Source organism: Facklamia sp. 7083-14-GEN3 (genome assembly GCF_024742075.1).
In the GTDB taxonomy this organism is placed as follows: Bacteria; Bacillota; Bacilli; order Lactobacillales; family Aerococcaceae; genus Facklamia.
Map to the genome: position 1 here is coordinate 518,826 of NZ_JANSGD010000001.1, position 57,671 is coordinate 576,496.

Here is a 57,671-nt window from a genome sequence, read left to right on the forward strand (position 1 = left end):
GGTTATCACTCTGGCCAAAGCCGGATAAATCTTCACTTAAATTAATGGTCGCTTCAAAATCTTGTTGAAGATCAAATTCACGGTTTTGAATTTCACTAATATTTCCAATAATTAAAGTAACATTATCTTGAATGAGACTAACCGTCCGTTTAGCTCTTTCTAATGAGTTTCCACAACCAACAATGAGAATAGACAGGCTTAGGAGGATTAATATTTTTCTTGTTTTCATCGTTTCTCCTTTATAATGAATTTATAGTTTATCTAAATTGAACTTTTTAATACGTCTAGTATATAATAATAGGTATTGTAAACACAAATATTATATCAAATTAGAATTAATTTGGACAAGGAGGATTAAATGACGACTACTTTTATCATAACGGCTGCAATCATAATACTCGACCAATCCTTAAAAATATGGACTCAAAATTACTTAACGATGAACCAAGCTGTTGAAATCATTCCTAATTTTTTTCAATTAAACTATATTCAAAATACAGGAGCCGGTTGGGGCTTATTTGATGGGCAACGTTTTTTCTTAATAGGGGTAACTTTTTTGGTAATTTTCTATTTAGTTTATTTAATTTGGAAGAATCGCTATTATAGCCTTTGGGCTAAATTGGCATACGCTCTTCTATTAGGAGGGGCAGTTGGCAATTTAATTGACCGTTTATTGAGAGGTTATGTTGTAGATATGTTACAGATTCGTCTGTTTGATTTTCCAATTTTTAATTTAGCGGATACGTCGTTGACCTTAGGAGTGATTTTATTGATTATAATGGTTATATGGACCGATGAAGGAAGTGATTTAATTTGATAGAAGAATTTAAACTTTCTAATAATGAAGCAGATCAAGACCGTTTAGATAAAGTTTTGGCTAATTATTATCCAGATTTCAGTAGATCACAATTACAGAAACTAATTAAAGAGAAAAGAATAAAAGTTAACAATCATTTTTTAAAAGCTAACTCCATATTAAAAGGGGATGAGATGATTACTATCGATTTTCCTGAAAAAGAAGCGAGTGCTGAGGAGTTTGAGGTGATTGCTGAAGCGATGGATTTAGATATTATCTTTGAGGATGACAGCTTATTAGTTGTTAATAAACCAGCTGGTATGGTCGTCCATCCTTCTAAAGGACACGCCAATGGAACGCTAGTGAATGGACTTTATTATTATTTAGGAAAAGCTCTATCTCAAGGCTCCCAATCTTACCGACCAGGAATTGTTCATCGAATTGATAAAGATACCTCCGGTTTATTAGTAGTGGCAAAAAATGATCAAGCCCATCGTCATTTAAGTCAACAATTGGTGAATCACACCATGGGAAGGACCTATGTCGCTTTAGTGAATGGACAAGTTGAAAGCGACTCCGGACATATTGAAATGCCTGTTAAACGTGACCCATCAAATCGCTTAAGATGGCATGTGGATCCGTCGGGTAAGGAAGCTATTACTGATTTTCAAGTGTTAGATCGTTTTCAATACGCTACTTTAATAGAATTAAAGTTACAGACAGGTCGGACTCATCAAATTCGAATCCATATGGAGGCTATAGGTCATCCCATTATAGGTGATCCACTTTATCGTAGAAACCTTCAGAATTTACCCGGGGAATTGGCGAATTTGAAAGACGGTCAATTATTACACGCCAAGATTATTCAGCTATTGCATCCTGTTACGAATGAACCTTTACATTTTGAATGTCCGTTACCCTTAAAGATGCAAAAAATTATAAATAGTTTAAAGTAGTAGGAAAAGGAGGGAAGTAGAGATGTCTGAGACCAATCAAAAGATTTTAGCAAAGATCCGAAATTTATTGACTTTAGCTGAAGATGGCGGTAACGATGAAGAGAGTCAAACTGCCTTGCTGATGGCTCAAAAATTGATGTTAAAACATAAAATCTCTCAGCAAGAAATTTCTGATAAACAAAGTCAAGAAATCATTTTGCGCTCCTTATCAGTCTATAAACGCTTGTATTGGTGGGAAAAGGTTTTAGTTAAAATTATTGCCGATAATTTTCGCTGCATGTTTTATATCCAAAGTAACCGACTACCTCATCAACATTCGGTTCAACGTAAAATTGTCTTAATGGGATTTCCAGAAGATGTCGATCTAGCTTTTCAAATGTTTAATTTAGCAGCGGATACAATGAAATATTATTCTAAAATTCATCTAGCGGAATTAAGTGAAGAAGACTTAAGCAGTAATCCTGTATCTCAATTGAGAAAGTCTTATTATCAAGGATTTATGGACGGACTTAAGGAAAAATTTGATTTGCAACGTCAAGCCATGATGAATGAAAATGAAAAATATGCTCTTATTATTCAAACGCCGGAAGCTGTCAAAGAAAAATTTAATCGAGAGATAACGGGTTCACTAACCTTTAATCAACCTTCCTTCTCGCGGTCTAACCATGCCTATCAAGATGGTTTTCAAAAAGGAAAAAATGTTAATCTCACCCAAGGGCAGATAAATCACCAGTCAGAGTCCAATCATTAATACCATCTGATTATTGCAAAAGGTGATTTCAGCAGTTGAACAGCCTATATTTGCTTAGCTGAATTTCAACAACAAATTATGTGGATGATCGAGGCCTTAGATAAGTTAATTAAAACTGCCGTTCCAACTAGTACAGAAGTAACAGAGGCAGCTGAGAGCACTTGCTTAGAATGTAATATGATTAAGAAAGGAGCCTGTTCACTACAGGCTCCTTTCTGATTGAATTTTTAAATGTATGAAAGGACATTTACTTTAGAAGATCCCACAATTAAGCACCCTCAAAATAGCAAATTAAAAGCTAGACTTCCTCTTGACAAGTAAAAAGCTGAGGATATTCATGACACTCTGGATTACGTGGATGGCAGACTCGACGGCCAAAGAGTATTAGCGACTGGTGAGCTTGGGTCCATTGGTCTTCATTTAGAACTTCTGTGACTCTGTTTTCGACTTGGCGTACAGTGGCCCCTGGATCAACAATTTTATGGTGAAGACATATGCGGTGGATATGCGTATCAACGGCAAAAGCAGGTATACCAAATCCTACACTTAAAACTACACTAGCCGTTTTACGGCCAACTCCAGCTAAAGCCTCGAGATCTTTCCGATTACCAGGAACCTCTCCTTGATGGCGTTCTATTAATTGATTGGCACATTGGTGGAGATATTTTGCCTTGTTACGATACAAACCAATTGTTTTCAAATAAGGCATTATCTCTTGTGGACTCGCTTTTGCTAGACTTGCAGGATCTGGATAGGCTTCAAAGAGAGCCGGTGTCACTTTATTAACTGCCACATCGGTTGTTTGAGCACTTAACATTACAGCTATCAATAATTGATAGCGATTTGAAAAATTTAATTCTGGTTTAGCATCTGGAAATAAAGCAACGATTTCTTCTAATACATGACGTGCACATTTGTTAGTTAGCATAATTAAACCCTTTCTAAAGTTTTAACGATTGTCGTTCTTTAAAGACTATCATAAGCAATCTCTATTAATTTCTCAAATTAATTTCGAACATAAAATGATGGTCACTCACAAGATTTTGTGTTAGTATTAAAAACTAGCACTACATCTTGTGTTATTTTTTAATTTAGGAGGAAACCATGGCGATGATAGTTATCGGAGGAATGATTGGAGCAGGAAAAACAAGCTTAGCGACATTATTAGGCAAGGCTTTAAAAAGCCAAGTGTATTATGAAAATGTGGATGACAATCATATTTTACCCTTATACTACACAGCAAGCGAAGAAGAACAAGAAAGAAAAAGATATCCTTTCTTACTACAATTAGATTTTCTATCTAGTCGATATCGAGATATCAAGAGAGCTTTTTATCACCCTCATAATATAATTGATCGTTCGATATATGAAGACTGGTATTTTGCTAAAATAAACCATCAAGCCGGAAAAATTTCTGATGAAGAGTTTTTAATCTATGAAAAGTTATTAGACAATATGATGGAAGAATTACAAGATCTCCCTAAAAAAGCTCCCGATTTAATGGTCTATTTGCACGGATCCTTTGAATGCATTTTAAAAAGAATTAACCAAAGAGGGCGTGAATTTGAACAAGATCCTGAGTTAATCGAATACTATCGCCGTCTATGGCAAGGATATGATGATTGGGTAGATAATCACTATCATGCTTCTCAAGTTTTAAAGATATCGATTGATGATTTTGATGTCTTAAATAATCCTGATGACGCCCAAAAAGTTATAAAAATGGTCATTACTAAACTAGAAGAGCTTGGAGTGCCAGTGGATGGATATTCAGAAGATTAAAGAGCTGACCAAACATTACTTAAGTCAGGAAAAAAGTGGCCACGATTGGTTACATATCCAAAGAGTAGTTACCAATTGTGAACAGATTATTAAACAGATACAAGAGCCCATTAATATTCAAGTTGTTTTAGCAGCAGCTTATACTCACGATTTGTTGGACGATAAATTAAAAGCGGAACACCTGCTTAAGGAAGAAGACTTAAGACACTTACTTGAGCAAGCTAAAGTGCCTCAGAAAGAGGTAGAGCAAGTCTTAACAATTATTAAAAAACTCTCTTTTTCTGCTAATTTAATTGAAAAACAAACCTTAACTTTAGAAGGTCAGATTGTTCAAGATGCCGACCGCTTAGATGCGATGGGTGCCATAGGTATTGCTAGAACTTTCTATTATGGAGGTAGTAAGGGACATATTCTCTATGATCCGAAAGCGGATTCTACTGCTTCACCATCCATATTATCGAAAGAGAGTTATCGTCAAGTGAGAAATGTCCGCCAACATTTTAATGATAAGTTATTAAAGCTTAAAAGCTTAATGAATACTAAAGCTGGACAAAAGATGGCTGAAAATCGCCATCAATTAATGGTTGACTTCTTGCAAGCTTTTGATCAAGAAACACTCTTAAACATAGAACAATCATCTTAAACCTGCATAAGGCTATAAAGATAAAGTTTTCAAGATTGAAATAAATATATAAGCTTGTTATACTCAAATCAGTAAACGAATACAATTAGGAGGCCCTATATGAAATTCTTTTTAGATACCGCAAATGTTGAAGAAATTAAGCGCATCAACGACCTAGGTTTGGTAGATGGTATTACTACTAACCCTACACTGATTTCTAGAGAAGGAAGAGATTTTGAAACGGTAATTAAAGAAATTTGTTCAATTGTCGACGGACCGGTTTCTGCTGAAGTCATTGCTTTAGATTATGAAGGAATGGTTGAAGAAGCTCGGCAAGTTGCCAAATGGGCAGATAATATCGTTGTAAAAATTCCTATGACTGAAGCAGGGTTAAAAGCTGTTAATACTCTATCTAAAGAAGGAATAAAGACTAACGTCACTCTTATTTTCTCAGTTGCTCAAGGTCTTCTAGCGGCTAAGGCAGGTGCTACTTATATTTCTCCATTCATCGGACGTATTGATGACATGGGAGAAGATGGTATGGAATTAATTGCTGACTTACGTTTAGTGCTTGATAACTATGGATTAGATGCTGAAATTATTGCAGCTTCTATTCGTCATATTGGTCACTTTGAAGCAACAGCTGTCGCTGGGGCTGATATTGCAACAGTACCAGGTAGTCTTTTCACTAAACTATGGTCTCATCCATTAACTGACAAAGGAATCGATGGATTCTTAAAAGATTGGGAAGCTTTCCAAAATAAACAATCAAAATAATAAGTAAAAGGATCTAGTTACTAGATCCTTTTTTTATATAAATTTTTTAAAAAGGAAGACTAGTTAAATAACCAAAAAATGCCACAATCATCATACAGGATAAAAGGGCAGTCGCTAAAAAAATACTCTTACGGATTTTATGTTGACATACATAAATAGCAATCAATCCACCAATTCCACCTAAGCAAAGTGTAGCTATTAACAAAGTTTTTTCAGAAATACGCCAAAGCTGATGTTTAGCTTTATATTTATCAAAAGCATAGAGTAAAAATACAATAAAATTCCAAAGACCAAATAGTGCTATTATAAAGTAAATTTTAGTCAACTTAAGTCACCTTTCTATAAACGAGTATACAATTATTATACGCTAAGAAGGAGAAATAAAACGATAATTATTAGATATTAAGTGTGAATAACAATTTAAGCAAAACGTTTTCAAAAGACTAATAAATGAGTTATAATTGTTTTATCAAATTACAGAGGAGAATGTATATGTTAGATACAAGCACATTATTATTAATAATTGGATTGGTTATTATTTTAGGAGCCATTTATTTCTTATCGCGCAAAAGTAAAGACTCAAATATCAAACCCCAGGTTACTGACAAGTCCATGAACGATCCTTTAGGTCCCGTCCATATTAATTCTGATAAGGATTCTTCATCCAATGCTTTAGGGGAAGATCAATTCAAAAATTCCGTTCCTATGCGTGAAGGACAAGCCGCTCAAAAAGCTCAGCATTTCAATGATCAAATGGGAGTAGATTCCGATGAAGCAAGTAAAGTTGAAGAATTAGATACTAACACCATAAATAGTACTCAAAACTCATATTCTTCAAATGAATCATTTAATCATTCTTCTTACCGTTCAGTTCAATACCAAGAAATAGTCGATAATAATGGACTTAAAGATGAATGGGTTCAACTCGAAGGAAAAATAGCCTCATTCTTTACTGAAAATTTAGGAGTTGAAGGCGCGATAGCCTTAGGTTCTTTATCAACTAGCCAAGAAGAATCTAATAATCTTGTTGCCTTAAAATTCATTAACGAGTCTGACGAAACGCTAAAAATAAATGATCATGTAAAAGTCTATGGGAAGATGCAAGGCTTAAAAGTTTCTAGTGGACAACTTGTTCCAGCCATGTTAGTAGATCATTTTGAAAAGATTTAATGAAAACCTTGACAAAAAAATAATAGATGGTAATATATATTTATAAACTTTAACAATTAAATATTTCTGATCAAGCGGTGATTTAATCATGCAGCCCGGTCCTCATTGCGAGGACAGCAGAGATACCTTAGCGTACCTGTGAGACAGTTTTTATTAACTGTCTTTGGTGCGCTTTTTTTGTTAGAGAATCAAGAAAGAAAGAAGGAGATTTTATGTTATCTGGTATTTTTAGGAGTCGGGAAGGCCAATTTTTTGCTATAGGAACTTTCCTTATGATAGCTGGTTTCTTTTTATCATTTAATCCTCTTTTAAGTCGGATAGCTTTTTATTTAGCCATTTTCTTTTTAGGTTTTTTTGCCACTAAAGAAGCTGCTAGTGAGACTTTTTTTGGAAAAAAATTGAATGTAGACCTCCTTATGGTTTTAGCAGCTTTAGGAGCTGTTATTATTAATTATGAATCCGAAGGAGCTATGCTTTTATTTATTTTTGCGGGAGCTGAAGTTTTAGAAGAATATGCGACTAATAAATCTACCAGAGCTATTGAAGAACTAATGGGACATGTACCAAATGTAGCCTTAAAAGTTTTACCGAATGGTGAAACAAAAGAAGTACCCACAGATAGTTTAGAAATAGGCGATCAAGTATTAGTAGCTAAGGGAGACGCTTTACCAATAGACGGTTTCTCGGATCGCTCAGTGATTATTAATGAAGCAGCTTTAACAGGAGAATCTTTACCAGTAGAAAAAAATCAAGGCGAAGAGGTTTTTGCTGGAACAATTAATGAAGGAAATTCATTTAGACTGGAAGTAAGTAAGTTAAGTAAAGACACTGTCTTTTCTTCTATTATTCGAATGGTTGAAGAGGCCCAATCCAATCCCTCTAAAGTGGCTAGTTTTATTGATCGCTTTGAATCAAGTTATGCCATGGGCGTTTTAATCGCTGTGCCACTATTTATCATCGGATTATACTATTTAGCGGATTATTCATTCCAAGAAGCTTTTTATCGTGGCATGGTCTTGCTGACAGTAGCTAGTCCTTGCGCTCTTGTTGCTTCAGCTACTCCAGCCACTTTATCAGCTATTTCAAATGGGGCTAAAAATGGTATTTTAGTTAAGGGTGGAGCAGCCATGGAGTCCTTGAATACCATGGATATTTTATTTTCAGATAAAACGGGTACTCTAACTCAAGGTATTTTTGATGTGGTAGATTACCAGCTAGAAGAAGACTATTTAAAAGAAGTGGTATATATGGAGCAAGGATCAAACCATCCTATTGCTCTGGCCATTGTTAAACACTTTAAGGATTTAGATTTGTCACAAGTTGATCACAGTGAAAAGGTTGAAGAATTACCAGGTCAAGGGATGAAAAAAGGACAGATTCAAGTTGGAAAGCCATCTGTTTTTGAAAATTTAAAAAATTATTTACAATATAATAAACAAACAGAAGAAGGGCATACAACTATTTTCATTGCTAATAATGATAGAGTACTAGGTTATATTTCGTTAGCTGATAAGATTCGTTCAGAATCAATCGAAGCAGTCAAAAAATTCCAGCAAGCTGGCGTGGAAGTTGTTCTTATTACTGGAGATAACCATCAAGTGGCTGAAAAAATAGGACATCAAGTAGGTATTGATAAAATTGTGGCTGAATGCTTGCCAGAAGATAAAATAAAATATGTTAAGGAAAGTCAAGATAAAGATAAAGTAGTAGGGATGATTGGAGATGGAATCAATGATGCGCCCGCCTTAGCAAATGCAAATATTGGAATTGCCATGGGATCTGGTTCTTCTATCGCCATGGAGTCTTCTGAAATTATCGTCGTTAAAAATAATTTACTAAAACTTTTCTATTCTTACCAATTGAGTCATAAACTAAATCGCATTATTAAACAAAACATTATTTTTGCCATTAGTGTCATTCTCATTTTAATTGTTCTCAATCTTTTTGGTATTTTAGATTTACCATTAGGCGTTGTCTTTCACGAAGGGTCGACCATTCTAGTCATTTTAAATGGTCTCCGTCTTTTAAGACAAAGGGAATCATTGAATGAATAAATTTTCTCATAATCTTATTAACTCTCCCAACTTTTAAGTATTTGGGAGAGTTTTATGCATTTAGTATGAAATTGAGATTAAAATGTATTACAATTAAAATTACTTGAAAAAATATAGAGAGGAAGAAAATGAATGTTTGCAATTTTTCGCAAATTAGCATGGTTTTTTAAATTGAGATGGAAGACCTACATCTTAGCAATTGGAGGTTTAATTTCAGTAGCTATTTTGTCTGCCATTATCCCACTATTAATAGGTCAAGTTGTTGATCAAATGGCAAAAGGTGATTTAACTTCTTCCTCTCTTTTACAATATATATTACTTCTCTTACTGATTGGTCTTTTAATGTATGGTTTGCGGTATATGTGGCGCTCTAATCTATTCACGAATTCTACTATTTTAGAGTCGATTATGCGTAACAAATTATACGACCATTTTACAAAAATGGATCAAACCTTTTATGGTAAGTATCGGACAGGAGATTTAATGGCTCATGCTACGAATGACTTAAGAGCTTTACGTTTTGTAGCTGGGGGAGGCATCTTAACTTTAACAGATGCCATATCCATAACAATTGTTACACTCTTTTCAATGGTAATTATTATTGATTGGAAGTTAACCCTTTATACGATTATTCCTTTCCCATTGCTTATTCTTGTTTCTAGATATCTAGGTAAATGGATTAATAAATATTTTAGAGAGTCCCTTAGAGCCTTTTCTAAAATGAACGATCATGTTCAAGAAAGTGTCGCTGGAATGACTGTCATTAAAGCTTTTGGTGAGGAAAAGGAAGACCTCCAGGACTTTGTTAAAGCTACTGATAACGTCATTGCACAAAACCGTAAGGTCCATTTAGTCAATTCGGCTTATTCTCCTATCATCAACTTAATTACTGGATTAACTTATGTCTTAACGATTATCTTTGGTTCATATTTTGTGAGTGAGGGCAGAATCTCAATTGGTCAATTAATTGCTTATTTCTCTTATTTGGGAAACATGACTTGGCCTCTTTTGGCAGTAGGTCGATTAGTCAATACTATGGAAAGAGGAAATGCCTCTTATGACCGTGTAACTGAACTCTTAGCTCAAAAAGCAAGTGTTAATAATCCAAAAGATGGTATTAAGAAACTTCCATTTGAGCATTTAAAAGTTAATATTAAAGAATTTACTTACCCTAACAGTGAAGAAATCAATTTACAAGATGTTACTTTTGAATTAAGCGAAGGACAAACTTTAGGTATTGTAGGGAAGACTGGCTCCGGTAAAACCACACTTTTGAACTGTCTAGTGCGTCTGTATGATTTGGATCAAGGTCAAATTTTATTTGATGGTCAAGATTTAGTAGAGATTGATCTAACTTACTTGAGAGATCATGTGGGTTATATTCCCCAAACAAACCTACTTTTTTCAACCTCTGTTAGAGAAAATGTTCGTTTTGGTCGTCCACAAATGTCTCAAGAACAAGTAGAACATTACACTCAAATAGCTGATATTCACCAAGATATTCTGGGCTTTACGGATGGCTATGATACGGAAGTAGGTGAGAGAGGTGTATCACTTTCTGGCGGTCAAAAACAACGAATTTCGATAGCTAGAACCTTGGCTATGCAACCACAGATTTTATTAATGGATGACGCGCTTTCAGCGGTGGATGCCAGAACGGAACAAGCCATTTTAAGAAAGTTAAAAGAGGAAAGAAATAATGGCATTTCAATTATCGCAACGCACCGTTTATCTTCCGTTATGCATGCCGACGAGATTATTGTTTTAGATGAGGGAAAAATAACCGAAAGAGGCAATCATCAAGAATTAGTCGCTTTAAATGGATGGTATGCTAATATGTTTAACCAGCAACAATTAGAAGAGAAATTAGGAGGTGAAGTCCGTGAAGACGAATAAGAAAACCAGACAAACTAAATTTTCAATTGTCGAACAAATTGATATCTTGCGCTATCTTTTCTCTTTCGCTTCAAACCAGTGGTGGCGGTTCCTTATTTCTGTAGTAGCTATGATTACATCCTCAGCAATTGCTGCCTATTTACCGATTATTATAAAACGTTATTTAGACAGCATTTCTGCCGGTCAAGTGACAAGTTTTAGCATTACTATTAGAGTTGCAATAACTTATTTAGGGCTTTTAATGCTAAGAATGCTCTTAATTTATGCAAAAGATTTCTATTTCTTTATGGCGAGTGAATACACCGTAGCAAGTATGCGTAACCGTTTATACTCAAAACTAGGCCAACTAAGTATGAACTATTTCAATCAAACACCCAATGGGGAAGTTGTTTCACGAATTACTAACGATACCGAAACGATTAAAGAATTCTGGAATGTTTTCTTAACATTCTTTGATGGTTTTATTAATGCAGTTACTGTCGGAACAGCTATGTTTAGTTTACATGCTGGTATTTCATGGATGTTCATTGCCTTCCTACCTTTAGTTTTTATTCTAATTTACATCTATCAAAAGATATCGACTGTCGTTTATCGCAAGATGCGATCTGCTTTAGCGCGTGTGAATGCTAAATTGGCCGAATCAACTATGGGGATGTGGTTAATTCAGCAGTTCAATCAAACAGAGCGTATGAAAGATGAGTTTGATCAAGTTAATCAAGAATATGTTAAAGCAAGAACCGATATGTTCAAAATGAACGCTATCTTTTTAATGCCTGCGGTTAATTTGATTGAAGAAATTGTTTTAGTATTAGTAATTTGGATTTTTGGTAATCATTTACTGAAGGGAAATAACTTAGATATCGGGATGATTTATGCTTTTACTTCTTATTCTAAATCATTTTTTAATCCAATTGGTAATATGTTGGATAGTCTTTCAGTCTATCAAGATGGATTGGTCTCTGCTTCAAGAGGCCGTAGGCTTTTAGCAAACTCAGATGTTAATCCAAGTCAGACCAATAAGAAAATTCAAAGACAACTGGATGGAGAAGTATCAACCAAAGATTTAAGTTTTTCATATGACCAAGAACAACTAGTTCTTAAAGAAGTAAATATTAAAGCCCATCAAGGTCAAATGATTGCTTTAGTGGGACATACTGGATCAGGTAAGTCAACTATCATCAATCTCTTAATGCGTTTCTATAACTTTGATCAAGGGGAAATTAATTTTGATGGTGTCTCTATTAAAGACTATGACTTAGCGACCCTTAAAGACCAAGTCTCATTAGTTCAACAGGATGCTTTTATGTTTTATGGTAGCATCAAAGATAATATTCGTTTGCACGGAAATTATTCGGATGAAGAAGTCATAGCAGCTGCTAAATTTACTGGAGCTGATCACTTTATTGAAGCCTTCCCTGATGGTTATGATCATCTAGTGACCGAAGGAGGAGCATCCTTATCTGCAGGACAAAAACAATTAATTAATATTTCTCGCTCGGTGATTCGTCAACCTAGAATTTTAATTCTTGATGAGGCCACTGCCTCAATGGATACCGAAAGTGAGCAATACATTCAAGCAAGTTTGGATAAAATCAGACAGCAAGCGACTTTAATTGTCATTGCACATCGTTTATCAACTATTAAAAAAGCCGATCAAATTTACGTTTTGAATAAAGGTAAAATCATTGAAGCTGGACGACATGATGAGCTGATAGCTCATGAAGGCATTTATTACGATATGTACCGTTTACAGTCTTTAAAAGAACAATAAGAATGATTATTGCTTCTCAGTAACCGTTTTACTAGTCACTTTTAAATTTTTAGGTTATGCTTGGTTTAATAATAAAAAAGGAGTTGATCGTAATGGGCTTATTTGATTCATTGAATCCATTAGATATGTTATTACAAGGTTCTAAGGCACAAAGTAATAAGAATTTAGCGAATAAAGCAGGTTTAGACTTAGGAGACTTTGGTAAAATAGCTACTATTGGCTTGCCAATCATTTTATCAGCAATTAATAAAAACACTCAAACACCTGAAGGGTTAGAATCCTTTAATAATGCTTTAAACAAGCATGAGGATATTAAGGACTACCAATCAGTTGACCAATTAACGGAAAACGTTGATCCTCAAGATGGTGATAAGATTTTAGGTCATGTGTTTGAAGATAAGCAAACCATTATCGGTCGCATCGCTAATACTTTAGGTATGTCTGAGAATGCTGTTAAGCGGACTTTGATTGTAGTGGCTCCTTTAATATTAAAATATATGGCAGATCGTAAGAAGACCAATGGACTAGATAAAGAGGGGCTTCAAAAAGAAGCGAATCAGACTTATGAAAGAGTAAATTCCTCTTTAAAAGAGCGTGGTGTAGCCCAAACTAATGGAGGAAATATAATTGATATGATTCTCGGTAATCAAGCTGCTGATACCAATAATCCTGATCAAAATGATAAAGCTAATGGATTAGAAGGTATCTTGGATGGTATTTTAGACTTATTTAAATAAATTAAAAAAAGTTCGCTAAAATTAGCGAACTTTTTATCTTAAATCTTCTTAAAAGCATATTGGCCTGAGGAATAATGAATATTTAAATAAGCCGTGCTATAATATTGCTATCTATTTAAAGAGGGTGGTAGGTAAATTGGTTTTTTCAAAATCGCCAGTCGGTATGCGCACTTTTAAAACAGCTATTGCTGTTTTTATCTGCATTCTTTTTTCTTTTTACGTCCTTAAAATCAGTCCTATGCTTTCATGTATTGCAGCTATTTTTTCACTTAGACAGGACTTAGAAAGTAGTTATATTTTTGGCAAGGCCAGAATCATAGGTGTACTTTTATCGGGTGCGGTAGCTTTGCTATTTATTTATTTATTTCCAATATCTTCCAGTCAAGACGAAATATTGATTGGACTCGTTCCAATAGCAATTATTCTCTATATTACTATCGCTAGTCGCATTCATTTACAAAAAGGAATCATAACCGGATGTGCCACCATGTTAGTTATTTTTTTTAATATACCTGTAAATAATCAATTAAGTTATACTCTGATTCGTTTATTTTCAACAGTCATGGGAGTGGTAGTGGCACTAATCATTAACTATCTTCTTCCCAGCTCATCAGATAAAGATTATTAGTAAAATATTTTATAAGGAGTCTAAAATGAAATTAGGAATTCATGATTTATTACCACTAAATGAAGACGAATCCACTCAAACAAGGTATGAAAAGACTATAGAAATGGTTAAAAAATTAGAAGCTCTCGGTTATGATCGCTATTGGGCTTCTGAGCACCACGGGATGTCTACCGTAGCTAGTTCTGCTCCAGAAATTCTACTGGCCTATTTAGCTGCTGTTACTAAACAAATTCGTCTAGGAACAGGCGGGACGATGATTGTAAATTATTCTCCATTAAAAATCGCTGAAACATTTAAAACCTTGACTTTATTGGCACCAGATCGAATTGATTTTGGTATTGGAAGAGCGCCAGGAACTGATCACAATGGTATGATGGCCCTTTCACAGGGCAATTCGATTGATTTTGACCATTTATATGATAAAGCTCAAGTTATATTAGACTATATGACGGATACCGTTCCCAAAGGATTTTATGGGCTGACTCAAGCTATTCCAGTCAAGACGCGGACCATTGCTCAACCTTGGATGTTAGGATCATCTGGACAGTCAGCAACCAAAGCGGGACAAATGGGACTGGGCTATTCTTTTGCTAAGTTCTTTGGGGTAGAAACGGAAGCTTCTGTATTTAAAGCCTATCGCGATCATTTTCAACCGAGTGAATTTTTCCAAGAACCCAAAGTGATGGTTTCTTATAAGATTATTTTAGCTGATTCAAAAGATGAAGCCGATTACTGGGCAAAACCTTCTGAAATTGCTCATATTCGCAAAAATAATCTTCCTTTGATGTCCTTTGAAAGAGCTCAAGCCATTGATTTAAGTTTAGAAGAAAAAGCTATGTTAGATGAAAAATATCAAAGAAGATTTATGTTAAAAGGTACCCCAGAACAAGTAGGAGAGATTCTTCATGAAGAAATTGAACGTTTGGGAATTGACGAATTAATGGCTTATATGCCAATACCAGATCAAAAAGCACGCCTCCATTCTTATAAATTATTGGCTGAGCTTTTTAAATAATCTCAGTCTCTAGTTGGATGGAAGGATGTCTATAATCCTTTAAGATATATTTGTAGGTTGTAGCCAAGAGAAAGAAGTGATTAAATGAAAAAGAAACAGATAAAATTAACTTTAGCTGAAAAATTCCCACTCTTTTTAAAATCTTTTTTTAAGAGAGAAACGCCAATGTTAGCCAAAGTACTCATTCTAGCAACTTTTTTATATGTCTTACTACCTACCGATTTGTTGCCAGATTTTTTAGGTCCTCTAGGTTTCATTGACGACGCTTTATTACTTCCTTTGATGGTTAATAGTGTGGTCAAGCTTCTACCAAATCAAATGGTACAACAAGAAGTCAAAGCCAATTAATATTAATAACTAGCCAATCTCACTTAAATTTAAGTGAGATTGGCTTTTTTACTTGGAATTTATTTTAAATGGTATTTAAGGTATACTGAAGCAAGTGATGATAACAAATTATGAAAGTAAGGTGAGGCTATGTTTAAGTTATTTCTATCCGATTTAGATGACACATTATTGGATCATAATAAGAATTGGAGTTCCGATTTTGAACAATTCAGAACCACTTTAGCAAAAAAAGGTGTCGCTTTCACATTAGCAACCGGTCGTTCAGCTAAGGCTGTTCAACCGATTATTGATGAATTAGATTTAAAACTTCCTTATGCGACTTCTAATGGCGCAAATATTATGTTAGAAGGTAAAGTTATCCAGTCTTTTAGCTTTCCTATTGGTCCTTTACGTCCTTTAATTGAGGTGGCTTTAAGCATGGGGCTAACTGTTGTGTATGTTGTTAATGGAGAAGAGTTTGCTTTAACGGAGACAGAGTTTATTCGACATGAATTGAAAGATAACTTTACCGAACAAATTATTCGTCCAATTAAGCCAGAAGATTGGGCCAGCATGAAAGTCGATAAGTTTTTAATTGTTGATGACCATCCGGAAACAGGATTATCTCGACTCCATGCTTTAGTTAATAATCTAAAACCAGAGTATCGATACCTTACTTATTCAGACTGGGCAATGGATATTGTAGCAGCAGATGTTAGTAAGGGTAGAGCCTTGCATTGGATCGCTGATTATCTAGGAATTACCAGCGATCAAGTGATAGCTGCTGGTGATAACCACAATGATATTGACTTATTAAAAGAAGCGGGGCGTAGTATCGCTGCTCTTAATGCCTTAGACGAAGTTAAACGAACAGCCATGATTACAGCTAAGAAAAATTATGGCGATGGCATTATTGAAGAAGTTCTTAAAATTTTGGAATAGGAGAGAGTAAAGTGAACTACCAACAGTTAATTCATGATTTAGTAAACGCAAAAGGAGCACCCGGCTTTGAAGATGAAGTCTTGGAGGTTCTATATAATTATAAAGGTTCCTATACCATGCAAAGTGACAATCTAAAAAATGCCTACTATAACCTCGATCAGCTAGACCCTCATAAACCCACCTTAATGTTAGATTCTCACACTGATGAAGTGGCTTTCATGGTCAAAGCGATTGACGAAAGAGGATTAATTCATATACAAGCGCTAGGTGGTTGGTTAGCAGAACACGTCTCTGCTCAGCATTATTTAGTTCGTGATCGTCTAGGCAATTACCATCCGGGTATTTCAACATCTAAACCAATTCATTTCATGACTGCCGAAGAAAGAGCCAAAAAGATAACTTTAGCTGATTTAAAAATAGATGTCGGTGCAAGTAGTCGTCAAGAAGTGATTGAAGATTTCAAAATTACAATTGGTCAACCGATTGTGCCTGCCACCGAATTTGCTTTCAATGAGCGCAATCAAGTAATGTTTGGTAAGGGATTTGATAATCGAATTGGTGTAGCTGTTTCAGTGGCTATAATGAATGAGATGCAAGATTATCTTAAGGATTTACCATTTAATCTAGTAGCAGCTTTTGCAGCCCAAGAAGAAGTTGGTATGCGTGGAGCGGTTGTAACAAGTAAACGTGTAAATCCTCAGATGGCTTTAGTGTTTGAAGGGACTCCTTCGGATGACTTTACTGCTGATCAGTACTTGGAACAAGCTCGTTTAGGAAGAGGCCCTCAATTACGCTACCGAGATAACTCCTATATAGCCAATGAATGGATGCTTAAGCGCTTTAATCAATTAGCCAGTGAAAACAATCTTCCCCTTCAACATGCGGTAAGAGAGGGCGGTTCAACCAATGCGGGTTCTATACATCTTTCTAACCAAGGAGTGCCTGTAGCTACTTTGGGTACTCCGACGCGTTATGCCCATACTAATTATTGCTTCTGTTCTTATAAGGACTTTGAAAATACTGTGAAACTTAGCCTAGCTTTCATTAAGAATTTAACAGCAGAGAATTTTAAGCAATTTGAATTGAAGTAAGCAGTAAATTGTTTATAAAAGGTACAATAAAAATTTAAAACTGAACGTTCAAAATTTTTTGAGTCGTTATTGGCTCTTTTGATAAAGAAAGTCTTTAGTCTCACCTAAAGATTTGTTAGAATACTTTGTATGTGATGAAAGGGGTTGGGACGATGCAAAAATTAGGTTTCGATAATGATAAATATCTCAAAGAACAATCTAAATATATCTTTGAGCGCCTTGAGAATATTGATAAACTCTATTTAGAATTCGGTGGTAAATTAATCGGTGATAAGCACGCTAAGCGAGTATTACCGGGTTACGATGAGGACGTTAAGTTAACCCTTTTGACTAAGCTTAAAGACCGTGCTGAAATTATTATTTGTATTTATGCCGAGGATATTGAACACCATAAAATGCGTGGCGACTATGGCATTACCTACGACCAAGAAGTTCTACGCTTAATTGATGAGTACCAAACTTTAAATATTAAAGTAAACAGTGTCCTATTAACTAGATATAAAGGACAAAAAAATGCCACTGTTTTTAAGAAAAATATTGAAAACAGAGGAATTAAAGTGTACTTACATGAGGCGATTAATGGTTATCCAACGGATCTGGAAGTTCTCTTCTCAGAAAATGGTTTTGCTAAAAATCCATATATTGAAACCACTCAACCCTTAATCATAGTGACAGGACCCGGGGCTGGATCAGGTAAGTTAGCAACTTGCTTGAACCAACTTTATCATGAACATCAAAAGGGGATTAAGGCTTCTTATGCTAAGTTTGAAACTTTCCCCGTTTGGAACTTGCCACTAAAACATCCAATTAATGTGGCTTACGAAGCAGCTACTGTTGATTTAAATGATATCAATGTTCTTGACTCTTATCATTTAGATGCTTATAACGAAATGGCTGTCAATTATAATCGCGACATGCAAATGTTCCCAGTTATTCGCCGTATCTTAGCCAATACCACTTCACCGAATTTAATCTACCAATCTCCTACAGACATGGGTGTCAACCGGATTAAGTCGGGAATTACTAATGAAGAGGTTGTTAAAGAGGCGGCTCAACAAGAAATTATTCGGCGCTACTTCCAAATTGAACAGGATTATAAAGTCGGAATTGTGGATGAAGAGGTCCGTTCGAAGATGCACTTATTAATGGAAGAGAGTGGACTAACAGCTGAAGACCGGCTTCCGGTTGTAAAAGCTCAAGCCTACGCTCAGTCGGTTAAAGAACGCTTCCCACAAGAAGAAAACCCAGCAGTCATTGCCATTCAATTAAGCGATGGACAAATGATCACTGGTAGACGAACCGAATTAATGGATGCACCAGGAGCAGCGATTATGAATGCTTTAAAGACCTTGGCCGGTATTTCAGACCAAATCGATCTTTTGGCTCCAATGGTTTTACAAACGATTCAAAATCTTAAAGCGAACAAACTACAAAGTAAGCATCCCATCTTAACTTTAAACGAATTACTGATTGCCTTGGCGATTTCAGCGGTAACAAATCCAACGGCTCAAGCAGCCTATCAAGCATTATCAAAATTAAGTGGAGCACAAGCACATTCTAGTATTATCCTATCGCAAGATACTAAAAACCAATTACAAAATTTAGGGATTGATATTACTTGCGATGCCGTTTTTGTTTCACGTTCATTAAAGGGAAATTAGACTCAAATAGTGATTAATCAAATCTTCTACTTATTGAAGCTCTCAGTAGGTAGAAGCTTTTTTATTGATAATTAAACACATTATGTAATAATTTAGAAGCATGAAAAATAAAATTAGGAGGTATAGGATGAAAAAATTAACAGATTCCATTCGTTTAAGACACGGTGCACAATTAACTAATCGCATTGTTCAGCCACCGATGAAGACTTTTTCTGGATTAAAAAAAGGATTTAATAGTCAAGAAACCCTGGACTACTACCAAAGAAGGTCGCAATCAGCGGCTATGATTATCGCTGAATATCATTATGTTTCACCAGAAGGAGGTCCAGCTAACCGTTTAGGATCACCTGAGCAATTGGCTGCTTTTTCTGACGATTATTTACCTGGTCTAAAAGAATTGGCCAAAAGAATAAAATCCAAAGGTAATAAAGCCATTCTACAAATCCACCATTCGGGTTACCAAGCTCATCAAAGAGCCAGCGAAGGTTTACCGGTGTATGGTGTGTCAGCTGTGGATTTAGATTTTCTAGACCATGAAATTGTGCCCTTAAGTATCGAACAAATTAAACAAATCGTAAAAGATTTTGGCCAAGCTACCAAACGAGCGATAAAAGCTGGTTTTGATGGGGTTGAAATCCACGGTGCTAACCACTATTTGATCCAACAGTTCTTTTCTAAAAACACCAACTATCGCAAGGATCAATATGGCGGTTCTTTAGAAAATAGGATGCGCTTTGCCCTTGAAGTAACAGATGAAGTGACTCGAGTTGCCAAAGATTTTGGACCAGAAGATTTTATTGTAGGATATCGGATTTCCCCAGAAGAAATTCATGGGCAAGATATCGGCTATAATGCTGAAGAAGCAAGAGAGTTAGTGGCCGCATTACAGCCTTATGAGCTCGATTACTTACATTTATCTCTTTGGGGATCTTATGATAGTAAACCAAAAGATAGCCAACAAACGTTTTCAGAAATCTTTCAACCGGTACTGGATGAAGAAACATTGCTTGTTTTAGTAGGAGGCGTTTTTGATGCTGATTCTGCCCAAAGAGCATTAGATTACACAGACTTAGTAGCTATCGGACGTGGTACCTTAATAGAACCGGACTTTGCCTTAAAGATTAGTCAAGGACGTCCTGAGTTTATAAATTCGCATATTTCAAAAGAAATATTGACCGATCTAGCTTGGCCAACTGGCTTATATGAAGCTTTTACTTCTCCTCGTTCAACTCTACCGCCTATCCCAGGTATGCAAGAAATGTTAAAAGAGCTTCAATAAATAAAAAGAAGACTGCTGTTTATGTAATGAACCCCTAAATCCGGACTCGGATAGAGGGTTCTTTTTATGTCTAAATATTCAAAAGGGTTTAAAATCAAATTAGTGAATGAATATCTTGATGGAACGACCGGTGGTCGTGATTTAATAGCAGAAAAGTATGGAATTCCATCTTCTACAGTTAGAAATTGGATAGAGATGTATGAAAACCATGGGTTCGAAGGATTTAATAAAAAGCTCAATAAAATAGAATATAGTGGTGAATTTAAGTTGTCTGTCATAAAATATAGGCAAATACATGAATGTTCCTATCGAGAAGCTGCTGAAAAATTCGATTTACCTAGCGGATCGCTGATATGTAATTGGAATCGAATTTATCAAAAAGAAGGTTTCTCAGGCTTGAACAAACAAAGCGGAAGGCAGAGAAAAAATATGACAGATAAAAGAAAAAAAGAAGGCTGATCATCAACCTTTAAACGAAAGCGAACGAGAAGAACTCATTCGCTTAAGAGAAGAAAATAGACTCTTAAAAATGAAAGAGCTCTATGAAAAAAAGTTATCAGCCTTGCTTCTAGAAGAAGAAGCCGAAGCAAGTAAAAGACGCAGATAATTTTAGACTTACTTGAAAAACACCCTCAAACTCAAATAATTGAATGGCTTAAGATTAGTCGATTACCTAAATCAAGCTTTTATGAGTGGAAGAAAAAGTTCAAGCTAACGATTGATCCGGATGCTCAAATCAAGCAGGAAATTAGAAATATTGTTAAAGCGTCCAAAGGACGTTACGGATACCGTCGAGTCAGTCTAAAGTTAAGAAAACTGGGGTATATTGTTAATCATAAGAAAGTTTTGCGAATTATGAGAGAAGAAAATTTTCTTTGTAGTAAGTTTAATACTCGAAGCAGAAAATACAGCTCATAAAAAGGAACTGTCGGTAAAATCGCAGACAACATCGTTGCTCGTCAATTTAATGTTTCGGCAGCCAATAAATTATGGTTAACTGATGTCACCGAATTTCGTTTATCGGGTCAGGAAAAAAGACTGTATCTTTCACCTATTTTAGATGCGTTTAACGGAGAAATAGTCACTTATAATTTAAGTTATAAACCTGATATCCGCATGACAAATACGGTGTTAGATCAGGCTCTTCAAACAAGAAACATTGAATCTAATTTAATCATTCATTCGGATCAAGGCTTTCACTACCAGCATAAATCATGGATGTCAAAACTCACAGAAAATGGCGTCACTCAAAGCATGTCTCGAAAAGGAAATTGTTTGGACAATTCTCCGATGGAGAATTTCTTCGGAATTCTTAAACAAGAGATGTTCCATGGTGTCACATTTAACTCTTATGCTCATTTAGAGAAAGAAATTAAAAGTTATATCCGTTGGTATAACGAAGAAAGAATTAAAGCAAAATTAAACGGCTTGTCTCCTATTGAATACAGGATACAAACCGCTTAAAAATTAAATATTAAATTTTTGTCCGTGTTTTGGGGTGCACATCATTATTAGCGGCAGTCTTCTTTTTATGAAATTTGATGAATCCATTTTTTGGATTTTACTCTGAATAGGCCAATCACTAATTTGGTGACTTCTTCAGTAGCGGCTAACATCACAACCCATTGAATAGGGAAGTTAAGAACAGCCGCTCCTAAGAAGGCTAGAGGAACACCAACTAACCAGACAGAACCCATTTCTAAGAAGAGGGAATACTTAGTATCGCCTCCACCTCTTAGAACGCCAACAATTAGAATCGAGTTAACAGCTTTTAAAATAAAGACAAAGCCCATATAATTTAAAAGGATTTTACAAAGTTCATAAACATCAGGAGTTAAATTTGGAAATAGCTGTAGACTAATGGATGGGGTGACGGATAAGAAAAGCCCCACAATAAGTGCGATAACTGCGCCCATTTTTAGAAAGCGAATGGCGTGAGGATAGACAACATCCATGACGCCTCGTCCAATTGTATTTCCTAACATTATTGTACATGCATTGGAGAGACCACGTATTAAAACAAAGGCTAAGTTTTGGATGGCAAAAACAACTTGAATGGCTGCTGTTTCTTTGGTCCCAACCATGGCATAAGCCACGCTATAAAGCACTTGACCGAGTCCCCAAAAAGTTTCATTAACAATTACAGGGAAGGTTATACGCAAGAAGTTTTGAATAAAGTCGCCTTTAAAATTAAACATCTCTTTAATAGGTCCATTAAGCGGAGAATCGTAGCGACTGACTGTGTAAAAAATAACTAACAGTTCCATTAATCTAGCAATAATTGTACCTACTGCTGCTCCTACTACACCTAATTCAGGGAAACCAAATTTACCAAAAATGAAGGCATAGTTGAAAAAGGCATTAAAAACAAAACCAACTATAGCGGCTGTTAATGGCGAACGAGGGTTTCCTGTTGAACGAAGGGCCACACTATTAACAAAGCTAACTCCTGTTAAAGCATAAGACCAAGCAACAACGCTTAAGTATTTTGATCCTTCAGCAATAACGGCAGGATCATCAATCATTAAACCTAGAATTTTTTCTGGTATAAACCAAGCCAATAAGGTGAACAGACAAGCTACTACAAAGGTGATTAAGCAAGAGAAAGCATTAACCTTTTGTAGCTTTTCCAAATCACCCCGTCCATGGTATTGAGCAATCATAACCGAAGCTCCCGTTGCGGTACCAAAGCAAATCATAGTGAAAAAAAAGAAGACTTGATTTGCCAAGCCAACTCCTGCGATTGATTCCGGACCAAGTGATGAAATCATCATGGTATCTAAAGTATTCAAAAAAGAAACAATTAAGCTTTGTAAAGAGATTGGAATCGCGATGGCTAACATTTTACGATAAAAATCTTGATTATTCATAAGACACCTCACTTTAAACTGTCATTCTATTATACCTAATTTTAAGAAAAAAGCTGTAAGAATTTGATGAGAATTATTAGACTACTAAATCCATTTATCTTTAGTTCAATAGATGACAAAAGCATAAATTTTAAAATTTATGTTAGAATAAAGTAAAAACGAATAAGGATGTAAACTATGTCAACTATAAAAGAACAGTTCTATCATTTTATTACTACTGAAAAAGACTATCCAAAAATTGATCTTAACCAAATAATAAAAGAAGAAAACGGTGATATATTAAATGATTTCAATACTAAAGATCACGTTAAAAAGATCACTCAAAGGTTAATACAAAATTTTCCAAAAGGTAAGGAAGAAAAGCAGATACTTTTAGCCTATGAGGATATTTTAAAAATAGAAGTCGACGACTTACTAATAATACTGAAGGAATCATCAAACATTTCAAAAGAGACCAAGACATTTAAAGCTTTGACCCAGACTGAAACTATTTTAGTTACTCCTGAAGATAGATTAATCGAGTTAAAACAAATAGGTCTAGATCATCTTATTCTCTTAATTGAAACAGGATCCGATCCGATATTAAATTTTCATAATCAGAAACTTTCGATTAAGCAAAAAGGAATTGCTCTTAAGCGTTTAGAAAAATTAGGCATAGACTACTCAATCGGTTTCGTTTTAGGATACGGTGGCAGCAACTTATCCGAAAAACATACTATTGAATCGGCTAAATTTTTAAACAAAACTCGAGCTAAGGTAGTTTTTATGATGACTTATCAAGAAGAAAACATCAATGATCTAAATGAAGAACAAAGAGAAGAATTTCAAGTATTAAGTGATCGTCAAAGCTTAGAGGAGACTTTGTTCTTTTTAAACCACCTACGGTTAGAAACTTTCTTGGATGGAAGTCATTATTCCAACACAGTAGCTCTAAGTGGAAATATTCCTGAGGATAAAGATCAATTAATTAAGCGCTGTGAAGACAAACTTTTTGAATGGGAAGAAAAACCTGAAAGTTTGCTAGGTTTTTTGAAAGATTTATAAGCTAAAATAGTTACAGAAACAAAATATTAATTTGTGAAAAACTTTTAATAAAAAAGATAAATAAATTTTTCTAAATGAAGAAGGATTGATGGTATGTATAAAATCATAATGTTTGACGTAAGAGAAGAAGAAGAAATAATTGCAAAAGAATGGGCCCAATCACATCAGGTAGAACTCACCCTTCGTAATCACTCACTTGGAAAAGAAGATTTTGACTATATAAAGGAATACGACGGAATTACCATCTCTCAAGTAGCGCAGGTAGACGATAGCTTTTATGAAAAATTAGCCAGTTTTGGCTTTAAACAAATTGCCCAACGTAGCGCTGGTTATGATATGTATGATTTAGCTAAAGCAAAAGAAAAGGGAATTATTATTAGCAATGTGCCAATCTATTCACCTGAATCAATTGCGGAATGGACTGTTTTAATGGCAGGAAATTTAATCAGAAAGTATGACCTTGTTCAAGATAAGGTTAAACAGCATGATTTTACTTGGGGACCTCCAATGCGGGGGCGTGTAATCGGAGATATGAGGGTTGCTATTATTGGAACAGGTAACATAGGAATAGCTACAGCTAAAATATTTAAAGGGTTTGGTTGTGAAATAGTGGGGTATGACTTGTATCCTAAAGATAACTTAGACCATTTATTAACTTATGCTGATACTATTGACCAAGCTGTCTCTAATGCAGATGTCGTTTCATTGCATATGCCTGTTACCGATCAGACGTATCATCTATTTAATTATAAACAATTGAAGAAGTTTAAAAAAGGAGCTTATTTATTAAATATGGCACGTGGGGCTATTATTAATTCAAATGACTTAATCAAAGTTTTAGATGAAAACCACTTAGCTGGAGCTGCTCTAGATACCTATGAAGATGAGAGTCATTATGTGGGGAATGACCTTAAGAATAATAAAATTGAAGATGAAGTTTTCATTCAAATATTAAACCATCCTAAAATAATCTATTCGCCACATATTGCTTTTTATACCGACCAAGCTGTTAAAAATTTAGTAGAAGGTGGACTTAATGCCACTTTAGATGTTTTAAAAACAGGAACAACAGATTATCGAGTGAATTAAAAAAACTCTGTTAAACACACAAGTGTTTAACAGAGTTTTTAAGTTAAAAGTTAAAATTATTGATCAGAGTATTTATCGAAGTAACCTTTGATGTAGATGAAAGGAGTCCCTTTATCACCAGAACCAGAAGTTAAATCAGATAAAGAACCTAATAAGTCTGTCAGTTGACGAGGGGTTGTACCGATTCTTTCTGCTTGGTCTTGACTAGCCGCTGCATGGCCAGCAATATAATCAGAAATAGCAGTTTGTAAATCTTGACCTTCTAAATCTTTGAATTTACCATCTGCCAAATATTTTAGTTTTACTTCATCAGGTGTTCCTTCTAATCCACTTGTATAAGCAGGGGATACAATCGGATCGGCTAATTCCCAAATTTGACTTTGAGGATCCTTAAAAGCACCGTCACCGTAAATCATGACATCGATTGTTTTGCCAGTTAAATCTTTAATTAAAGATTGCACGTTATTGACAAAAACTTCACCATTGATAGGGAAGAGCTTAACGATTTCATCCGAAGAAAGGTTGGCACCTAACAAACCGAAGTCTGGGTTTGAACCACTGCCGTCAATTGGCTGATTCATAATTTCATCTAAACGTAAGACTTTTGAAGCGCCTGCTTGTAGTAAGCGTTTTTGTGTTCGTTTACGTGTGTGAAGATCGGCTGCAATGACAGTGTCTGTATAATCTAAGATTGCTTTTGGCTGGTTTGCCAAGATAATTGTACAGTTAGCGCCTTCCCCTTCAATTGTTTCACGGTAAAGGCTTAAATAGTCCACACCTGTAAAAGGATGCTTCATATCAGCGAAGATCTTTTTGATTTCTGCTTCAGTAAAGACATCGGTCCAGGGATTGATGCCAGCATCATCTAAATCTTCAATTAACATGAGTGGGTTACCGACTTCATCGGATGGATAACTCAATTGAACAATCACTTCATCGGCTGCACGAGCAATCGCTTTTAAAGTAGACTGGAATCGATTCCGACTGGTAATTGGGAATACGACGCCAATTTTTTTAGATTGTAATTTATTTTGGATATCTTTAGCAATTTGATCAAGTGTAACATAATTGCCTTGAGCACGCGCTAAAATGGATTCCGTAATAGCAAGAACATCCCGGTCCTCAATCATATATTGAGCTTCTTTAGAAGACTCTAATAAAGTCTCAACAACAATTTTGACTAGGTCATCCCCTTCATGGATAACTGGTGCTCTCAAGCCTCTTACTACGGTACCTACTGTTCTTTTCATAATCAGATTCCTTTCTCTCATTGAGATAAAATAATCGACCAACAACGTATAAATGAAAAAAACGACGGAAGACCGTCATCACCCATTTACTTATGTAGTTTATCATAGCAATACTGGAAGTGAAATGTTAAAGACTAATTTTAAAGAAAGATAAACATAAACGTTCGGATTTTAATTTATAAATAAGAGTCATTATGCTATTTTTGATTAATTTAATAGGGAAGATAAACGAGAAAACAATATATATAATAGATAGTTTGAAAGAACAATTAAAAATCCGAACATTTCATGTAACACTTAAAAAAACACATATTAAAAATTTCTAAAAATTGTTTAAAATAAATTAATATATCTTTATATATGAATTTCGAGCTAATAAAAATCAATCATGTTAATTGAATTCTTTCAAACAAATATGATATAATTTTATCTTATTACCTATTATTTACAGGGAAAGGGTTTTAAGGAACATCAGACTTGATTTATTCTAGGTGTGTTCCTTTCTGTACAAAGATTAATAGTATATCTTTCATTTGAATTTAAATATTTTATAGCTTAAAATATTCTAAGAATATATAAAATTAAGAGGAAGAGAAGGTGAAAAATTGAATTCAAAATTAAGTAAATTCTTCCGGTTTTTCATGGTATCTCTAATTGTCCTATCGAATATACCTTTTCACATATTTATAAATGTCCATGCTCAAAATATTACGAATGAGGATGTTCTCCAATTAAATTCAAAGAGATCTGGTTGGCAATTAGTTTTGAACGCTAGTAATTTTGACTCTCCTCAAGATCAGTGGGTTGATTTTATAATTGATGGAACCACTAAAAAAGTGAATAGTCTTTCATTAATAACAAGTAATAATCAAGAATTTCCGATAAATATTACTACTGATAAGGAACAGTTCCAAAAGAATATAAATAATTATCAAAACTATCAGCAAGACATTCAAGCATATGAACAAGCTATTGAGAACTATTCGGCCCGAATTGAGGAATACCAAGAATCTAAAAAGGCTAATGAGCAGGAATGGCTAGCTTATCAAGAGGCATGGGATAATTATAATGAAGAGATTGAAAATTATGAAATAAATTATCAAGCATATGTCGATCAATATAATCAGTACATAGACAATAACCAAGAAGTTCCAGCTGATCTAGTTGAACCACAGTTACCAACTGAACCTAACTTAGAAGAGCCAAAAGCTTTTATAAGAGAAGAACCGGTTGAGCCTATTGACCCAACAAATGAACAAGCTGAGAAGTTATGGCAACTTGCACTCAAAAGTGATTCTACAAAGGAAGCTTATCAATTGTGGATACCTAAGAAATATTTTAATTCGACAATTGAAGTAGATAGCAAGTCTACTGAAGAAATAACTAAGGATTATAAAGTAGAAGCTTTTAGTACGTTTTCTGGTTCACGTTATAAAGCTAGTGAAGTAGTTAGCAAATCGTTACCTAAAGAAGAAGCATCAATTTCAGATAAAAAAACAACAACTTCTGAGGAAGCTCAAAAAACAAGAATTAATCCTTCAGATAATGAAAGCGAAGCGGTTAAACCCGTTATCAAAGAGAGCGTATTAGTAGGACTCAATTCAAATCTATCCTTTGAAGATGTTATCGAAAATTATGGCGATTTTCCAAAAGATACTTCCTTCGAATGGTTAGAAAAAATTAACACTTCAAAAGTTGGTACTTTTGAAAACAAATTAAAAATTACTCAACAAGATGGTGAAATATCTGAATGGCCAACTACATATGAAGTCATTAAGCCAGATTTTAGAATGATGGCAAGGGCAGCCGTTGAACCTCCTAAAGCAGAAGTAGGAAAATTCACCATTTTTGCTGTTGATGATTTCGATAAAACTTATAAGCCGGTCGAAGGAGTAACTGTAAAGCTGCATCACTATAAGTATATACCAGGGTCATTTCCAATAGGTTATGATATTAATCCTGTAACAGATAAAAAATCAGGTAATATTGAATTGATTTCGGACGCTAGTGGATACACGTCATACTATGGCATCGAAAGAAATGGACAATATCCACTATATTATGTTGAAGTCGTAGGGACCCCGGATGGTTTTGCAGCTCCGAATAAAACAATACTCGAAGCACCTAACGGAGGTCTAAGTGGTTTCCCTAATCCTAAAATAGGTGAATTCTATGGTGCTTATGATTTATCTGCTAGAGGGCTCATTACACCAAATAACAGTAAAATTCTCCAACCTATCGCTGATAATGGAAATACAGTAGCTAGTAACGCGGCTGTTGTTCGGGTTAGAAGATTGGTGACAGATGTAGAATTTAAAAAAATAGATAAAGATACAGGTGCACCACTAGCTAATGCAGTTTTCGAATTAAAAAAACAAGGAGATAACGATTTTAGTCAAATAATAAATTCTGATGAAAAGGGGATTGCAACTTTTAAAGATTTAGGAATTGGAACTTACGAACTGAAAGAATCTTCACCTCCAGATGGCTACATTAGAAGTGAGAATACTTATACATTTGAGATTAATCAAGATACAAATAAAACTAAAGCCTATTCAAATAACTTCAGAGTTATTTCTAAGGGGTCAACTAAATCTTTAGGTGATATTACTCCTATTATTGAAAATAAAGTTAATAAGCTATTAATTCATAAAGTAGATGAGTCTGGTAAACCACTTAAAGGTTCCACTTTCACTCTTAAAGACATTGAAAATAAAACTATTGAACCTGATAGCGATCAAAGTAATCCTATTTTTGAATATTCAAAGTTAAAACCAGGTACTTATACTTTAATTGAAGATACGGCGCCTCAAGGATATTATTTAACGCAAAACAATAAGTGGACCTTCATTGTAGGTAATGACGGGAAAATTGAACTAAATGGTAACAAAGAGAATATTAAAGAAGAATTCGATAGTGAAGGAGACCAAATATTCAAAATTACTAATAATCAACATTTCATTGATTTTTCTTTCACTAATAGAGGACAGAACTGGGATGCTTTAACAGGTGGTAAGTTTAAATTAACAAATATAGATACGAAGGAAGTATATAATTCAAATTTAATCGATCAATCAGGTCAAGTTCGTTTTGATCATCTCAAAGTTGGCACTTACGAATTAATTGAAACCGAAAATCCACCAGGATATATTAAACAAAATTTAAAAACAACTTTTGATATCGAGTTGCTTAATGATAATAGTGGACTGGTTATTAACAATATAAAGACCTTTGATTTAGACAAGTCAGAAACAGAAGGAATTGATCCAGTCTTAACTTTTTCAGAAAGAACCAATCAATATAATTATTTTAACGTTAGAGAATCTTATTTTTTCATAAAAGTAGATGAGGAGGGTCAAGGGCTAGCTGATGCACAGTTTAAAGTCGTTAATGATGCTAATCCAAAAGATGTCTTGATTAAAACAAGTGATTCACAAGGGAGAGTCACTCTCAATAGAACGGCAGCTAAACCTAATTCTACCTTTACTATTCAAGAAATTCGTGCTCCTTTAGGATACCAAGTAAGTGATACAGTATGGAAGATAGAAACAAATAAATATGGTGAAGTTACAATGAAGTATCCAGACGATGCTAACGAATTTGATGGGTCAAGTGTTGTAGATGGACAAGCTGACCAAATTAAAATGAAAAACTATCCTTTAGAATATACTATTGAATTTACAAAGATAGGTTTGAATAGTATTCCACTCTCCGGCGCAGAATTTACTCTAACTTCTGTTGAATTGAAAGAGGGTAAATATATTGATAAGGGAGAAAGTCAATCAATCGAATCTGACGCAAGTGGAAAAGTAATATTTAAAGGATTATCTGAGGGTTTTTACCGTTTACAAGAAACAAAAACACCAATAGGTTATTTAGAGCAAGAAAATGCTTATGACATTATTGAGATTAAGTTAGATAAAACAAATAATAAACTTATGGCTGATTTAATTTCAGGTTATAATGATCTTTTATTCGGGGATGATAACCAAGGATACTATGTATCAAATGTTGTAGATGACGGCTTAAAAATCACTAAATATGGATATAGTGAAAACGGAACAACAACCTCACAAACTGATGATAGCGAACTACCTTTTGGTAGAAAAGTTATTCCTTTACAAGGTGTTAAATTTGAACTTAAAGGGAATTTAGAAAGCGGAGAAGAATATTATCAAACAGTGGTTTCTAATGCTAATGGTTTGGCAGTTTTCCCAGAAGTTGGTATCGGTAGTTATGAATTAAGAGAATTAAAAGCGCCCAATACCCATCTAAAATCAAATGCTGTTTATAATATCGATGTTACCTCTGGTTCAGATGGAATAGAAACTAAAATATCTCGAAAATCTGGGTCAGAAGGCGATGATTTCCTTTGGAAAGATGATAAAGGAAAATACGATTTAAATTATGCTATTAATAAAGAAAACCCTACTAACATTAAATTTATTAAAATTGCTAACGATACTCAAAATACCCCTTTAGCAGGTGCTCAATTTGAAATTTATGAATACGATCCTGATAATGAAAAAAGAATAGGTGAATCATTAGCAACTTCTATTTCTGAAGAAGACGGCATCATTGAATTTAAGCAATTGCCTGTAGGAAGAACTTATGAAGTGGTTGAAGTTAAGTCACCGACCAATTATGAGACAGTTGCCGGAGGAAAAGTGAGTGCATTGGTAAAAGTTTCCGAACAAGGTGAAGTTACATGGTTAAGCGAATCTGATGAGTTTTGGATAATTGATAAAAGTAATAAGGAATTTCCACGAGTTATTAATAAATTTAATCCAATCGAGATTGATTTTAATGTGCGAGACGATATTAATAATGCAAATGGCTTATATGGTAATTCATTAGATAATGCTGAGTTCAAATTGACAAGAATAAATGGAATTCCTAATCCAAATAATAATCAATTGGTAACTAGCGAATCTTGGACCGCAACTAGTAATGAAAATGGTTATGTCGACTTTAGTCCTCAATTAACTAATTATCGGCCACAAAGAGCAGAAGACGGATACGTTTATTTCTATTTAGAGCAAACAACTGTTCCTGATGGATATCAAAGTAATGTTCTACCAGTAATTATTCGAGTGGACGATAATAATGATGTTTCTGTTAATCCGGATGATTTAATTAAAAATGAAGGGTCTGTACTTTTAGATGCTAATCTAGGTTACATTGTTTTTAACGAAAAAATTATTACTGACCTTAGTTTTGATAAAATTGACGGAGAAAATTCCCTTAAAAAATTGAGTGGAACAAAATTCAGACTGATTTCAGATGAATTGGATCAAAATGATTCACCGATAATTGATCAAACAGTTACTCAAGATCGATTTAATTCTTTGATTTTTAGAAATTTACCTATAGGAACATACCAACTCATTGAAATAAAGGCTCCTGCTGGATATAACCTTTTAGGTCAGCCACTCTCAATTACTATTGAAGAAGCTAAAGATTCTAATGGAAAGAGAACAGGAAATGCAGTTTTTATCCTAGATGAAAAACAAAAAGATTTTATTGAAAAAATTGATAGTAATCAAGATGGAACTGCCAATAAAATTGTTGTTAAGAACTATGAGTCCCGTAACTTAATTAGAACCGGAGGAATGGGGGTGCTTATTTATCTATTATCGGGTACAATACTCATTCTACTTTCAGGCTACTATTTTTTAAAAACAAGAAAAACATATAAAAGGAGATAATCATGAAAAATAATAAATTTTTAAGAACGTTTTTAGTCCTAATCCTTGGACTATCAACATTTATATCAAGTTCATTATCAGTGTCAGCAGAGGAAAAAACGGTTAATGTAATTATACATAAACTTCAAGCTGATAAGTTCAACACTACAGGAGATCTTAATCAAGATGGAAAACCGTTAAATCAAGCAGATATAGAGAAATTAGGAACTAACGTTACAACTTTAGATAATGTAGTGTTTACTGCTTACAAAATTACTGAAAAACAATATAATGATGCTATATCTGATGTTGCTAATATGCCCGAACAGCCAAAAGAAGTTACAAAAGATGATGTTGTTTTAGAAGCTACTAAAGATGGCTCAACTACTTGGACAAAAACTTATAATCCAGCAAAATCAGAATATTATGTAGTATATGAAACTTCTAAACCTGATAGCGTTACAGGGTACGTAGCCGTTCCGTTTTTAATTGCTTTCCCGATGACAGCTGCTGATGGTAGTGGCTATTTAAATGAAGTAAATATTTATCCTAAAAATATCACCGGAGCCTTTCCAGTTGTTGGAAAAGATATTGTTAAATTAGGTCAAAAAACAGCTTCGTATAACGTTGGAGAATCTTTTACATATATTTTGAAAGGAACCATTCCAACCAATATTGAAAAATATACTGAATACACTTTTGTTGATGAGCTAGATCCGTCACTTACCATTGACCCATCCGATTTAACAAATATTACTGTTACAGTCGGTGGAGAAACTATAAATAATTTTGAAACTAATTATGATCCTGAAAACAATAATAATAATACTCTTAAAATCTCACTTGGAACTATAGGAATAGCAGAAATTGCTGAAAAAGTGCCTTTTGATAGTAGAAATAAAGTTGAAGACGTTAGTAAAGCTACTACTAATGATAATGCGACTCCATTCATAGAAGTTCATTTTAATGCTTATATAAATTCAAAAGCTGATGCAAATACCAACATAATAAATAAATCCTTAATAACTTATAATAATGGTTCAATGATAGACAATGCAAATACTGCATCTTCTGATAATGTCACAGTAAAGTTTGGTAATAAATCTTTTAAAAAAATAAACGGAGAAAATATTGGATTAGATGGAGCTAAATTTGCTCTTAAAGAGAATGATGATCCCGTTAAATGGAATAAAGAATTAATTGCTTTAAATGAACCTTCTAATTCTAATATATTTGTAAGTTCAAATGAAGAAGGAACTTTTGAAGATGGAGATGAAATAGTTCTAAAATCAAGTAGTGACGGCACATTTGTAATAAATGGTCTTGCTTATTCAAACCAAGCAACAGAAGGATCGAGTCTGAGTCAATATACACTTACTGAAGTAAAAGCACCTGAAGGTTATCAACTATTAGGAGAGCCGGTTAATTTTGAAGTCAATGATCAAGGCGAAGTAGAATCAATCCTAAATAACAAACGTCCATCCATCCCAGCAACTGGTGGTATTGGTACAATCATTTTTATCGTAGCCGGTATTTCATTGATGTTCTTTGCTATTATTGGTCGTCGAAAGGCTAAAGAAGAAGCATAATTTTAAAAAGGTATGGAGATTTTTCTCCATCCTTTGTTAAGGGAAATAGCGCTATTTCCTTTAACAAAGGATACTTACACAAGGAGGTATGACATGAATGTTCAAAAAAAAGTTCACTTTTTCTTGTTGACGATAGTAGTATTATTTGTCCTACCGATTCAAGTACTAGCTCAACCTTCTAATACATTGTCTATTCATTACAAGGAGAGTGATTCATCTCCTAGAAACTATAAAGTATGGAAGATAAATCCTGAATACGCTGAAACAAATATGAAGAGTTTAAATAAGAAAAAGACAAATGAACTGGATGATTTATTTAAAGAATCATTTATTTCAAAAGCAGGTCAAGATAACTTTGCAGTCATTGAAGAATTGCCTGATGGTTTATTTTATGGGCTTGAAGTTAATGAAGAAGGGGAGAAGGAGCTGCGTACCGTTCCTTTTGTGATTAATTTACCCTATCAGAATACTAAAAGAGTGGACATCTTTCCTAAACAAGCGGAGGTTGGCCAATTAACTATTAAAGTAATCGGCCAAGTTGATTCTGATAATGAAGAAGAGTGGAAAGACTTAGCTGGAGTAAGCTTTTATATTTATGCAGCCAACTCTAATCAACCCCTCCTCTTTAAAGATGGATACTTTACTACTGATGCAGACGGTAAGGCCGAATTAAAATCAAACGCTTTGGGTGAAATCAATTTATTCTCATTACCTGCTGGTGATTACGTCTTGGTCGAAGTCGAAACGGTCGATGGTTATTCGATCAGTCGAAAAATTTATTTTACAATTGAAGCAGGAGAATTAACTAAAGTTCTAGTAACAAAATATTTACTTGATAGTGATGATAGCACTGATAATGACGACGATGATGCTATTGGGAGCGATAGTACTACTTCTACAAGTGAGGATACCAGTTCAGAAAATGAAGAAATACTGGGAGGACAACATTTTCGTAAAGTTAATCATAAAAAGCCAGCTCAGGGCCTAGTGGGTGCGCGCTTTGAAGTGGTCACTTGGAATACTAAAAATCGAGAATTTGAGGATGTTCTTTTAGAAAATAAAGAAAAATATGTGGTAGAATCGGATGAACGAGGATATTTTAAAGTTAATAATTTGCCATTAGGAAAATATTATCTCATTGAAGTGAAAGCTCCTATGGTACAAGGATTACAATACCAACCGCTTGAAGAAGCCATTCCTTTTGAAATTACGCGTCAGTCTTATACGAATTATTCTATTGTAGAAATTGTCAACAAACCGTTTAAGGAATCAGAACAAGATCAGGATGTGACTATTAATAGACCCCAAAAGCCTCACGATCAAGGCTTCTTGCCGTCAACTGGAGAGGCTACTACTAATTTACAACTTTTAGCCTATGTAATAGTATCATTAGGTCTAGTCCTTTTATTGAAGCAAGGGAGAGAATTCAGAGAGAGGAATTTATAAATCTATGAAGAAGAAAAGACTCAAACTCTTTTTTTATAATTTGATTTTTATAATTGGAGGGATAGCCTTATGCTATCCCTTTATTACACGTTATCTTTATGATGAAGCTTCTCGAGTAGAAGTCAATACCTATAAAGAAGCAGTCCAACAGTTATCCATTAAGGAAACAGACCGCCGTATTTTTCTTGCTAAGGCTTATAACGACCAATTAAGTCAAAAAAACGAAGGGGTTTTTAATCTTTCCGATCCCTTCTCAGAAAAGGATTATCAAGAAGGGCGGGTAGCCTATGCGCATATGTTAGAAATTAAAGAACAAATCGGTGTAATTGATATTCCCAAAATCAATGAAGAATTACCGGTTTTTGCTGGAACCAGTGAAGAAGTACTCCAAAAGGGAATTGGTCACTTAGAAGGTACCAGTTTGCCCGTTGGAGGTAAACACACCCATTCGGTCCTTACAGGGCACCGTGGCTTACCTAATGCCCGACTTTTTTCTAATTTAGATAAACTTAAAGAAGGTGATGTCTTTTATTTAAAAAACTTATATGAAACCTTAGCTTACCAAGTTGATAAAATTGATGTCATCTTACCGGATGAAATAGAATACTTAGACATTGTTCCAGACCAAGATTATATGACACTCATTACTTGTACACCCTATATGATTAATAGTCATCGATTGTTAGTTAGAGGACACCGAATCCCTTATGTGCAAGAGGAATACGAAGAAGAGCGTAAGAGTAATATTAACTTCTTTATGAAGTATCGCTGGATTTTATTACTCCTATTACTTTTAATCATATTGGCTATTAGTTTTTGGCTATATAACCGAAAAAAGAAAGAAGAAGGAGAGTAGGTGGCTACTATCGCTAAAACAAGAAGATTTCGAGACCTTTTAAATATAATTATTTTTCTTTTAGGTTTAAGCTTACTCGCTTTTCCTTTTGTTTCTCGTTTTATCCATAATCAAGCGGCTAGAACCCAAGTGCAAGAGTTTAGGGATGAATCAATAAAACTTCCTAAAACGGAATTAGACCGCCGTATTGAATTAGCGGTTGCTTATAATTCCACCATTCTTCCTAGCATGAACGGGGTGGTCGATCCCTTTACACAAAAACAAAAGGAAGGGATTAAGGAATATGCTCGTATGCTCGAGATTAATGAACAGATTGGCTATATTGATATCCCTAAGATTGATGTTTCTTTACCAATCCATGCTGGAGCTACTGAAGAAGTCTTACAAAAAGCAGCAGGCCACCTTCAAGGCACCAGCTTACCAGTGGGGGGGAAAGGAACCAATAGTGTGATTACAGCCCATCGCGGCTTGCCTAGCGCTAAGTTATTTTCTGATTTAAATAAAATGAAAGTTGGCGACCAATTCTTTATTCACAACTTGCGCGATGATTTAGCTTATGAAGTAATAGAAATCAAGGTCATTGAACCCAATGATTTTGAGTCCCTCAGAATAGAAGAAGGAGAAGATCGTGTTACATTATTAACTTGTACGCCTTACATGATCAATAGTCACCGTCTATTGGTTATTGGTAAACGTATTCCTTACCCTAAAGAAAAAGTGGAAGAAACATTAACTGAAAAACAGCCTTTCCAATGGAAATTGTGGTTGTTCATATTGATGAGTTTATTAATATTATTAATTATTTTATGGCTATTTTTTAAGAAAAAGAAGAAAAAAGAGCAGATATAAAGTCTCAAAGTAATATTAAGGTAATATAAAAACTTTTGCTGTAAACTTTAATTTAAGTTTGAAATTCAATGTCTTTTTCAATACTATATTTATAGTATAATTTATCTGCTAACTAATAGTTGTAAAAGAAAGGAGGAAATCAATGCTCGTTTATAACAGGTGGAAAAAAGATCTCATTTCAATTAATCCAGCCGAATTATTCTTCTATAGTTACTTAGGTCTAATCTTAATTGGCAGTCTCCTATTAAAATTACCTTTTGCCACAAAAGAGGGCGTTGAAACTTCTTTTATTGATAGTATTTTTACGGCCGCTTCCGCTGTATGTGTCACAGGCCTAGCGACCTTAACCACAGCGACTCATTGGTCTCCATTTGGAAAAACAATTATTTTAATACTGATTCAAATTGGTGGAATAGGAGTTATGACAGGTGTAGGGACCATCGGTATGTTAATGGGAAGGCGTCTTTCGTTTTCTAACCGTAAGTTCTTAGCAGAAGAAAAGAACACCAGTACTTTTAGTGAGGTGGCAGACCTCGTACGTTATGTTGCCTATTCTACTTTATTTATTGAAGCTATCGGCGCCATTTTACTTAGTTTTCAATTCGTTCCAGAGTATGGTTTATTAAGAGGAGTTATTAATAGTGTCTTTCATTCCATATCAGCTTTTTGTAATGCGGGTTTTGATATTATAGGTGATCAAAGCTTTTTAGGCTATGTTGATAATAACTGGATTAATCTTGTAATCATGCTTTTAATTATTTTAGGGGGATTAGGCTTTTCAGTTAGTCGAAACCTTATTCATTATCGACTAAATGGCAGTCCCATCCGTTTACACACTAAGTTGGTGCTAGTGACAACCGGTTTATTAATTGTTTTACCAGCACTATTTTTCTTAATCATTGAATGGCAAAACCCAAGTACATTAGGACCTTTAAACCTTTTAGATAAGCTAACTGCCGCGCTTTTCCAATCAGTGACAACAAGAACTGCGGGCTTTGCTACTATTGATCAAGGAGCTTTGAGAACTCCTAGTTATTTAGTGACTAATCTTTTAATGTTTATTGGAGGGGCGCCCGGAGGAACAGCAGGGGGCTTAAAGGTCACAACTTTTGCTTTATTAATCCTTTATACACTCTCTTATTTGCGTGAAAGTCAAGATACAGTGGTCTTTAAACGTCGAATTCCTAAAAAGAATATCCTAAAATCTTTGGCCATCTTCTTTCTGTCTTTTTCATGGATTGGCTTGGCACTAATTTTATTAACTATTTTCGAACCCAATAAATCTTTAGTCAATCTCTATTATGAAATTGTATCAGCTTATGGTACAGTGGGATTAAGTCAAGGAATCACAGCTAATTTAAGTGTGATGAGCAAATTAATAATAGTATTTACAATGATATTCGGTAAAATTGGCCCAATGGCCATGGTTTATGTCTTCTTTACCAGAAAGGCTTCCAATAACTACCGTGAAGCCAAAGAAAGTATTTTAGTGGGGTGATGAAATGAAAGAATATTTAGTAATAGGAGCAGGTCGTTTTGGCCGAAGTTTAGCTGAAAACTTAATGAAATTAGGCCATGAGGTCATTATTATTGATAATCGTGAAGAAAGCATCAATCGTATTGCACCTTATGTAACACATGCCATATGTGCTGATATCAAAAATATTGAAGTTTTTCACGAACTCGGTTTAGCAAATATCCAAACAGCCATTATTGCTATTGGATCTGATTTAGAAGCATCTATCTTAGCCACGATTACTTTAAAAGAGATAGGTGTTAAAACAATCATTGGTAAAGCTTCAACTGATTATTATGCCAAAGTTTTGAAAAAGGTTGGAATTGACAAAGTTATCATCCCAGAAAAAGAAAGCGGACGTAAATTAGCTTATAATTTATCCTCTAAGAACTTAGTAGATTACTTTAACATTGTGGACGACTATTCAATCTTTGAAGTTACAGCACCTAAGGTTTGGGTAGGAAAAAATATTATTCAGCTCGATATTCGTGCCAAACATGGTTTTAATATAGTTGGCATTATACGTGAATCTGGTGAATTCTTAGGAAATCCTGAACCGCATTCTGTTATTCAAGACGGTGACATGCTAGTTATCTTAGGGACATCTAAAGACTTTATTACAGTTGAAAAACTAATTAATAAAGAGTAAGTGTAACTAAATTTATTGTAATATTAAAAGCAAGCGACTAAGATTCATTAGTGCTTGCTTTTTACTATTAGATATAATTTTCCAACCAAAGGGGAGGAGCATTTAATTTATGTTTTAGTTTACATAATATACATTATCTTATTTATTTGCGCGAGATGCTGCAAGTTGATTAACTGGATTATATCTATAATTTAAATTAATAAGCTTCTTAAATTTAACAGATAATGCTAGATATATTGTTTAAAAATTTTATAAACTTTATAATTTTAAAACTTTATAGCTTAAAAGCTCAGCTACATTTTCTTATCTCTTTACATTCTTAACTACAAAGTTCCTAAAATCTGATATATATTCTCCTAATTAAACCTTTACTTACTTCTAAAGTTTATATTACAAATTAATACTCTTAATAATTTTTAAAGTTACAACTGTTCATTTTATAATATACTTCTCAAAATAATTCTAAAATTTAAAGATTTATTAAGTATAATCTACCATATAAAGAAAATTATCATTATACTACTGCAAAAAATATTTTCCTATGACCCTACTCTACTATCCTAGACTAATCACTCTATTACTATTAAAAATAGTACATAATTTTAATAAAATTTTAAATATGTAAAATTAAAAAAATACTCAAATATAAAAATATTAAAATCACATTAAATGGATATTAATATTTGAACTCATTTAGTTTTTATAACCTTATAATTAGGACTTTATAATTTCTTATGCTACAATAAATTTATAAAGGAGTGATTTTATCAAAAATAAATCAATTACAACCATAGCGCTATTAACCGCTATTAGTCCCCTACTCACAAATATAACTGTTTATGGTGAAGATACTAACCGAGTTATCAATTCTTCTGAAATGGTTTCAGAAATTAACGAAGAGAGTGAAGAAGATAGAATTTCTTTGGTTCTTGATTCAACGAACAATAGTGTTGAGTTAGAAAATGACAATCAAGCAGAAAATTTACCTGAAGAGAATAATATTACTAATAATAGTTTAATTGAAGATAAAAAAAATGAAGCAAATATCATTTCAGTGATTGATGAAGAATCAAATGAAGTTCAAACCTTTTCATTAACAGCAAATGTATTACCCGATGGTACTTTTGATCACAACTCTGAATTAACCCCAGATTCAGAAGTTAACTTCACTACTGTAAATGATAAATATCCAATATTACGAAAGGGACGCGTGTATAACGTAGCTTTCCCTTTTAAGGATAGCGACACAGGTGTTTGGAGAGTTAGATTCATTAATACAGATGTCTTAAATAAATACAATATTACTTCAACTAATAGTGAGCATAATTTTTATGACACCATTACATTCGAACCCTTACCAAACGAAAAATTCAGATTTCCTAAAAATACACAAGTTCCTTTTTCTGTTCATTCCCCTGTCTCTGGTTTAGCAAATGTAGAAATCTTAGTTCAAGATGGAGCTGGAAATATTTCTAAAGTTATACATGTTTTTAAGTTTGCAGAACCACTTCCTTTTGAAGTTATACGCGAAGCTGATCTTAATTTAAATCCTGGTGAAGAAAAAGTCGCACAAGAAGGAAAAAATGGTGGTGTGGTCAGAAATGCATTGGAAAATCAAACAAAAGACGAAATAGTAAAAGCAAAAGTAGACAAAATTATTAAATATGGACCCGCTGAGTTACCTTTTGAAACTATACGTAAACCAAATATAAATCTTAAACCTAGTGAAGAAAAAGTTGTTAACGAAGGCGCTGTCGGACGTATTGATGAAGAAGATAATATTTTAAAGGCAAAAGTCGACAAAGTTATTGAATATGGACCTGCTGAATCACCTTTCGATACCATACGCAAACCTAATCTTGACCTTAAACCTGGTGAAGAAAAAGTTGTTAACGAAGGTACTTACGGACGTATTGATGAAGAGGATAATATTTTAAAAGAAAAAGTAGATAAATTGGTGGAATATGGTCCTGCTGAGCTACCTTTCGATACTATACGCGAGCCTAATTCTGATCTTAAACCCGGTGAAGAAAAAGTTGTCACAGAGGGTGTTGTCGGTCGTGTTGATGAAGAGGGAAAAATTTTAAAGAATAAAGTAGATGAAGTTATTGAATATGGACCAGAAGGAAAATCAACAGTTCCTGCTGAACCTACAGACCCTAAAAAGCCAACCAATCCTTCTTCTCCAAAAGAACGAACAGAATTTAAATTACCATCAACGGGAGAGATTGTTTTCCCGTTTGAGCTATCAGCTTTCTTATTATTACTTTTAGGATTTTTTATTCAACCATTTACAAAAAAAATTAAAAAACATGTAAAATAATTTAAAAAGAGGTTAGTTTAAAAGAGCATTAGATTAACATGTAATCTAATGCTCTTTGTTTTATTATAAATGTATTTTTGAAATTAAATATTACTTTAGTTCATCTTGAAACTTTTGATCTTCTTCTATTAAGTATTGAATATCATTTTGAGCATCTTCAGACTGATAATATGACTTATCTTTAGACTCTTCTAAGTAGTCAAGATAACCTTCTGGTGAATGTGTTGGGTCAGGATTTGAAGCATCACCTTTAGGAACAGAATAATCTTCTGTACTATTAACTTCTAGTGATTGGGTTCCATAATATTGTGTCGCATAAATTGAATTAGTATTTTCATCAAAATAAATACCTGTACCCACATCTTCAAAACGATCGTCCATCATACTTAATCTATGACCTCGATTAATATTACCCTCGCCATCTTTTTGATTAATATCTCCATACCACGATAATATAATATCCTTACCAATTTCTTCTGCAGAAATAGTTTCAATAGGATTAGATCCGAAAGTTTTATTGTAAAGATTTGCTACAGTTGCCGGCTCATTAGCTTTTAAATCTTTATTATTATCGTATCCTTCTTCTTGAACAAATTTGAAATCATCTTGGTGTCCAAAATTACCAGATGTGTGTAGATTTTCTGCATTTCGGTTAGCAGCCTTTTCTAATTGAGCATTCTCATTAAATACTCCAAGATTATTTTTCTCTCTGAATCCATTTAAGACTCTTAGAGCTTCTGCTTTCACTTTACGAATATAACTCTCTAATGGTGTCTCTGGATTGGTTGGTGTCGTTGGATCTGTTGGATCTTTCGGATCTGTTGGATCTTTCGGATCTGTTGGATCTTTCGGATCTGTTGGGTCCTTTGGATCTGTTGGGTCCTTCGGATCTGTTGGGTCCTTCGGATCTGTTGGGTCCTTCGGATCTGTTGGGTCCTTCGGATCTGTTGGATCTTTCGGATCTGTTGGGTCCTTCGGATCTGTTGGGTCCTTCGGATCTGTTGGTGTTGTGGAGACTGAATCTTCTGAATCGGATTTATCTGGAGTCGTTAACTTATCATTATCATTTTTGATGTTTTCGTTCGCTGATTCATCTCCATCAATCAAGTTATTATTATTCTCACTTGAATTATCAATATCAGATGAGCTATTGTCATTATTTGAATTGTTCTTATCGGCAGCTGAACTATCAGTTGTTTGTTGGATATCAACAACCTCTTCTGAAGAAATTTCGCCATCCACTAGGATGATGTCTCCTGCTAAGATAAAGTCATAATCTTTTATGCCATTCATTTTTGCTAAATCTTCTACTGGCATTTCAAGAGCTTGAGCAATTAGACTCAATGTGTCTCCCCATTGAATAATATAACCAGGAAGATCTAGAGCTTTTTGTCGTTCCATTTCTTTCTTAACATCTTCTAAAGAATTTGATTTCCATTCCATTTTAACAGCATCGAGTGCTTTTTCCATTTCTTGAATTACTTCTTCAGACTTAATGAATTCGTCCTTATCTTCAAATTTTGAGGATAACATACTAGTACTAATCTGTTCGATACCTGTACTTTGAGCAAAAACATTAATTTGCTGTGAAACAATTCCTAAAGAAAGCGAAGAAACGATTGTTGCGGCTAACCATGCCCCTTTAACTTTTTTCATTAACTTGAAGCCCTCCCTTGAATTAACATTATGATACTGATTACGACTGATCATGAAACCCTCTCCCTTATATATATTTATACATTTATATTGTACCATAGAAAAAAGGAACAAAGCGAAGTTTTACAAAATTAAATCCAATAAAAAAAACTTATCGATATATTAAATTGTACTTAAAGTAAAAAAGCACATCGAGAATCTCTCGTGTGCTCTTCGTTTTATTTTAAGTTATTTACAATTAGATCAACATTGTGCTCAACCATATCAATGAAGGTATCACCATCTTGTCCTTCTGGTGCTAAGGAATCTGAAAATAATTCTTGTCCTTCTCCACTAACTACTTTAACTTCAAAACCTTTCTTAGCACAAGCTTCTTTTAATTTCTCCATTCGTGCTGGGTCAGTGGTTGATTCAGCAAAAATGGCTTTAATCTTATTATTAACAATAAAATCGACTGTATCATCGATATCCTTGTTTGATACTTCTGAATCAGTACTTACACCTTGAGGCGCATGAACTGGAATGTTATAGGATCTTGAAAAGTAATTAAAAGCATCGTGTGGAGTGATTAAGAATCGGCTCTCTTCAGGAATAGAACCAATCTTTTCTTTAACCTCTTTATCTAATTCCATTAATTCTTCTTTATAGTCTTCTGTATTATTCATAATTTCTTCTTTATGTTCAGGAACTAAGCTGATTAATGATTCTGCTGCTCTTTCAGTGGCTTGTTGATACAAGTCCAAGTTGAACCAGAAGTGAGGATCGACGGTCATACTCCCTTCATCATCCATAACCCCTATCTCATTCGAATCAAAATTTTCAGAAACGGCAACTCCTAAAGATTCAAGAACTTCTGTCATCTTTCCTTCAAAATGTAAACCATGGTATAAGACTAAATCGGCTTCTTCTAACTTTTTAATATCTTGAGGTCTTGGTTCATATAAGTGCGGATCCTCACCTGCTGGTATAATCATATCAACTGATATAAAATCACCTGCTAAATGTTTGACCATATCATTTAAAAAAGAAGTAGTCACTGTAACAGACGGCATTTTCTTAGCTGAAGCACTTAATGGGACACCACTAACCGATCCTAGCATTAAAAACATTGCAACGACAACTTTAACAAATTTTTTCATATTAAATCTCCTTTTTTAGGTTACCCTAATAATTTTATATGTTTATAATAATAATTTTTAGGGTTGTTGTCAACACATTTTTAGGCTAACCTAAAAAATACAAATTATAACTATCCAAGATCTAGTACAAAAAAAGAATCTAAACCTTTGATAGGTATAGATTCTTTTATTTCTTTTAATTATAACTTATAAGCTTCTTTTAAAGATTGATACCTTACTTGACCTTTAGAAGTTAAGCGATAGGTGTCTTTGTGCGTGTCGTGAAAGACCTCATCGTTCTTTATTAAACGATTACCCACCTTTTCTATTTGATCTTGTTTCCACTGTAAATGCTCTTTCATAGACTGGAAGCCAGCTTCCTCCAATTCATTGGCTGTATTACGATGATTAGCTAAATGCATGATAAACAGCTCTTCCTTTAAGCTTTGTTTTTGCTGAACTTTACGAACCATTTGAGTGATAAAACCATTGCGGTTGAACAAGAATGTCAATCCAAAAGTAATACCAGCTATGGTTGCGGTCATACCTGATAAGGAAACGTTTAAACCGAGTCCAATAAAATAACCTAAGACAGAGTTGACAATCGCATACAAACAAGCAACTATCAGCATGTGATTTAATTTTTTAACGATAAGATAGGCAGAAGCTGCCGGTGCAATCAAGAAAGATATTACTAAGATCGCCCCAACGGCATCAAAGGCTACTACTGTGGTAATGGATGTTAATAACATCAAAGCGTAAAACAGTATTAACTGAGTAAATCCAGCCACTTGAGCAAACTGAGAATCAAAAGTAGTGATTTTTAATTCTTTGTAAAAGATTAGAATAAATAAGGCATTTAATAAAAGCATGAATCCCATCTGTAATGCTGATTTAGCTACTGAAAAGCCAAAAAAGTCGACTCGACTTAGAGAAGCCATGCCTACATCTCCCATTAGTACAGCATCGGTATCTAAATGGACATTTCCACCATACTTAGTAATTAAGATAACCGATAAAGCGAAAAATAAGGGATAAACAACTCCAACAGCATCGTCATTTTTAATTAAACCAGTGTTGGAAAGACTTTCTACCCCCCACACGGTGAATACACCGATTAATGCGGCTCCCACAATCAACAAAGGAGAAGTTAAATCATGTGCAATAAAGTATGCAAGAACGATCCCTAAGAGTACTGTATGCGAAATCGCGTCTCCTAACATAGATAAGTTTCTTAATAAAAGGAAACAACCGATAATGGCACAAGCTAATGCTGTTAAAACCAGAATAATTAAGGATTCAAAAGTTATATCAAATAATAAGAAAATATTCTCAATCATTTATTTGACCTCCCTTTTTGAAACGAGTTTCTTTTGAACAATTCCATTTCTACCTAAAAGCATGGATAACAAGGCAAAGATTGATAGAACAAGAATAATAGTAGGTCCTGTACTCATTCCGTTATATTGGGTAGATATATAAGTACCAATCACTGCGGAAACACCACCAAAAATTCCTGAAAGAATTAAGACTCGTTCAAAGCGGTGGCTCCACTGCATGGCTGCAATCGATGGGACAATTAAAATCGAAGCGATTAAAATAGTACCGACAAGTTTTAAGCCCACAGCAATTAAACTCATGGTCATGACTAAGATAATACTATAGAGAATAACCGGTTTAACCCCAATTGTTTTGGCGTAAACTTCATCAAAAACGAAGAGTTTAATTTCTTTCTTAAAAAGAATCAAAATAAAGATGGATACAACAGCCACAATTAAGATAATTTTTAAGTCTTTTTCCATGATATAAGATGCCTGACCAAACAGATAATTCTTTAAACCGGCTTGGGAAGCTCCCTTAAATCGAGGATTACCAGAAATATTACTTTTTAACACCATACCAAAACCAAAGAATGAAGATAAAATAATGGCTAAGATAGCATCTAATTTTAATTTGGAGTGCTGGTCGATGATTTGAATTAAACCATAGGCCAATCCTCCACTAATAACAGCGCCTATCATCATGGTCACGGTATCTTTTGACAGGGTCAACATAAAGGCTAAAACAATCCCCGGATAGGTGGCATGCCCAATGGCGTCACCAATCAGTGATTGCCCTTTAAAAACACTCACTGCCCCTACCGCTCCTGAAGCGGAAGCTAATAAAAAAGTCGAGAGTGCAATTAATACGAAGGAATAACTAGTTAAGACATCCATCTTAAATTTCGCCTCCCCAAGTCATATTTGCTTTAACTAAATTATCATGATTAAAGACTTCTTCAGTCGAACCGGCGGCGATTAAACGTTTATTTAAAATAATCACGTGGTCAAAGTACTGTTTAATGGTATTCAAATCATGGTGAACAACAATGGAAGTATGGCCTTCTTGTTGAATACGTTTGACAAAGTCAATAAAGATTTTTTCAGTTCGCTTATCGACCCCTGCAAGAGGTTCATCCATAAAATAAATTTCCGCTTCTTGTGCAATGGCTCTGGCAATAAAGACTCTTTGCCTTTGTCCTCCAGAAAGTTGAGAAATTTGGCGGTCTTTATACTCATAGATACCGATTTCTTTAAGCGCTTGATGGGTTTTTTCATAGTCAATTTTGCGTGGACGTTTGATCCATCCTAAATGAACATAACGCCCCATTAAAACAACATCCTCAACCGTTGTGGGAAAATCCCAATTAACCTCACTTGCTTGAGGTATATAGGCTACTTTATTTTTAATTTCATTGAAGTTAGTCCCCATAATCGAAACTTTTCCAGATAAAGGCTTTTCTAATTCAAGAATCCCTTTAATGAGGGTAGACTTACCAGCACCATTGGGTCCAATAATGGCGGTTCTAGATCCTTTAATAATTTCGAGATCAATATCCCATAATACCGGTTGTTCCTGATAAGCCATGGTAAAATCTTCTACTTTGATGAGTGCATTATTCATACTGTATCCTCCTAAGTTTCTATTAGCAAATAATAGAAAGATGCCGAGAAAAACTCGGCATAACTTTCTTTTGTATGCATCTTATTTCAAATTGTTTACAATTAAATCAACGTTATGACGGACCATTTCGATATATTTATCGCCCTCTTTTCCTTCAGGTGCTAAAGAATCTGAAAAGAGTTCTTGACCTTCCCCTCTGATAACTTTTACTTCAAAGCCTTTAGCGGCAGCTGCTTCTTTTAATTTTTCCATTCGAGCGGGATCGGTAGTTGTTTCAGCAAAGATGGCTTTAATTTTTTTCTCTACAATAAAATCAACCGTATCATCAATATCTTTATTAGAAACTTCCGAATCAGTGGTAACACCTTGTGGAGCTCGCACAGGAATATTATAGGCTCTTGAGAAATAATTAAAGGCGTCGTGGGGGGTAATTAGATAGCGGCTATCCTCTGGGATAGAAGCTATTTTTTCTTCAACTTCTTTGTCTAAGTCTTTTAATTGATTGCTGTAGTCTTCGAGATTTTTAGTGATGGTATCTTCTTGATCTGGCAATAATTCAATTAAAGCTTCTGCTGCTTTTTGAGTGGCTTCTTGATAGAGTTCAATATCAAACCAAAAATGAGGGTCGACCGCCACACCAGAAGAGCTATCCATCACTCCTACTACATTGGGATCAAAATCTTCGGTGACAGCTACGCCAATTGGTTCAAGAATATCTGACATCTTGCCTTCAAAGTGCAAACCATGATACAAAACAAGGTCTGCTGATTTTATTTTTTGCAAGTCTTGCGGTCTAGCTTCATACAAGTGAGGATCTTCTCCGGTAGGAATAATCATTTCAGTCGATACCAAGTCCCCTGCTAAATTTTGGACCATATCGTATAAAAATGAGGAAGATACTGTAACCGCAGGTTTTTCCTCTGCAAAAACTTCCGAAGAAATACTAGCAAAAGCATTTCCCATCAAAATAAACGTAAGAACAAACTTAAAAAACTTTTTCATAAATCCAACTCCTTAATTTAGGTTACCCTAATTATTTTTATAAATTGAGTATAACCTATTTAGATTTAATGTCAATTATTTTTAGGTTAATCTAAAAAATAATTATTGCTTGATAAAATAAAAAAGCAACTACTTGGAGGTAGTTGCTAAATGATTTATTACTGCTTATATAATTGATAACTTTCTTTTAGGTCATGATATGCAGCTTGATAAGTTTCACAGCCATCAGCGGGGACGGTGAAATTCTTACTTTCAAGCCTAATTTGCTCAAGATATTCCCCGACTTTTTCTGAGTCATCGATATTTTCTAAGACAGCTATAAAATAATCACGTACTACTATAAGCTCAGGATGTTTCTTGCCATGGACGCGAGCGATAGTCTGCACATAAGTGGTTAGTTTATCTTCATTGTTAAGTAGAAAGTCTTTCCATTCCATTCTTATTAATTCTCCTTTACTTTAGTTTTCTCGACTTGATAACCCATTGATTCGATATTTTTCTTAACCTCTTCAATAGACAACAAAGAATCATCAAAAGCTAACTTTACCTTACTAGCATTAAAATATACTTTAACAGAGTCTGCAGCCACTCCTTCAGTAGTTTTAACAGCCGTTTCAATTTTTGTTAAACAAGACGGACAGGCTAGACTTTCTAAATTTAAAATGGCTTGTTTCATAAGACCACTCCTTCTTTCTTATTAACTATAGTATAAGTTAATATGTATTATAAAACCTTGACCTAGGTCAAGAATCTACTCCTTTTTGATTTTAAAAGCCAATAATCTCAAGGCATTGATAATCACTAAGAGAATACTGCCTTCATGAATGAGCATTCCTAAAGACATTGACATCCAAGGACTGAATAAAAGAAATCCAATCAACAAGATGACAACGGTCAAAGCAATAACAATATTTTCCATCATATTGAGATTGGTCTTTTTACTTAAAAGATAGGCATGGACTAGATGTTTAAAATCAGATTGAACTAAAACCACATCCGAACTTTCAATCGCAACATCTGTTCCTGAACCCATAGCAATGCCTACATCCGCTTTAGCGATTGATGGACTATCATTAACTCCGTCTCCTATGAAGGCAACGGTATGACCTTTTTCTTGTTGTTCAACTAAATAATTAGCTTTGTCTTGTGGTAATAAATTTCCCATGGCTAAGTCTAAGGCTAATTCTTTAGCGACTAAGTCGACAGTTTGTTGGTTATCACCAGAGGCCAATACTAAGTTTTTAACTCCTGATTTTTTTAATAGTTCAAGATAGGGTTTAATTCCTGGTCGAATCTGATCTTTAATACCCAATACCAAAACGATTTCTTGGTTGACTGCCATGACTACAATGGAATGACCACTTTTTTCTAAAGCTTCAATCTCATTGATAACTTGATTGGTAATTTTTAAGAAGTTTCGCTCCATCAAGTCCAACTTACCGATTAAGACCTTATGTTTTTCGACTATAGCTTCAATACCTTGACCCTTAATAACGTCTGTATGCTCCACTTTTGCATTGGACGCTAATGAGCCGTAATAATTCAGAATAGCTAATGCCAAGGGATGGTCTGATTCTTTCTCAACAGCTAAAAGATAATCCAAATGATGCGACTGGAAATTACCATAACGATACTCTTGGTTAACTCGCGTCTTACCCATCGTTAAAGTTCCCGTTTTATCAAAAATCATAGTATCCACTTTAGCGAAATTTTGAATCACTTCAGAACCCTTAAGTAAAACGCCATTTTTAGCGCCATTACCAATCCCAGCCACGTTAGATACTGGAATACCAATCACTAATGCCCATGGACAACCTAAAACTAAAATAGTAATAGCGACTTCAACATCTTGCGTAATCATGCCAACTATTAGTCCAATTAATAAGACCAGTGGCGTATACCATTTAGCAAACCTATTAATAAATCGTTCTGTTGAGGACCTACTATCCTGGGCTTCTTCCACGAGCTCGATAATGCGTCCAAAAGTTGTTTCTTCGCCGACTTTATCGGTTTCAATCTGAATCGTTCCATTTTCTAAAATAGTCCCCGCAAATACACTATCACCTACTGACTTTGACAACAGCACAGATTCTCCTGTTATGGAAGCTTCATTTACAGAACCTTGCCCTTGAATAATTTTGCCATCAACCGGAACCTTGCCCCCTGTCTTTACTAAGACAATGTCACCTTCTTCCACAAAGTCGATATCTTCTTCAGCAAACTCACCGTCTTCTTGCTGGACCCATGCCAGATCAGGTGCCATCTCAGTCAGTGACTTAATCGATGAGCGGGTATAGTCTAAAGTTTTTCCTTCTAACCATGCTCCAAATAAGAAAAGAAAAGTGACAATAGCTGTTTCTTCATAATTTTGAATCATTAAGGCACCAATGGCGGCAATGGCTACTAAGACATCAATGGTAACGAGTTTGATCTTTAAGGACGAGATAGCCTGGATTAAAATTGGTAGTGTTCCAATAAGTCCTGCGACTAGCAGACCGATGTGACTAAATGGACTGTCTTTAGCCATAAAATTCAAAGAAAGCGCTAAGCCAATTAAGACTGCTTGAATCACCATTAGTTTATTTTTACTTCGTAATATCTGAATAGATAATTGATACATTTTAGTTCCCCCTTTTGTTAGCTTGACTTCATCATAGGACTTAAAAAGATTTAAAACCTTGATGCAGGTCAATAATTTATTTAAAGAGGAACTTAAAATAAAAAACTGACCATTTAATAAAATGGTCAGCCTAGTATTAATTTTTGTGAAAGAGTAGTTCATCTAAATCATTAATTTCAATGCGTTTAGAACTTAACTGTTTGATTAAGCCGGTGTCTTCTAACTCTTTAAATCGTCGACTCAATGTTTCAGGACTGGTTCCTAGGAAAGAAGCAATGTCTTTACGCGACATATCTAATTCAACAATCACTGGTCCCTCACTCGGATTTTCAACTTGATCAATTAAATAAGAAATCAAACGATTGGCTACCTGCTCAATAGAAACTTGGGTGGTTTGTTTTTCGGAATTTTCCAAGCGGTTAGACATTTCGCCTAATAGTTTGATAGCGATTTGAGGAAAATCCATTAAAAAATTATTAAAGTCACTTTGCTTTAACATACAAACAGTCGTGTTTTTCTGCGCTTGTGCATAATCTTGGTGAGGAACGGTCTGGTTAAAGATCGTTCGCTCTCCTAAAAAGTCACCCGGTCTTAAAATTTGAAGCAATTGCTCTTTACCCGACTCAACAATACGAAAGACGCGAATAGCGCCCGAATGAATAATGTAGAGAGTATCGGTTTGGTCCCCCGCTTGAAAGAGATATTCTCCTTTTTCTAATTCTTTGCGAATAATCTTTTCGCCTATTAAATCCATTGATTGGTCATCTAAATGATTAAGAATGGGAACTTGTCGGATACAGGCATGATCATGAGACATCAGCATCACCTTTTCTTAAGTTTTTTAAATAATGTGGTCGCTTCTAATCAGTTTAACCAAACTCTTATCAAAATCCAAGCTAGAGGGATTGTTTACTGAATTTGAAAGCGTTATACTTTTCTAAGAACAACCATGAGGAGTGAAAGTATGAAGAAATTACTATTAATAAATACCGGTGGCACGATTGCCATGTCTGAAGACCAAACCAGTGGTAAGGTATCCCCCTCATCTGAAAACCCAATTATTACGCAATCTTCTTTCTTTAATCAATTTGCAGATATCACAGTAGAAGATCTGATGAACATTCCTTCTCCGCATATGAATGAAGAGTTGATGCTTAATCTCAGCAATTATATTCAATCGGTATCGAATCAATACGATGGCATTTTTGTCACTCACGGAACTGATACCTTGGAAGAAACAGCCTATTTTTTAGAATTGACCCTTAATATTCCCATTCCAGTCGTTTTGACAGGAGCTATGCGCTCTAGTAACGAAATCGGGTCTGATGGCTTAGCCAATCTCCGTTCTTCCATCTTTGTGGCCCGCGATGATAAATCGCGCGGTAAGGGCGTAGTGGTAGTCATGAATGAAGAAATTCATACAGCTACCTATGTAACCAAGACCCATACCACCAATGTTGCCACTTTCCAAACACCAACATTTGGGCCGATTGGATTAATTTCAAAAAATCAAGTCATTTATTTCCAAGAATCACTTCACCGTGAATATTATAAAGTTAACTCAATTAGTAAAAAAGTTGCCTTAATTAAAACATACGCTAGCATGGGACCCGAACTCTTCCAAACGGTCCTGGATAATAATTTTGATGGCTTAGTCATTGAAGGTTTAGGGGCCGGTAATATTCCACCCGAGACACTTCAACCCATTCAAGAACTATTAGAAAAAGATATTCCAATTGTGATGGTATCTCGAGCCTTTAACGGGGTCACTGAAGATGTTTATGATTATGTTGGCGGAGGTAAGCAGCTGAAACAAATGGGAATCATTTATGCTCAAGGGTTGAGTGGTGTCAAGGCCCGTCTAAAATTGTCCTGCATCTTAAATGCGGATCAGACTGTCGAAATTGCGAAAGCATTCCATCTTTAATTACTAAATTTAAATAAAAGACCTCCAACTTTTTCGATGGAGGTCTTATTAATTATGTTATTAGGGTTCGGCCGTTATATCTTGATACTTTTCAGGATCTTTAGCGAGTTTATGCGTCACATAAGTACAAGTGGAAGTAATTTTTCTTCCTTCTCTACGTGCTTTATCTACCATGGCATTGAATAATTCACCCGCTAAACCCCTTCCTTGATTAGTAGGATGGGTAAAAGTATGAGTTACCCAAATTTTATCGCCTTCGGTCAATTCATAGACCATTTGTGCGAGTGTATTTTCTTGTTCATCTACTGCTACCAACCTTCTAGAATCATCCACGATTTTCATTGAATCCCTCTTTTCTAACTTTTTTTACTGAAAGTCACTTAAATTTATTATATAAAAAATGTAAGCGTTTGTAATCATAAAAAACTCAATTTAATCTACTTTTAATATCGAAGAAGTAAGAACTCCTAAAGCTTAAGTGTAAGTTCAATGAATATTTAAAGTAAGCTATTTAAGCCGTAAAATCAAAAGGAGTTCCTAGATTTGCCGCTAACGCTCTTTGATAGACTTCGTGAGCGACAGCAACATCAGTAGCACCAATTCCAATAGGGATACAAATAATGCGCTGATTTTTTGGATCAATCTTTTCATGCGGTCCTTTCGAAAGGTCTGCAAGGCTAGCTGTAATATCTTTTTCGGTTATTTGGCCTGACTTATAAAGAGGCTTCAGAATACCACGATTGAGTGCTTGACTAACATGGTCAACTACAATTGCATCTGATTGATGGATCAACTCATTCTCAATTTCTTGATAGGAACCCATTGGAAAGACAATCGTTCCTTTTTGTATCCACTCTTCCTTTATCAAGGCTTCTTTAGAAGGTGTTAAGGTAAAGACTGCGTCCACTTGACAAGCATCTTTACCATCTTCACAAATTATAATGTCGCCTTGAACATATCTTTGCATATCTTCTTTAAATGTTTCTGCTGAATCACGGTGGATATTCCATACCCTTAATTCTTCAATCTCAAAGACAGTTGATATAGCGTGAGTCACTTGTCTAGCCTGCTGACCTGCCCCAAACATACCAATTTTCAATTTAGGTTTATTGAGCATATATTTTAAAGCGACGGCGGCTTGTGCTCCGGTCCGCATGTTGGAAATACGTGTCCCATCTAAAACCGAAATAAAATTACCTAATCTGGCATCGACCAGCATAATCATAGCGGTGATAAATGGTAACCCCGCTTTAGCCCGTTCGCCTGCAAATCCTCCCACAAATTTTTGTCCCGCCACTTTTATAGAACCTAAATAAGCTGGCATTGCATTCAGAAAGGCTTCATGAAAAGGCCATCCCCCCATTTCCCCCATGTCGAGAGTCACTTTTCCTGGGTTAATCACTTGACCAGCCGCAAAATCTTTAAACACATTGTCGATAATTTCAACGGTATCTTCCATGGTAATAAGTTGTTTAATTGTAGAATCATTAATTAGTAAACTTGATTGATCCATTAAATCACCCCTTTATAATAATTGTATCACAGTTCAAGATAAATCTATCAATAATTTGTTGCTAATATAAATTTACAAAAATGATAAATTTTTATTATGTGTTTATTGATACTAGACTCTTATAAATTTAAAATTTTAAGCCATGAGCTCATTCTTACAATTAGTTTGACTAATAATGACTCACTTTTACTTAAAATCTCGTCAATTCTTTGACTCTACTTGCCATTTACAGCAATAGGCTCTAGAATATAAAAAAAGAGAGAGGGTGTTTGAATGCGGATTTTCTATAAAAAAGTTTTTAAATTAGCACGCTTAGCTGGAAAGATTCTCTTAGAATCCAATGCCGAAGAGTATCGTGTTGAGGATACGACTTTAAGAATCCTTCAAACAACCGGCTTAGATTCCCCTTCTAGCTATTCCAACACCACCGGTCTTTTTCTTTCTCTTACAGATACAAAACTGGCAGAATTCAGCTTTTCCGAGATTGTGCGTATTAATAAACGGCAAAACAATATCCAACACATCGTTAAAGTGAATGATATTTCAAGAGCCTACGTTTCAGGAGAAATATCTGTTGATCAAGCTTATGAGGCTTTAAACAATATCCAGACCGATGAATATGGATTTATTATTAAGTATATTAATCTAATCTTGATCGTTCTTTTCGTTATTCTCTTCGGTGGGACCCCACTAGATATGTTAGTAGCTTTTCTAATTGGCTGCTTAATATTAACTTTAGATTATTGGCGCAAAACAACCTTTCTCACTGACTTCTTATTTAATATTCTCTCCATAGCTCTTGGCTCTTTAACTGTCAAGTTGATTGATGCCAGTTTTCCATCGACGATTCATCCCGTCATCATTCTAGGGGCTATGATCATGCCAAATTATCCAGTGACTTCAGCGACCAATGCCATGCGCGACATTCTTAAAGGCAATAATCTAGCGGGAATTATCAAAGGCATTGATGCGGTTATGGTCATTATTTCCTTAACCATTGGTTATACCCTCAGTATTTTACTCAGCCAGATCATCCTTCCTTTTCTAAGCTAAAAACCGATTCCTAGGAATCGGTTTTTTAATTGGTATTAAATAGCATTAATTTTATCAAATAAAGCAGCAAGATATGACCCGGATAGGCCCAATAATGAAAGGCTTGCTGGACCCTACCACGTTTACCATTATAACAAAGAATAAATAAACTACTGAGAAAGACAGTCGGCATATAATATTCAAAGGAAAAGGCAGGTAGGATTGCTATAGCCTCTCTTATTCGATTACCATAAGCAAAGTAAAGAATTAAAGCGGCTAAAATACCAAACAGGTCATAATCAGCCATAGTGAAATAAGCCAAACCAAAGCATAAACTGACACTCACTAAACGCATCAACCAGTTCTCTTTAAAATGATCCAAGCACGCAAAAAGTAGTAGCGCAATTAATAATTCTATGAAAACATTTTGATGGTCCCAATAAAAAGGTTGATTGGCAAAGGCTAAGTCAAAGGGAATTTCAGAAACCACAGCTAAGAATGCTAAACGCGTAAAATAACGCTTCAAATTTCTAGTGTGATGATAACCTTCTAATAAAAGATAAAGATAAATTGGAAAAGCTAAGCGACCAATATTTCGCATAATTTCATAGACGCTGACCATCTGAGTTAAAAATTCATAACTATAATCACTCTGGTGGTTAAAAATACCCATTTCAATCAGAACTACTGCCGTATGGTCAATCACCATGAAAATTAAAGCTAACCACTTTAAATGTCCGGCTGTCAAAAAGGCCTTCGAATTCTTCATTTAAATTACACCTCACACACTTGGATAATATGCTCATTATATAAAGAAAACGCTTTTAAAACAAGAAAAAAAGACAGCTTACTTCATTCGCTAGCTGTCTATGATATTTTATTTATCGGATTCTTTTTCAAGTTTAAAAGTATCTTCATTTTCTGGATCATTGGTCAGCTTACCACTTAACTCATCCTTAATAATTTGTTGATTTTTACTAAAGGACTCTTCAGTGATTTGATCATAATAAATGCCATCTAACATAAAGCCTTCACCCTCAAATTGGTTAAAGGAAATAGTTGGACGCATATCTAAGTGAGAGACTACTAACTTACCGAGATCAAACATATTAAGGTTCATGCCTACATATTTATTTATAGCAGTTGTCATACCAATTACTTCTTTAATACCTCTGGTTTTATTTAAGGCAGCTTGAGCAATGCCGAATACCACTTGACGTTGACGTTTTTGACGAGCATAGTCACCACCAGAATTGTAGCGTTCTCTTACGTAAGCAAGAGCCATCTCGCCGTCTAAGTGAACCTCTTGACCTTCAGTAAAGGTGTAACCACTGATTTCAAAAGTAGTTGGTGGAACTACATCAATACCTCCTACTGAATCGACTACATCGGCTAAGCCTTTCATATCAACAGTAACATAATAGGGAATTTTAATGTCTAACCAGTTTTCGACTGTTTCAACTGACAATTCAGGTCCACCAAAGGCATAAGCGTGATTAATTTTATCCATCCCTCGATTAGGAATATCCACATAGGAGTCACGTGGAATAGAAGTTACGACAATATTTTCTTCTTCAGGATTGATGGTAGCTACCATCATAACATCTGAACGCCCCACTTCGGTTCGACCCAAGTCTCCCGTATCAATTCCTAATAGTAATACAGAGAATGGTTTGTTCACATCAGTCGCATGAGTGGAAACAGTCATTGTAAATAATGAAGTTATCAATAAAGCAAAAACAACAATATATTTAAAAAGTTTTTTGATCATATTTTCATCTTCCTTTCTATCTAGCGTTATTATTATAAGCTATTTAAGATTTAATTTCTAGAATTTCACAGAAAATTCCAATATATCCCTAAATATTTTATAAAATCATAGCTGGACTTAACTTGAGAAAATGATCTAAAAATCTTATGATAAAAATAATTATAATCAAAGGAGACTGTTTATGAAAGTTAGAAAAGCTGTCATCCCCGCAGCCGGTCTTGGAACCCGCTTCCTACCTGCTACAAAGGCCATGCCAAAAGAAATGCTCCCTATTATTAATAAGCCAACCATTCAATTTATTGTCGAAGAAGCCATTCAATCTGGTATTGAAGATATCTTAATAGTGACCGGACGTTCTAAGCGTCCTATTGAGGACCATTTTGATGCTAATGAAGAGTTAGAAGCCGTCTTAGAAGCCAAAGGCAAGCAAGAATTGCTAACCACTGTCAAAAATCTCAATAATATCAATCTCTTTTTTAAACGTCAATCTTATCCAAAAGGATTGGGTCATGCTGTCTTACAAGCTAAGAATTTTATTGGAGACGAACCCTTTGTCGTCATGTTAGGTGATGACTTGATGACTGACACGGTTCCCTTAACCAAACAATTAATTAATAATTACAACAATACCCATGCCTCTACTCTAGCTGTTATGTCTGTACCGCC

At 34.7% G+C, this 57,671-nt stretch carries 52 protein-coding genes and 1 pseudogene (2 of these 53 cut by a window edge); 34 read left to right on the plus strand and 19 right to left on the minus strand.

The window, feature by feature from the left end:
- Positions 1–229, minus strand: the 5' portion of a protein-coding gene (locus NW240_RS02455) for a YkyA family protein (protein WP_258435864.1). Its footprint begins 404 nt before the window's first position; 229 of the gene's 633 nt are visible here — the first part of the coding sequence; it begins with the start codon at positions 227–229; its stop codon lies beyond the left edge, outside the window.
- Positions 230–358: 129 nt separating this feature from the next.
- On the opposite strand from NW240_RS02455, the gene lspA reads away from it, so the two are divergent.
- From lspA to NW240_RS02470, 3 genes are read left to right on the plus strand one after another with little or no spacing between them, the layout of a single operon-like run.
- Positions 359–817, plus strand: a complete 459-nt coding sequence (gene lspA, locus NW240_RS02460; RefSeq protein ID WP_258435865.1) for a signal peptidase II — start codon at positions 359–361, stop codon at positions 815–817.
- On the plus strand, positions 814–1,752 hold the full coding sequence (locus NW240_RS02465) for an RluA family pseudouridine synthase (RefSeq protein WP_258435866.1): 939 nt from the start codon (positions 814–816) through the stop codon (positions 1,750–1,752). Before lspA ends, NW240_RS02465 begins: the two co-directional genes overlap by 4 nt.
- A gap of 22 nt (positions 1,753–1,774) precedes the next feature.
- Positions 1,775–2,503: a DUF2786 domain-containing protein gene (locus NW240_RS02470; protein ID WP_258435867.1), complete on the plus strand. Its 729-nt coding sequence runs from the start codon at positions 1,775–1,777 to the stop codon at positions 2,501–2,503.
- A gap of 298 nt (positions 2,504–2,801) precedes the next feature.
- Here NW240_RS02470 and nth read toward each other — a convergent pair whose 3' ends face one another.
- The gene (nth, locus tag NW240_RS02475; RefSeq protein ID WP_396134527.1) at positions 2,802–3,431 is read right to left on the minus strand and encodes an endonuclease III; all 630 of its coding nucleotides are present in this window, start codon (positions 3,429–3,431) and stop codon (positions 2,802–2,804) included.
- Between the two features lie 176 nt (positions 3,432–3,607).
- Here nth and NW240_RS02480 point away from each other — a divergent pair, with 176 nt between their 5' ends.
- The 3 genes from NW240_RS02480 (at position 3,608) to fsa (ending at position 5,684) form a co-directional block, all read left to right on the plus strand.
- Positions 3,608–4,285, plus strand: coding sequence for a deoxynucleoside kinase (locus NW240_RS02480; protein ID WP_258435868.1), 678 nt, complete (start codon positions 3,608–3,610; stop codon positions 4,283–4,285).
- Positions 4,266–4,928, plus strand: a complete 663-nt coding sequence (locus tag NW240_RS02485) for an HD domain-containing protein (protein WP_258435869.1) — start codon at positions 4,266–4,268, stop codon at positions 4,926–4,928. Before NW240_RS02480 ends, NW240_RS02485 begins: the two co-directional genes overlap by 20 nt.
- Before the next feature lie 99 nt (positions 4,929–5,027).
- Positions 5,028–5,684, plus strand: a complete 657-nt coding sequence (gene fsa / locus NW240_RS02490; RefSeq protein WP_258435870.1) for a fructose-6-phosphate aldolase — start codon at positions 5,028–5,030, stop codon at positions 5,682–5,684.
- A gap of 46 nt (positions 5,685–5,730) precedes the next feature.
- Here fsa and NW240_RS02495 read toward each other — a convergent pair whose 3' ends face one another.
- Positions 5,731–6,009 (minus strand): DUF1294 domain-containing protein, encoded by a 279-nt coding sequence (locus NW240_RS02495; protein WP_258435871.1) that lies wholly within the window; start codon positions 6,007–6,009, stop codon positions 5,731–5,733.
- A 167-nt stretch (positions 6,010–6,176) separates the two neighbouring features.
- Here NW240_RS02495 and NW240_RS02500 point away from each other — a divergent pair, with 167 nt between their 5' ends.
- From NW240_RS02500 to NW240_RS02565, 15 genes and pseudogenes are all read left to right on the plus strand, one after another.
- Positions 6,177–6,854: an LPXTG cell wall anchor domain-containing protein gene (locus NW240_RS02500; protein WP_258435872.1), complete on the plus strand. Its 678-nt coding sequence runs from the start codon at positions 6,177–6,179 to the stop codon at positions 6,852–6,854.
- A gap of 212 nt (positions 6,855–7,066) precedes the next feature.
- Positions 7,067–8,908, plus strand: a complete 1,842-nt coding sequence (locus tag NW240_RS02505) for a heavy metal translocating P-type ATPase (RefSeq protein WP_258435873.1) — start codon at positions 7,067–7,069, stop codon at positions 8,906–8,908.
- Between the two features lie 132 nt (positions 8,909–9,040).
- A complete protein-coding gene (locus tag NW240_RS02510) occupies positions 9,041–10,804 on the plus strand; it encodes an ABC transporter ATP-binding protein (RefSeq protein WP_258435874.1) in 1,764 nt (587 codons plus the stop codon).
- The gene (locus tag NW240_RS02515; protein WP_258435875.1) at positions 10,791–12,575 is read left to right on the plus strand and encodes an ABC transporter ATP-binding protein; all 1,785 of its coding nucleotides are present in this window, start codon (positions 10,791–10,793) and stop codon (positions 12,573–12,575) included. The genes NW240_RS02510 and NW240_RS02515 overlap by 14 nt, the downstream gene beginning before the upstream one ends.
- 92 nt (positions 12,576–12,667) lie before the next feature.
- The gene (locus tag NW240_RS02520; RefSeq protein WP_258435876.1) at positions 12,668–13,312 is read left to right on the plus strand and encodes a DUF937 domain-containing protein; all 645 of its coding nucleotides are present in this window, start codon (positions 12,668–12,670) and stop codon (positions 13,310–13,312) included.
- A gap of 136 nt (positions 13,313–13,448) precedes the next feature.
- Positions 13,449–13,940: an aromatic acid exporter family protein gene (locus NW240_RS02525; protein WP_258435877.1), complete on the plus strand. Its 492-nt coding sequence runs from the start codon at positions 13,449–13,451 to the stop codon at positions 13,938–13,940.
- A 25-nt stretch (positions 13,941–13,965) separates the two neighbouring features.
- Positions 13,966–14,955 (plus strand): MsnO8 family LLM class oxidoreductase, encoded by a 990-nt coding sequence (locus tag NW240_RS02530; RefSeq protein ID WP_258435878.1) that lies wholly within the window; start codon positions 13,966–13,968, stop codon positions 14,953–14,955.
- Positions 14,956–15,039: 84 nt separating this feature from the next.
- Complete coding sequence (locus NW240_RS02535; protein WP_258435879.1) at positions 15,040–15,303, plus strand: YkvA family protein; 264 nt, start codon at positions 15,040–15,042, stop codon at positions 15,301–15,303.
- A 129-nt stretch (positions 15,304–15,432) separates the two neighbouring features.
- Positions 15,433–16,224 carry a Cof-type HAD-IIB family hydrolase gene (locus NW240_RS02540; protein ID WP_258435880.1) on the plus strand — a complete coding sequence of 264 codons (792 nt, stop codon included), beginning with the start codon at positions 15,433–15,435 and terminating at the stop codon, positions 16,222–16,224.
- Positions 16,225–16,235: 11 nt separating this feature from the next.
- Positions 16,236–17,315, plus strand: coding sequence for a M42 family metallopeptidase (locus tag NW240_RS02545; RefSeq protein ID WP_258435881.1), 1,080 nt, complete (start codon positions 16,236–16,238; stop codon positions 17,313–17,315).
- A 152-nt stretch (positions 17,316–17,467) separates the two neighbouring features.
- The gene (locus NW240_RS02550) at positions 17,468–18,976 is read left to right on the plus strand and encodes a DUF1846 domain-containing protein (protein ID WP_258435883.1); all 1,509 of its coding nucleotides are present in this window, start codon (positions 17,468–17,470) and stop codon (positions 18,974–18,976) included.
- A gap of 127 nt (positions 18,977–19,103) precedes the next feature.
- A complete protein-coding gene (locus NW240_RS02555) occupies positions 19,104–20,255 on the plus strand; it encodes an NADH-dependent oxidoreductase (protein WP_258435884.1) in 1,152 nt (383 codons plus the stop codon).
- Between the two features lie 66 nt (positions 20,256–20,321).
- Positions 20,322–20,714 (plus strand): helix-turn-helix domain-containing protein, encoded by a 393-nt coding sequence (locus NW240_RS02560; RefSeq protein ID WP_258435885.1) that lies wholly within the window; start codon positions 20,322–20,324, stop codon positions 20,712–20,714.
- Between the two features lie 276 nt (positions 20,715–20,990).
- Positions 20,991–21,173 (plus strand): IS3 family transposase, encoded by a 183-nt coding sequence (locus tag NW240_RS08560; protein WP_396134556.1) that lies wholly within the window; start codon positions 20,991–20,993, stop codon positions 21,171–21,173.
- 15 nt (positions 21,174–21,188) lie between these two features.
- A pseudogene (locus tag NW240_RS02565) lies at positions 21,189–21,719 on the plus strand (IS3 family transposase); the annotation flags it as partial.
- Between the two features lie 65 nt (positions 21,720–21,784).
- Here the strand turns inward: NW240_RS02565 and NW240_RS02570 are convergent.
- Positions 21,785–23,125, minus strand: a complete 1,341-nt coding sequence (locus NW240_RS02570) for an MATE family efflux transporter (protein ID WP_258435886.1) — start codon at positions 23,123–23,125, stop codon at positions 21,785–21,787.
- Between the two features lie 177 nt (positions 23,126–23,302).
- On the opposite strand from NW240_RS02570, the gene NW240_RS02575 reads away from it, so the two are divergent.
- Positions 23,303–24,169, plus strand: coding sequence for a hypothetical protein (locus NW240_RS02575; RefSeq protein WP_258435887.1), 867 nt, complete (start codon positions 23,303–23,305; stop codon positions 24,167–24,169).
- Between the two features lie 93 nt (positions 24,170–24,262).
- Positions 24,263–25,258 (plus strand): D-2-hydroxyacid dehydrogenase, encoded by a 996-nt coding sequence (locus NW240_RS02580; RefSeq protein WP_258435888.1) that lies wholly within the window; start codon positions 24,263–24,265, stop codon positions 25,256–25,258.
- Positions 25,259–25,314: 56 nt separating this feature from the next.
- Here NW240_RS02580 and NW240_RS02585 read toward each other — a convergent pair whose 3' ends face one another.
- The gene (locus NW240_RS02585; protein ID WP_258435889.1) at positions 25,315–26,508 is read right to left on the minus strand and encodes a coenzyme F420-0:L-glutamate ligase; all 1,194 of its coding nucleotides are present in this window, start codon (positions 26,506–26,508) and stop codon (positions 25,315–25,317) included.
- Between the two features lie 605 nt (positions 26,509–27,113).
- Between NW240_RS02585 and NW240_RS02590 the strand changes: the two genes are divergently transcribed.
- From NW240_RS02590 to NW240_RS02625, 8 genes are all read left to right on the plus strand, one after another.
- Entirely contained in the window at positions 27,114–32,216 is a 5,103-nt protein-coding gene (locus NW240_RS02590; protein WP_258435890.1) for a SpaA isopeptide-forming pilin-related protein, read from the plus strand.
- Positions 32,217–32,218: 2 nt separating this feature from the next.
- Entirely contained in the window at positions 32,219–33,784 is a 1,566-nt protein-coding gene (locus NW240_RS02595) for a SpaH/EbpB family LPXTG-anchored major pilin (RefSeq protein ID WP_258435891.1), read from the plus strand.
- Between the two features lie 93 nt (positions 33,785–33,877).
- Positions 33,878–35,230 (plus strand): collagen binding domain-containing protein, encoded by a 1,353-nt coding sequence (locus tag NW240_RS02600; protein WP_258435892.1) that lies wholly within the window; start codon positions 33,878–33,880, stop codon positions 35,228–35,230.
- 40 nt (positions 35,231–35,270) lie between these two features.
- On the plus strand, positions 35,271–36,086 hold the full coding sequence (locus NW240_RS02605; RefSeq protein ID WP_309302391.1) for a class C sortase: 816 nt from the start codon (positions 35,271–35,273) through the stop codon (positions 36,084–36,086).
- Positions 36,087–36,935, plus strand: coding sequence for a class C sortase (locus NW240_RS02610; protein WP_258435894.1), 849 nt, complete (start codon positions 36,087–36,089; stop codon positions 36,933–36,935).
- A 142-nt stretch (positions 36,936–37,077) separates the two neighbouring features.
- Entirely contained in the window at positions 37,078–38,433 is a 1,356-nt protein-coding gene (locus tag NW240_RS02615) for a TrkH family potassium uptake protein (protein WP_258435895.1), read from the plus strand.
- A gap of 4 nt (positions 38,434–38,437) precedes the next feature.
- Entirely contained in the window at positions 38,438–39,100 is a 663-nt protein-coding gene (locus tag NW240_RS02620) for a TrkA family potassium uptake protein (RefSeq protein WP_258435896.1), read from the plus strand.
- 877 nt (positions 39,101–39,977) lie between these two features.
- Positions 39,978–41,423 (plus strand): G5 domain-containing protein, encoded by a 1,446-nt coding sequence (locus NW240_RS02625; protein ID WP_258435897.1) that lies wholly within the window; start codon positions 39,978–39,980, stop codon positions 41,421–41,423.
- Positions 41,424–41,513: 90 nt separating this feature from the next.
- Here the strand turns inward: NW240_RS02625 and NW240_RS02630 are convergent, their stop codons facing one another.
- From NW240_RS02630 to NW240_RS02675, 10 genes are all read right to left on the minus strand, one after another.
- The gene (locus NW240_RS02630; protein ID WP_258435898.1) at positions 41,514–43,079 is read right to left on the minus strand and encodes a CAP domain-containing protein; all 1,566 of its coding nucleotides are present in this window, start codon (positions 43,077–43,079) and stop codon (positions 41,514–41,516) included.
- A gap of 218 nt (positions 43,080–43,297) precedes the next feature.
- Positions 43,298–44,218, minus strand: coding sequence for a metal ABC transporter solute-binding protein, Zn/Mn family (locus NW240_RS02635; protein WP_258435899.1), 921 nt, complete (start codon positions 44,216–44,218; stop codon positions 43,298–43,300).
- A 179-nt stretch (positions 44,219–44,397) separates the two neighbouring features.
- Positions 44,398–45,537: a metal ABC transporter permease gene (locus tag NW240_RS02640; protein ID WP_258435900.1), complete on the minus strand. Its 1,140-nt coding sequence runs from the start codon at positions 45,535–45,537 to the stop codon at positions 44,398–44,400.
- On the minus strand, positions 45,538–46,413 hold the full coding sequence (locus NW240_RS02645; RefSeq protein ID WP_258435901.1) for a metal ABC transporter permease: 876 nt from the start codon (positions 46,411–46,413) through the stop codon (positions 45,538–45,540).
- A gap of 1 nt (position 46,414) precedes the next feature.
- Positions 46,415–47,140 (minus strand): metal ABC transporter ATP-binding protein, encoded by a 726-nt coding sequence (locus NW240_RS02650; RefSeq protein ID WP_258435902.1) that lies wholly within the window; start codon positions 47,138–47,140, stop codon positions 46,415–46,417.
- A gap of 81 nt (positions 47,141–47,221) precedes the next feature.
- A complete protein-coding gene (locus NW240_RS02655) occupies positions 47,222–48,142 on the minus strand; it encodes a metal ABC transporter solute-binding protein, Zn/Mn family (protein ID WP_258435903.1) in 921 nt (306 codons plus the stop codon).
- Positions 48,143–48,300: 158 nt separating this feature from the next.
- Positions 48,301–48,579 (minus strand): hypothetical protein, encoded by a 279-nt coding sequence (locus NW240_RS02660; protein ID WP_258435904.1) that lies wholly within the window; start codon positions 48,577–48,579, stop codon positions 48,301–48,303.
- 5 nt (positions 48,580–48,584) lie between these two features.
- Positions 48,585–48,818: a heavy-metal-associated domain-containing protein gene (locus NW240_RS02665; RefSeq protein WP_258435905.1), complete on the minus strand. Its 234-nt coding sequence runs from the start codon at positions 48,816–48,818 to the stop codon at positions 48,585–48,587.
- A 75-nt stretch (positions 48,819–48,893) separates the two neighbouring features.
- Positions 48,894–50,762, minus strand: coding sequence for a heavy metal translocating P-type ATPase (locus tag NW240_RS02670; protein ID WP_258435906.1), 1,869 nt, complete (start codon positions 50,760–50,762; stop codon positions 48,894–48,896).
- 136 nt (positions 50,763–50,898) lie between these two features.
- Positions 50,899–51,585, minus strand: coding sequence for a Crp/Fnr family transcriptional regulator (locus tag NW240_RS02675; RefSeq protein ID WP_396134557.1), 687 nt, complete (start codon positions 51,583–51,585; stop codon positions 50,899–50,901).
- A 141-nt stretch (positions 51,586–51,726) separates the two neighbouring features.
- Between NW240_RS02675 and NW240_RS02680 the strand changes: the two genes are divergently transcribed.
- Entirely contained in the window at positions 51,727–52,689 is a 963-nt protein-coding gene (locus NW240_RS02680) for an asparaginase (protein ID WP_258435908.1), read from the plus strand.
- Between the two features lie 60 nt (positions 52,690–52,749).
- On the opposite strand, the gene NW240_RS02685 is transcribed toward NW240_RS02680, so the two are convergent.
- A complete protein-coding gene (locus NW240_RS02685) occupies positions 52,750–53,031 on the minus strand; it encodes a GNAT family N-acetyltransferase (protein WP_258435909.1) in 282 nt (93 codons plus the stop codon).
- A 169-nt stretch (positions 53,032–53,200) separates the two neighbouring features.
- Complete coding sequence (locus NW240_RS02690; protein ID WP_258435910.1) at positions 53,201–54,202, minus strand: ornithine cyclodeaminase family protein; 1,002 nt, start codon at positions 54,200–54,202, stop codon at positions 53,201–53,203.
- A 273-nt stretch (positions 54,203–54,475) separates the two neighbouring features.
- On the opposite strand from NW240_RS02690, the gene NW240_RS02695 reads away from it, so the two are divergent.
- Entirely contained in the window at positions 54,476–55,255 is a 780-nt protein-coding gene (locus NW240_RS02695) for a threonine/serine exporter family protein (protein WP_258435912.1), read from the plus strand.
- Positions 55,256–55,280: 25 nt separating this feature from the next.
- On the opposite strand, the gene NW240_RS02700 is transcribed toward NW240_RS02695, so the two are convergent.
- Positions 55,281–56,003 (minus strand): conjugal transfer protein TraX, encoded by a 723-nt coding sequence (locus NW240_RS02700; RefSeq protein ID WP_258435913.1) that lies wholly within the window; start codon positions 56,001–56,003, stop codon positions 55,281–55,283.
- Between the two features lie 108 nt (positions 56,004–56,111).
- Positions 56,112–57,005: an LCP family protein gene (locus NW240_RS02705; protein ID WP_258435914.1), complete on the minus strand. Its 894-nt coding sequence runs from the start codon at positions 57,003–57,005 to the stop codon at positions 56,112–56,114.
- A 181-nt stretch (positions 57,006–57,186) separates the two neighbouring features.
- On the opposite strand from NW240_RS02705, the gene galU reads away from it, so the two are divergent.
- Positions 57,187–57,671: the 5' portion of a UTP--glucose-1-phosphate uridylyltransferase GalU gene (gene galU, locus NW240_RS02710; protein WP_258435915.1), read on the plus strand. Its footprint extends 388 nt past the window's final position; the window shows 485 of its 873 coding nt (coding positions 1–485); its start codon is at positions 57,187–57,189; its stop codon lies off the right edge, out of view.

Excerpts from the sequence above, each read along its gene's own strand:
- nth (WP_396134527.1), bottom strand. The coding sequence starts at position 3,431 with ATGCTAACTAACAAATGTGCACGTCATGTATTAGAAGAAATCGTTGCT.
- NW240_RS02645 (WP_258435901.1), bottom strand. The coding sequence starts at position 46,413 with ATGGATGTCTTAACTAGTTATTCCTTCGTATTAATTGCACTCTCGACT.
- NW240_RS02480 (WP_258435868.1), top strand. The coding sequence starts at position 3,608 with ATGGCGATGATAGTTATCGGAGGAATGATTGGAGCAGGAAAAACAAGC.
- NW240_RS02705 (WP_258435914.1), bottom strand. The coding sequence starts at position 57,005 with ATGATCAAAAAACTTTTTAAATATATTGTTGTTTTTGCTTTATTGATA.
- fsa (WP_258435870.1), top strand. The coding sequence starts at position 5,028 with ATGAAATTCTTTTTAGATACCGCAAATGTTGAAGAAATTAAGCGCATC.
- NW240_RS02580 (WP_258435888.1), top strand. The coding sequence starts at position 24,263 with ATGTATAAAATCATAATGTTTGACGTAAGAGAAGAAGAAGAAATAATT.
- NW240_RS02600 (WP_258435892.1), top strand. The coding sequence starts at position 33,878 with ATGAATGTTCAAAAAAAAGTTCACTTTTTCTTGTTGACGATAGTAGTA.
- NW240_RS02675 (WP_396134557.1), bottom strand. The coding sequence starts at position 51,585 with ATGCTGATGTCTCATGATCATGCCTGTATCCGACAAGTTCCCATTCTT.
- NW240_RS02555 (WP_258435884.1), top strand. The coding sequence starts at position 19,104 with ATGAAAAAATTAACAGATTCCATTCGTTTAAGACACGGTGCACAATTA.
- NW240_RS02535 (WP_258435879.1), top strand. The coding sequence starts at position 15,040 with ATGAAAAAGAAACAGATAAAATTAACTTTAGCTGAAAAATTCCCACTC.
- NW240_RS02635 (WP_258435899.1), bottom strand. The coding sequence starts at position 44,218 with ATGAAAAAATTTGTTAAAGTTGTCGTTGCAATGTTTTTAATGCTAGGA.
- NW240_RS02570 (WP_258435886.1), bottom strand. The coding sequence starts at position 23,125 with ATGAATAATCAAGATTTTTATCGTAAAATGTTAGCCATCGCGATTCCA.
- NW240_RS02665 (WP_258435905.1), bottom strand. The coding sequence starts at position 48,818 with ATGAAACAAGCCATTTTAAATTTAGAAAGTCTAGCCTGTCCGTCTTGT.
- NW240_RS02690 (WP_258435910.1), bottom strand. The coding sequence starts at position 54,202 with ATGGATCAATCAAGTTTACTAATTAATGATTCTACAATTAAACAACTT.
- NW240_RS02620 (WP_258435896.1), top strand. The coding sequence starts at position 38,438 with ATGAAAGAATATTTAGTAATAGGAGCAGGTCGTTTTGGCCGAAGTTTA.
- NW240_RS02560 (WP_258435885.1), top strand. The coding sequence starts at position 20,322 with ATGTCTAAATATTCAAAAGGGTTTAAAATCAAATTAGTGAATGAATAT.
- NW240_RS02470 (WP_258435867.1), top strand. The coding sequence starts at position 1,775 with ATGTCTGAGACCAATCAAAAGATTTTAGCAAAGATCCGAAATTTATTG.
- NW240_RS02540 (WP_258435880.1), top strand. The coding sequence starts at position 15,433 with ATGTTTAAGTTATTTCTATCCGATTTAGATGACACATTATTGGATCAT.
- NW240_RS02595 (WP_258435891.1), top strand. The coding sequence starts at position 32,219 with ATGAAAAATAATAAATTTTTAAGAACGTTTTTAGTCCTAATCCTTGGA.
- lspA (WP_258435865.1), top strand. The coding sequence starts at position 359 with ATGACGACTACTTTTATCATAACGGCTGCAATCATAATACTCGACCAA.
- NW240_RS02530 (WP_258435878.1), top strand. The coding sequence starts at position 13,966 with ATGAAATTAGGAATTCATGATTTATTACCACTAAATGAAGACGAATCC.
- NW240_RS02685 (WP_258435909.1), bottom strand. The coding sequence starts at position 53,031 with ATGAAAATCGTGGATGATTCTAGAAGGTTGGTAGCAGTAGATGAACAA.
- NW240_RS02625 (WP_258435897.1), top strand. The coding sequence starts at position 39,978 with ATGGTTTCAGAAATTAACGAAGAGAGTGAAGAAGATAGAATTTCTTTG.
- NW240_RS02550 (WP_258435883.1), top strand. The coding sequence starts at position 17,468 with ATGCAAAAATTAGGTTTCGATAATGATAAATATCTCAAAGAACAATCT.
- NW240_RS02585 (WP_258435889.1), bottom strand. The coding sequence starts at position 26,508 with ATGAAAAGAACAGTAGGTACCGTAGTAAGAGGCTTGAGAGCACCAGTT.
- NW240_RS02500 (WP_258435872.1), top strand. The coding sequence starts at position 6,177 with ATGTTAGATACAAGCACATTATTATTAATAATTGGATTGGTTATTATT.
- NW240_RS02575 (WP_258435887.1), top strand. The coding sequence starts at position 23,303 with ATGTCAACTATAAAAGAACAGTTCTATCATTTTATTACTACTGAAAAA.
- NW240_RS02510 (WP_258435874.1), top strand. The coding sequence starts at position 9,041 with ATGTTTGCAATTTTTCGCAAATTAGCATGGTTTTTTAAATTGAGATGG.
- NW240_RS02650 (WP_258435902.1), bottom strand. The coding sequence starts at position 47,140 with ATGAATAATGCACTCATCAAAGTAGAAGATTTTACCATGGCTTATCAG.
- NW240_RS02670 (WP_258435906.1), bottom strand. The coding sequence starts at position 50,762 with ATGTATCAATTATCTATTCAGATATTACGAAGTAAAAATAAACTAATG.
- NW240_RS02630 (WP_258435898.1), bottom strand. The coding sequence starts at position 43,079 with ATGAAAAAAGTTAAAGGGGCATGGTTAGCCGCAACAATCGTTTCTTCG.
- NW240_RS02505 (WP_258435873.1), top strand. The coding sequence starts at position 7,067 with ATGTTATCTGGTATTTTTAGGAGTCGGGAAGGCCAATTTTTTGCTATA.
- NW240_RS02680 (WP_258435908.1), top strand. The coding sequence starts at position 51,727 with ATGAAGAAATTACTATTAATAAATACCGGTGGCACGATTGCCATGTCT.
- NW240_RS02695 (WP_258435912.1), top strand. The coding sequence starts at position 54,476 with ATGCGGATTTTCTATAAAAAAGTTTTTAAATTAGCACGCTTAGCTGGA.
- NW240_RS02520 (WP_258435876.1), top strand. The coding sequence starts at position 12,668 with ATGGGCTTATTTGATTCATTGAATCCATTAGATATGTTATTACAAGGT.
- NW240_RS02485 (WP_258435869.1), top strand. The coding sequence starts at position 4,266 with ATGGATATTCAGAAGATTAAAGAGCTGACCAAACATTACTTAAGTCAG.
- NW240_RS02655 (WP_258435903.1), bottom strand. The coding sequence starts at position 48,142 with ATGAAAAAGTTTTTTAAGTTTGTTCTTACGTTTATTTTGATGGGAAAT.
- NW240_RS02700 (WP_258435913.1), bottom strand. The coding sequence starts at position 56,003 with ATGAAGAATTCGAAGGCCTTTTTGACAGCCGGACATTTAAAGTGGTTA.
- NW240_RS02660 (WP_258435904.1), bottom strand. The coding sequence starts at position 48,579 with ATGGAATGGAAAGACTTTCTACTTAACAATGAAGATAAACTAACCACT.
- NW240_RS02640 (WP_258435900.1), bottom strand. The coding sequence starts at position 45,537 with ATGATTGAGAATATTTTCTTATTATTTGATATAACTTTTGAATCCTTA.
- NW240_RS02615 (WP_258435895.1), top strand. The coding sequence starts at position 37,078 with ATGCTCGTTTATAACAGGTGGAAAAAAGATCTCATTTCAATTAATCCA.